At 64.7% G+C, this 53285-nt stretch carries 65 protein-coding genes and 1 pseudogene (1 of these 66 running past the window's edge); 35 read left to right on the plus strand and 31 right to left on the minus strand.

From position 1 onward, the window contains the following. A partial coding sequence (locus tag AC1DT7_RS18995) for an IS3 family transposase (RefSeq protein WP_478036152.1) occupies positions 1-203 on the plus strand: 203 nt, incomplete at its 5' end. Here the strand turns inward: AC1DT7_RS18995 and AC1DT7_RS19000 are convergent. The 5 genes from AC1DT7_RS19000 to AC1DT7_RS19020 all read right to left on the minus strand — a co-directional run bounded on the left by AC1DT7_RS19000 (position 190) and on the right by AC1DT7_RS19020 (position 3276). Next, positions 190-552 carry a DUF7677 family protein gene (locus AC1DT7_RS19000; RefSeq protein ID WP_478037752.1) on the minus strand — a complete coding sequence of 121 codons (363 nt, stop codon included), beginning with the start codon at positions 550-552 and terminating at the stop codon, positions 190-192. The genes AC1DT7_RS18995 and AC1DT7_RS19000 overlap by 14 nt on opposite strands. After that, positions 507-764 carry a hypothetical protein gene (locus tag AC1DT7_RS19005; protein WP_478037822.1) on the minus strand — a complete coding sequence of 86 codons (258 nt, stop codon included), beginning with the start codon at positions 762-764 and terminating at the stop codon, positions 507-509. Before AC1DT7_RS19005 ends, AC1DT7_RS19000 begins: the two co-directional genes overlap by 46 nt. Positions 765-797: 33 nt before the next feature. Further along, entirely contained in the window at positions 798-1343 is a 546-nt protein-coding gene (locus AC1DT7_RS19010) for a hypothetical protein (RefSeq protein WP_478037753.1), read from the minus strand. Positions 1344-1709: 366 nt separating this feature from the next. Next, entirely contained in the window at positions 1710-2438 is a 729-nt protein-coding gene (locus AC1DT7_RS19015) for a DUF6683 family protein (RefSeq protein WP_478037754.1), read from the minus strand. 526 nt (positions 2439-2964) lie between these two features. Beyond that, on the minus strand, positions 2965-3276 hold the full coding sequence (locus AC1DT7_RS19020) for a hypothetical protein (RefSeq protein ID WP_478037755.1): 312 nt from the start codon (positions 3274-3276) through the stop codon (positions 2965-2967). Between the two features lie 179 nt (positions 3277-3455). On the opposite strand from AC1DT7_RS19020, the gene AC1DT7_RS19025 reads away from it, so the two are divergent. Further along, the gene (locus tag AC1DT7_RS19025) at positions 3456-4040 is read left to right on the plus strand and encodes a tail fiber protein (protein WP_478037756.1); all 585 of its coding nucleotides are present in this window, start codon (positions 3456-3458) and stop codon (positions 4038-4040) included. A gap of 181 nt (positions 4041-4221) precedes the next feature. Here the strand turns inward: AC1DT7_RS19025 and AC1DT7_RS19030 are convergent, their stop codons facing one another. Both AC1DT7_RS19030 and AC1DT7_RS19035 read right to left on the minus strand, forming a co-directional pair. Then, positions 4222-4542 (minus strand): DoxX family protein, encoded by a 321-nt coding sequence (locus AC1DT7_RS19030; RefSeq protein WP_478037757.1) that lies wholly within the window; start codon positions 4540-4542, stop codon positions 4222-4224. A gap of 1 nt (position 4543) precedes the next feature. After that, positions 4544-4924 (minus strand): DUF4267 domain-containing protein, encoded by a 381-nt coding sequence (locus tag AC1DT7_RS19035; protein WP_478037758.1) that lies wholly within the window; start codon positions 4922-4924, stop codon positions 4544-4546. A 101-nt stretch (positions 4925-5025) separates the two neighbouring features. Between AC1DT7_RS19035 and AC1DT7_RS19040 the strand changes: the two genes are divergently transcribed. Next, complete coding sequence (locus AC1DT7_RS19040; protein ID WP_478037759.1) at positions 5026-5595, plus strand: TetR/AcrR family transcriptional regulator; 570 nt, start codon at positions 5026-5028, stop codon at positions 5593-5595. A gap of 172 nt (positions 5596-5767) precedes the next feature. After that, positions 5768-8362, plus strand: coding sequence for a DNA mismatch repair protein MutS (mutS, locus tag AC1DT7_RS19045; RefSeq protein ID WP_478037819.1), 2595 nt, complete (start codon positions 5768-5770; stop codon positions 8360-8362). A gap of 54 nt (positions 8363-8416) precedes the next feature. On the opposite strand, the gene AC1DT7_RS19050 is transcribed toward mutS, so the two are convergent. After that, complete coding sequence (locus AC1DT7_RS19050; protein ID WP_478037760.1) at positions 8417-9199, minus strand: EAL domain-containing protein; 783 nt, start codon at positions 9197-9199, stop codon at positions 8417-8419. A gap of 116 nt (positions 9200-9315) precedes the next feature. Here AC1DT7_RS19050 and AC1DT7_RS19055 point away from each other — a divergent pair, with 116 nt between their 5' ends. Further along, the gene (locus AC1DT7_RS19055; protein WP_478037761.1) at positions 9316-12063 is read left to right on the plus strand and encodes a [protein-PII] uridylyltransferase; all 2748 of its coding nucleotides are present in this window, start codon (positions 9316-9318) and stop codon (positions 12061-12063) included. 17 nt (positions 12064-12080) lie between these two features. Then, positions 12081-12467 (plus strand): VOC family protein, encoded by a 387-nt coding sequence (locus tag AC1DT7_RS19060; protein WP_478037762.1) that lies wholly within the window; start codon positions 12081-12083, stop codon positions 12465-12467. A gap of 111 nt (positions 12468-12578) precedes the next feature. Here AC1DT7_RS19060 and AC1DT7_RS19065 read toward each other — a convergent pair whose 3' ends face one another. The 4 genes from AC1DT7_RS19065 to AC1DT7_RS19080 form a co-directional block, all read right to left on the minus strand. Next, positions 12579-15338 carry a TonB-dependent receptor gene (locus tag AC1DT7_RS19065; protein WP_478037763.1) on the minus strand — a complete coding sequence of 920 codons (2760 nt, stop codon included), beginning with the start codon at positions 15336-15338 and terminating at the stop codon, positions 12579-12581. Between the two features lie 254 nt (positions 15339-15592). Next, positions 15593-16129 carry a translation initiation factor IF-3 gene (gene infC, locus AC1DT7_RS19070; RefSeq protein ID WP_299913759.1) on the minus strand — a complete coding sequence of 179 codons (537 nt, stop codon included), beginning with the start codon at positions 16127-16129 and terminating at the stop codon, positions 15593-15595. 99 nt (positions 16130-16228) lie between these two features. Beyond that, positions 16229-18211, minus strand: coding sequence for a threonine--tRNA ligase (thrS, locus tag AC1DT7_RS19075; RefSeq protein ID WP_478037820.1), 1983 nt, complete (start codon positions 18209-18211; stop codon positions 16229-16231). A gap of 72 nt (positions 18212-18283) precedes the next feature. After that, positions 18284-18715: a MarR family winged helix-turn-helix transcriptional regulator gene (locus AC1DT7_RS19080; protein ID WP_478037764.1), complete on the minus strand. Its 432-nt coding sequence runs from the start codon at positions 18713-18715 to the stop codon at positions 18284-18286. A gap of 51 nt (positions 18716-18766) precedes the next feature. Between AC1DT7_RS19080 and AC1DT7_RS19085 the strand changes: the two genes are divergently transcribed. The 3 genes from AC1DT7_RS19085 to AC1DT7_RS19095 are packed head-to-tail and all read left to right on the plus strand — an operon-like array spanning position 18767 to position 19877. Beyond that, a complete protein-coding gene (locus AC1DT7_RS19085; protein ID WP_478037765.1) occupies positions 18767-19144 on the plus strand; it encodes a VOC family protein in 378 nt (125 codons plus the stop codon). Between the two features lie 28 nt (positions 19145-19172). Next, entirely contained in the window at positions 19173-19469 is a 297-nt protein-coding gene (locus AC1DT7_RS19090; RefSeq protein ID WP_478037766.1) for a hypothetical protein, read from the plus strand. 24 nt (positions 19470-19493) lie between these two features. Then, positions 19494-19877 (plus strand): VOC family protein, encoded by a 384-nt coding sequence (locus tag AC1DT7_RS19095; protein WP_478037767.1) that lies wholly within the window; start codon positions 19494-19496, stop codon positions 19875-19877. Here the strand turns inward: AC1DT7_RS19095 and AC1DT7_RS19100 are convergent. Then, entirely contained in the window at positions 19874-20698 is an 825-nt protein-coding gene (locus tag AC1DT7_RS19100; RefSeq protein WP_478037768.1) for an LD-carboxypeptidase, read from the minus strand. The two genes, AC1DT7_RS19095 and AC1DT7_RS19100, sit on opposite strands and share 4 nt — an antisense overlap. Positions 20699-20749: 51 nt before the next feature. On the opposite strand from AC1DT7_RS19100, the gene AC1DT7_RS19105 reads away from it, so the two are divergent. Together AC1DT7_RS19105 and AC1DT7_RS19110 are read left to right on the plus strand one after the other, a co-directional pair. Continuing rightward, positions 20750-22171, plus strand: coding sequence for a glutamate ligase domain-containing protein (locus AC1DT7_RS19105; RefSeq protein ID WP_478037769.1), 1422 nt, complete (start codon positions 20750-20752; stop codon positions 22169-22171). A gap of 34 nt (positions 22172-22205) precedes the next feature. Further along, complete coding sequence (locus tag AC1DT7_RS19110) at positions 22206-22460, plus strand: DUF6356 family protein (RefSeq protein WP_478037770.1); 255 nt, start codon at positions 22206-22208, stop codon at positions 22458-22460. Positions 22461-22472: 12 nt separating this feature from the next. Here AC1DT7_RS19110 and AC1DT7_RS19115 read toward each other — a convergent pair whose 3' ends face one another. Beyond that, positions 22473-22868, minus strand: a complete 396-nt coding sequence (locus tag AC1DT7_RS19115; protein ID WP_478037771.1) for a nuclear transport factor 2 family protein — start codon at positions 22866-22868, stop codon at positions 22473-22475. A gap of 219 nt (positions 22869-23087) precedes the next feature. Then, complete coding sequence (locus AC1DT7_RS19120) at positions 23088-24554, minus strand: tyrosinase family protein (protein WP_478037772.1); 1467 nt, start codon at positions 24552-24554, stop codon at positions 23088-23090. Positions 24555-25032: 478 nt separating this feature from the next. Here AC1DT7_RS19120 and AC1DT7_RS19125 point away from each other — a divergent pair, with 478 nt between their 5' ends. The 10 genes from AC1DT7_RS19125 (at position 25033) to AC1DT7_RS19170 (ending at position 31437) form a co-directional block, all read left to right on the plus strand. Next, the gene (locus tag AC1DT7_RS19125) at positions 25033-25440 is read left to right on the plus strand and encodes a hypothetical protein (RefSeq protein ID WP_478037773.1); all 408 of its coding nucleotides are present in this window, start codon (positions 25033-25035) and stop codon (positions 25438-25440) included. Continuing rightward, the gene (locus AC1DT7_RS19130) at positions 25437-25847 is read left to right on the plus strand and encodes a hypothetical protein (protein WP_478037774.1); all 411 of its coding nucleotides are present in this window, start codon (positions 25437-25439) and stop codon (positions 25845-25847) included. The genes AC1DT7_RS19125 and AC1DT7_RS19130 overlap by 4 nt, the downstream gene beginning before the upstream one ends. Further along, positions 25844-26053, plus strand: a complete 210-nt coding sequence (locus AC1DT7_RS19135; protein WP_478037775.1) for a helix-turn-helix transcriptional regulator — start codon at positions 25844-25846, stop codon at positions 26051-26053. The genes AC1DT7_RS19130 and AC1DT7_RS19135 overlap by 4 nt, the downstream gene beginning before the upstream one ends. After that, on the plus strand, positions 26050-26985 hold the full coding sequence (locus AC1DT7_RS19140; RefSeq protein WP_478037776.1) for an alpha/beta fold hydrolase: 936 nt from the start codon (positions 26050-26052) through the stop codon (positions 26983-26985). Before AC1DT7_RS19135 ends, AC1DT7_RS19140 begins: the two co-directional genes overlap by 4 nt. A gap of 96 nt (positions 26986-27081) precedes the next feature. Continuing rightward, positions 27082-27807: an alpha/beta hydrolase gene (locus tag AC1DT7_RS19145; protein WP_478037777.1), complete on the plus strand. Its 726-nt coding sequence runs from the start codon at positions 27082-27084 to the stop codon at positions 27805-27807. Then, complete coding sequence (locus AC1DT7_RS19150; RefSeq protein ID WP_478037778.1) at positions 27804-28643, plus strand: tetratricopeptide repeat protein; 840 nt, start codon at positions 27804-27806, stop codon at positions 28641-28643. The genes AC1DT7_RS19145 and AC1DT7_RS19150 overlap by 4 nt, the downstream gene beginning before the upstream one ends. Before the next feature lie 153 nt (positions 28644-28796). Then, positions 28797-29213: a VOC family protein gene (locus tag AC1DT7_RS19155; RefSeq protein ID WP_478037779.1), complete on the plus strand. Its 417-nt coding sequence runs from the start codon at positions 28797-28799 to the stop codon at positions 29211-29213. A 1-nt stretch (position 29214) separates the two neighbouring features. Next, positions 29215-30273: an NAD(P)H-dependent flavin oxidoreductase gene (locus AC1DT7_RS19160; RefSeq protein ID WP_478037780.1), complete on the plus strand. Its 1059-nt coding sequence runs from the start codon at positions 29215-29217 to the stop codon at positions 30271-30273. After that, on the plus strand, positions 30270-31004 hold the full coding sequence (gene gloB / locus AC1DT7_RS19165; protein ID WP_478037781.1) for a hydroxyacylglutathione hydrolase: 735 nt from the start codon (positions 30270-30272) through the stop codon (positions 31002-31004). The genes AC1DT7_RS19160 and gloB overlap by 4 nt, the downstream gene beginning before the upstream one ends. Before the next feature lie 46 nt (positions 31005-31050). Then, a complete protein-coding gene (locus AC1DT7_RS19170) occupies positions 31051-31437 on the plus strand; it encodes a hypothetical protein (protein ID WP_478037782.1) in 387 nt (128 codons plus the stop codon). A gap of 199 nt (positions 31438-31636) precedes the next feature. Here the strand turns inward: AC1DT7_RS19170 and hslU are convergent, their stop codons facing one another. Then, the gene (gene hslU / locus AC1DT7_RS19175; protein ID WP_478037783.1) at positions 31637-32935 is read right to left on the minus strand and encodes an ATP-dependent protease ATPase subunit HslU; all 1299 of its coding nucleotides are present in this window, start codon (positions 32933-32935) and stop codon (positions 31637-31639) included. A 131-nt stretch (positions 32936-33066) separates the two neighbouring features. Continuing rightward, positions 33067-33621, minus strand: coding sequence for an ATP-dependent protease subunit HslV (gene hslV / locus AC1DT7_RS19180; protein ID WP_478037784.1), 555 nt, complete (start codon positions 33619-33621; stop codon positions 33067-33069). Positions 33622-33672: 51 nt separating this feature from the next. On the opposite strand from hslV, the gene AC1DT7_RS19185 reads away from it, so the two are divergent. Then, positions 33673-34311: a TMEM175 family protein gene (locus AC1DT7_RS19185; protein ID WP_478037785.1), complete on the plus strand. Its 639-nt coding sequence runs from the start codon at positions 33673-33675 to the stop codon at positions 34309-34311. Between the two features lie 145 nt (positions 34312-34456). Here the strand turns inward: AC1DT7_RS19185 and AC1DT7_RS19190 are convergent, their stop codons facing one another. Then, positions 34457-34879, minus strand: coding sequence for a glycine zipper 2TM domain-containing protein (locus tag AC1DT7_RS19190; RefSeq protein ID WP_478037786.1), 423 nt, complete (start codon positions 34877-34879; stop codon positions 34457-34459). A 149-nt stretch (positions 34880-35028) separates the two neighbouring features. On the opposite strand from AC1DT7_RS19190, the gene AC1DT7_RS19195 reads away from it, so the two are divergent. Then, positions 35029-35595, plus strand: coding sequence for a hypothetical protein (locus AC1DT7_RS19195; protein ID WP_478037787.1), 567 nt, complete (start codon positions 35029-35031; stop codon positions 35593-35595). A gap of 123 nt (positions 35596-35718) precedes the next feature. Here the strand turns inward: AC1DT7_RS19195 and AC1DT7_RS19200 are convergent, their stop codons facing one another. After that, on the minus strand, positions 35719-35910 hold the full coding sequence (locus AC1DT7_RS19200) for a hypothetical protein (protein ID WP_478037788.1): 192 nt from the start codon (positions 35908-35910) through the stop codon (positions 35719-35721). A gap of 95 nt (positions 35911-36005) precedes the next feature. Here AC1DT7_RS19200 and AC1DT7_RS19205 point away from each other — a divergent pair, with 95 nt between their 5' ends. From AC1DT7_RS19205 to AC1DT7_RS19225, 5 genes are all read left to right on the plus strand, one after another. Beyond that, positions 36006-36443, plus strand: coding sequence for an OmpH family outer membrane protein (locus AC1DT7_RS19205; protein ID WP_478037789.1), 438 nt, complete (start codon positions 36006-36008; stop codon positions 36441-36443). A gap of 117 nt (positions 36444-36560) precedes the next feature. After that, positions 36561-37421 carry a TIGR02587 family membrane protein gene (locus AC1DT7_RS19210; protein ID WP_478037790.1) on the plus strand — a complete coding sequence of 287 codons (861 nt, stop codon included), beginning with the start codon at positions 36561-36563 and terminating at the stop codon, positions 37419-37421. A gap of 12 nt (positions 37422-37433) precedes the next feature. Continuing rightward, the gene (locus AC1DT7_RS19215) at positions 37434-37838 is read left to right on the plus strand and encodes a hypothetical protein (RefSeq protein ID WP_478037791.1); all 405 of its coding nucleotides are present in this window, start codon (positions 37434-37436) and stop codon (positions 37836-37838) included. Between the two features lie 87 nt (positions 37839-37925). Next, positions 37926-38801, plus strand: coding sequence for a glutathione-dependent disulfide-bond oxidoreductase (yghU, locus tag AC1DT7_RS19220; protein WP_478037792.1), 876 nt, complete (start codon positions 37926-37928; stop codon positions 38799-38801). Positions 38802-38927: 126 nt separating this feature from the next. Beyond that, complete coding sequence (locus tag AC1DT7_RS19225) at positions 38928-39080, plus strand: DUF433 domain-containing protein (RefSeq protein WP_478037793.1); 153 nt, start codon at positions 38928-38930, stop codon at positions 39078-39080. Positions 39081-39095: 15 nt separating this feature from the next. On the opposite strand, the gene AC1DT7_RS19230 is transcribed toward AC1DT7_RS19225, so the two are convergent. Beyond that, positions 39096-39671: a hypothetical protein gene (locus AC1DT7_RS19230; RefSeq protein WP_478037794.1), complete on the minus strand. Its 576-nt coding sequence runs from the start codon at positions 39669-39671 to the stop codon at positions 39096-39098. Positions 39672-39864: 193 nt separating this feature from the next. On the opposite strand from AC1DT7_RS19230, the gene AC1DT7_RS19235 reads away from it, so the two are divergent. After that, the gene (locus tag AC1DT7_RS19235) at positions 39865-40305 is read left to right on the plus strand and encodes a DUF983 domain-containing protein (protein ID WP_478037795.1); all 441 of its coding nucleotides are present in this window, start codon (positions 39865-39867) and stop codon (positions 40303-40305) included. Then, positions 40298-41662: an aminotransferase-like domain-containing protein gene (locus AC1DT7_RS19240; RefSeq protein ID WP_478037796.1), complete on the plus strand. Its 1365-nt coding sequence runs from the start codon at positions 40298-40300 to the stop codon at positions 41660-41662. Before AC1DT7_RS19235 ends, AC1DT7_RS19240 begins: the two co-directional genes overlap by 8 nt. 8 nt (positions 41663-41670) lie before the next feature. Here the strand turns inward: AC1DT7_RS19240 and AC1DT7_RS19245 are convergent, their stop codons facing one another. Further along, positions 41671-42288 (minus strand): DUF1353 domain-containing protein, encoded by a 618-nt coding sequence (locus AC1DT7_RS19245; protein WP_478037797.1) that lies wholly within the window; start codon positions 42286-42288, stop codon positions 41671-41673. Between the two features lie 123 nt (positions 42289-42411). Then, positions 42412-42981 (minus strand): DUF3617 domain-containing protein, encoded by a 570-nt coding sequence (locus AC1DT7_RS19250; protein WP_478037798.1) that lies wholly within the window; start codon positions 42979-42981, stop codon positions 42412-42414. A 410-nt stretch (positions 42982-43391) separates the two neighbouring features. Here AC1DT7_RS19250 and AC1DT7_RS19255 point away from each other — a divergent pair, with 410 nt between their 5' ends. Then, positions 43392-43901 carry a hypothetical protein gene (locus tag AC1DT7_RS19255; protein WP_478037799.1) on the plus strand — a complete coding sequence of 170 codons (510 nt, stop codon included), beginning with the start codon at positions 43392-43394 and terminating at the stop codon, positions 43899-43901. Positions 43902-44264: 363 nt separating this feature from the next. On the opposite strand, the gene AC1DT7_RS19260 is transcribed toward AC1DT7_RS19255, so the two are convergent. From AC1DT7_RS19260 to AC1DT7_RS19270, 3 genes and pseudogenes are all read right to left on the minus strand, one after another. Then, positions 44265-44723 (minus strand): PA2169 family four-helix-bundle protein, encoded by a 459-nt coding sequence (locus AC1DT7_RS19260; protein WP_478037800.1) that lies wholly within the window; start codon positions 44721-44723, stop codon positions 44265-44267. Positions 44724-44920: 197 nt separating this feature from the next. Further along, a complete protein-coding gene (locus AC1DT7_RS19265; RefSeq protein ID WP_478037821.1) occupies positions 44921-45223 on the minus strand; it encodes a hypothetical protein in 303 nt (100 codons plus the stop codon). A 172-nt stretch (positions 45224-45395) separates the two neighbouring features. Next, positions 45396-45968 (minus strand): annotated as a pseudogene (locus AC1DT7_RS19270) (LLM class flavin-dependent oxidoreductase); the annotation flags it as partial. On the opposite strand from AC1DT7_RS19270, the gene AC1DT7_RS19275 reads away from it, so the two are divergent. Next, a complete protein-coding gene (locus AC1DT7_RS19275) occupies positions 45867-46361 on the plus strand; it encodes a hypothetical protein (protein WP_478037801.1) in 495 nt (164 codons plus the stop codon). The pseudogene AC1DT7_RS19270 and the gene AC1DT7_RS19275 overlap by 102 nt on opposite strands. Before the next feature lie 344 nt (positions 46362-46705). Further along, positions 46706-47305 (plus strand): hypothetical protein, encoded by a 600-nt coding sequence (locus AC1DT7_RS19280; protein WP_478037802.1) that lies wholly within the window; start codon positions 46706-46708, stop codon positions 47303-47305. A 15-nt stretch (positions 47306-47320) separates the two neighbouring features. On the opposite strand, the gene AC1DT7_RS19285 is transcribed toward AC1DT7_RS19280, so the two are convergent. Together AC1DT7_RS19285 and AC1DT7_RS19290 are read right to left on the minus strand one after the other, a co-directional pair. Then, complete coding sequence (locus tag AC1DT7_RS19285; protein ID WP_478037803.1) at positions 47321-48031, minus strand: hypothetical protein; 711 nt, start codon at positions 48029-48031, stop codon at positions 47321-47323. An 87-nt stretch (positions 48032-48118) separates the two neighbouring features. Continuing rightward, positions 48119-48739: a hypothetical protein gene (locus AC1DT7_RS19290; protein WP_478037804.1), complete on the minus strand. Its 621-nt coding sequence runs from the start codon at positions 48737-48739 to the stop codon at positions 48119-48121. A gap of 155 nt (positions 48740-48894) precedes the next feature. Between AC1DT7_RS19290 and AC1DT7_RS19295 the strand changes: the two genes are divergently transcribed. Further along, positions 48895-49281, plus strand: coding sequence for a hypothetical protein (locus tag AC1DT7_RS19295; RefSeq protein WP_478037805.1), 387 nt, complete (start codon positions 48895-48897; stop codon positions 49279-49281). A 52-nt stretch (positions 49282-49333) separates the two neighbouring features. Here AC1DT7_RS19295 and AC1DT7_RS19300 read toward each other — a convergent pair whose 3' ends face one another. The 4 genes from AC1DT7_RS19300 to AC1DT7_RS19315 form a co-directional block, all read right to left on the minus strand. After that, entirely contained in the window at positions 49334-50176 is an 843-nt protein-coding gene (locus AC1DT7_RS19300) for an NYN domain-containing protein (RefSeq protein ID WP_478037806.1), read from the minus strand. Between the two features lie 289 nt (positions 50177-50465). Continuing rightward, positions 50466-50921: a hypothetical protein gene (locus tag AC1DT7_RS19305; RefSeq protein ID WP_478037807.1), complete on the minus strand. Its 456-nt coding sequence runs from the start codon at positions 50919-50921 to the stop codon at positions 50466-50468. A 123-nt stretch (positions 50922-51044) separates the two neighbouring features. Then, a complete protein-coding gene (locus tag AC1DT7_RS19310; protein ID WP_478037808.1) occupies positions 51045-51473 on the minus strand; it encodes a hypothetical protein in 429 nt (142 codons plus the stop codon). 95 nt (positions 51474-51568) lie between these two features. Next, positions 51569-51856, minus strand: a complete 288-nt coding sequence (locus tag AC1DT7_RS19315; protein WP_478037809.1) for a hypothetical protein — start codon at positions 51854-51856, stop codon at positions 51569-51571. Between the two features lie 341 nt (positions 51857-52197). Here AC1DT7_RS19315 and AC1DT7_RS19320 point away from each other — a divergent pair, with 341 nt between their 5' ends. Further along, a protein-coding gene (locus AC1DT7_RS19320) for an ATP-dependent nuclease (protein ID WP_478037810.1) crosses the window boundary here: on the plus strand, positions 52198-53285 show its 5' portion. Its footprint extends 961 nt past the window's final position; the window shows 1088 of its 2049 coding nt (coding positions 1-1088); it begins with the start codon at positions 52198-52200; its stop codon lies beyond the right edge, outside the window.

The following is a 53285-nucleotide window of genomic DNA, read 5'->3' on the forward strand; positions in this document are numbered from 1 at the left end:
ACGTCTGGGACAATGCCGCGATGGAGAGCTTCTTCTCCTCGCTCAAGACCGAACGGATCGCGCGGAAAACATACCGTTCCCGCAATCAGGCACGCGCGGATGTATTCGATTATATCGAGCGCTTCTACAATCCGACACGCAGGCACTCGACCCTGGGCTATCTCAGCCCCATGGACTTCGAGAAGCAGGCTAAGGTAGCCTAACCTGGTGTCCGTGGAACCGGGGGCAGCTCAGCAAGATGTATTGGGCCGCTCGCCGTTCTGCCCATTTGGCGTTCAGAACCGCGCCGCTGTCATCTAGCTCGATGACATTGGCAAAGATGGCGAACGCCTGCTCAAGACCGCTCGGCTCCTCGAATATGCATGTGTAATCGATGTCGTTGAGAAGGGGGTTTCCGACGGATCTATTCGCTATCCAAAACGCGAACGTCCTAAGCGCGCCAGAAAATTGATGGCTCAGATGTGTCACGGCGATCGCTCCAGACGAATGGCTTAGCAAAGAGCCTACTAATCTGGGTTCACCGACACATTGTCCACGTCCGTTATCCACCACGTATTGCCGTTCCGGCGCTCTGGATCGACGAGGCCCGCCTGAAAGCCGGCAACGCTTGATATCTTCAAGGCGCCGGTCTCACCGACGGCGCGGGTGACGACCTGGGTGCTGCTTGCCGCGCTTGCCTTTACCATAGGCTGGCTGATCTTCGGCAGGCTGGATGTCGTCGTCTCCGCCACCGGCCGCCTGATCCCGGCCGGTGGTGCCCCCATCCGGAGGATTGTGTGACCGCGCAAGGGCTCTGATCAATTGATGGGTGTCGTGGATCCGGCCGGGAATTCCACGCCTGCAAACTCGGGATATGCTTCGCGCAGGACGAGTGCTTGCTCAGCCTCGTCTATGCGGACGAGGTACCAAATGCCGTTTTCCTGGAAAGCGAGAGTCGACGACTTGCTCCGGAGCCGCCCGGTTCCAGGCACTTCAACGACGGTTTCGGTCGGGATCAACATGTAGTTCCTGCTCTTGTCAGACGTGACCCCTGCCGTCGCACTACTCAAGACCATTCGGAACGAGACGATTTTCACGTGCTTCATCGCCTCGGTGACCTGTTGCCTGAATGACGGCTTCACATCGGCTGACGACAAGCCGAATTTCTTTGCGATCACGTCGAGTAAACGCGGAGGAACGAAGTCGAGGCTGTCGCCCGACCGCCCCTCCCGCATCATCTTGTCGAAGGCGCTAATTCTATTTTCGATGGCTGCGCGGTCGGTTTGCGTGATGCCCTGCGCCGCAGCGGGCGTCGACGCCATGCCGGCCAGCGCCATGAGAAAGCATACAGCTAGTCGAACCATGATCATTCCTTTCTTGCCGATCTCATGCCAATTGAAGCTCGAGTTCGTATGTGGCCGCGGCCTTTGCCGCAAATCCCCTGGCGCCAAGGCAGTCGATCCACTCGCGCAGCGAGTGGGGCTGCGGAACTTCCTACTCGCTCACGATTGCGTGCGCGGATCGGGTTCACCACTCAAGCTCGACGCGAGTTCGTGAGCCAGCCGGCGGACGGGCTCGCGATCGCCAGATCGACGACCGTGCCGAGGCCTGGCGCGCTCACGCCGATCGCGATATTCATCGCAGCCGCCGCTCCTTCGATGGCACCCTATCCGCCGCATTGCACCGCGACACCGTAATCGCAACGCTAGCCGGCACGTTCGCGGCAATCGTCAAGGCCGCAAACCCTGCGCCGTAAGGTTGAGCGAGAGCAGATCGAGGCCGTAACTCGACCGTGCGCCCTGCGCGACGGCAGTGCGGATCCTGCCGCGGTTCGCCGGATCGCGCTTGGCCAGCGCGGCGAGCTGGCCGGCCATCAGTCCCTGGATGAGATTGGCCTCGGCCACCTCCTGCTTGACCGCGTCGCTCGCGCTGGCGAAGCCGGGGTTGGTCGCCATGGCGGCAGCGAGCTGGTTTCGCAGCCCGAGCATCTGCGCGCGCGTCGGGTCGCGATCGTCGGCGCGCGTCGCCATCCACGCATAAGCGAGATACACCGCCGATGCGTCGGCGACATTGTTGGTCGACATGCCGTACGGCGCGATTCCCGCCTGGACCTTGCCGATCACGTTTTCGTTGGCGAGCACTTGCTGCAATTTGGCCGCGCCCGCCGGATCCTGTTGCCGCGCCTTGGCGACGAACTGCGCGAAATGCTTCTGGCGCAGCGCGGCGTCGGGCCGATAGGTCAGCCGCGTGCGGGTGACGGGCGCACCGCGGCGCGGTGCCGATGTCGCGGAACGACCGGTGTGCGAGCGCCGTTCCTCGGACTGGGTGACGCCGTCCAGGCTGAGCGAACCGGTCAATTGGCCCATGTCGAACACGCCGGTCACCTGCGCGGCAGCCGGAACCGCGGGCACGCTCGCGACGCACAACAGCAGCGCGGTGCGAAATCGAAGACTGAGCATCTCTTCTCTCCTCGTTTTCCCGTGACAACGGACTTGACAGGGGACCGCCGAGCCTCCCCCGATCCCGCCACAACGCCGGAGCGTCGGTAGCCGTTGCACGCGGCGCGTTTAGCCCTTGCGCGCGATGTTCGGCTCGGCTTCGCCGACCGTCTTGATCGGGTTGGTCCGGGCGAGAAGATCGCGCGGCACAGCCGCTGAGTTCAACGCCGCCGCGACCCGAGCTTGCGCTGCAGACGCCGATGTCGCCTCTCAGTAACCCCGCTCACAGGGCGAGCATAAATCTTGAGCGGCGGGTGTGCCTTCAGATGCTCCTGGTTGGGTTTTCCAGGGCCACGCCCGGTCAATCCCAACATTCCTGTAATTGCGCTACTATCTCCGATCAGGGCTCGCAACGAACGCATTTGTCGCACTCCCAAAACGAGCAACGCAACATTGGGGCTCTACGATATATGCCCGTACCGGCGCGATTTCCGCACCGCCGCTCGCGCTGAACCGGCGGGCCCCACTCATCCCGCCGGCCCATGCGTCAGCGGCAAATGCGAACCCGGTATCCGTGCCGCCATTCGGTCCAGCAGCGCGGCCCGCGCCAGGCATAACCGCCGCGCCAGCGCGAATAGCGGTACGGCCGATAACGCGGTCCATGCGAGTAGCCACGATAACCGCGATAACCGCGATAATCGCCATAGCCGCGATAATCCCGGCCATGCCAGCCACCGCCGCGATAGCCGTCATGCCAGCCGCCACCACGATGACCCCATCGCTGTGCGTCGGCGCTCGTGCTGATGGTGAGGGACGCAGCCGCCAGTCCGGCTGCGGCAAAGATGTGTGAGATCTTCATCGTCTGGTCCTTCCTGCCCGCCAAGTCGGGCGCTGGTAGGAATATGCCCGCAATCGCATCGGGTTGCTGAACGGAGCGGTAATCTGGGGTACAGGTGCGGCGGGCTGCTGCGGGGCCTCGCCGGTTGACGCTCCTCCCGTCCCCGACGATGCTCGGGCTTTCCTCCCGGAGGCACCTGCATGGCCATTCCCCCTTTCCCGCCGTCGATGCCCGCCCACCCGCGCGGCAGCGACCTGCCGGTGGGCGCGGTTTCCGCTTATGCCGGCGGGATCGGTCCCGGCGCGGGTCCGGGCGCGGTACCGATAGAGGCGTGGGGCTGGATGCTATGCGACGGACGCGCGCTGCAGATCGCCCATTATCCCGAGCTCTTCGCGGCGCTCGGCTATCTCTATGGCGGCGGGGGTAGCGTGTTCAACATCCCCGACTATCGCGGCACCTTCCTGCGCGGCGTCGATAACGGCAGCGGGAACGATCCCGATGCAGCGGCCAGGACGGCGGCGCCGGGCGGCACCCAGGACGGCGTCGGATCGACTCAGCGCGGCGCGCTTCAGGATCATGGACACGGCTATGAAGCGACCGCCCAGCCGGCCGGCGGCGAGCCCGGCGCGGCGCCCGGCGGCCCGGCCGTGCCGGCAGCGCAAACGACCGGCGGCCCGGTATCGACGCCGGAATCGGGGCAGCCGGTCGGCACCAGCCCGCACGAAACCCGCCCGGCCAACATCGCCATCAACTATATTATCAAGTTCACTTGGTCGTTCGCCTGACACTGGCGGAGGGGAAAGGCGCAAGTGCCGGTTCGATCCGGCGGACATCGCTACTGACATCTCGGAAAGCGCCCGCCCCGCCCCAGGCCGCCTCCCGTTCAATTCCGGACTCAGGAGCGCGCGATGACGATCGATAGCCTCGCATGGTTCGGCAGGTAAAAATGGCGACGCCGCGAAGGGTTCAGGAGGACAGTCGAGCCAGCAGGAGCAGGGCGGCGAAGACGCCGAGCGGGGCAAGGTGAGAAAACTCGCGATGGCGCAGGACGGTCAACGCCGCCGCCGCGATCACGACTGCGCCCAGGATCAGGCCTGCCCCGCGCGTGACGGGAAGGGCGATCAGGACCGCAATCGCCATCTCGAGCGCACCGGTCACGCGACACCACCAGCGGGGATATCCCCAGCGGACAAAGCTGTTCTGTGTCGCGGGCGTTCCGATCGCGTTGAACAGCCCCGCACCGAAGAAGGCGGCGACAAGGAACCAGATCGACAGGCTGTGGTACATCTCACGCCACTCCCGCCATCAGGGGGATCGCCGCCAGGATCATCAGCGCTGCGGTGAGGCCATGAACGCCGAAGGCACGGCTGGTCGAGCCCTTCGCGGCAAGAATGAGCGACATATCCCCCAGCGGGATGAACGCTTCGATCAACAGCACCATGCCGAGCATTCGGGGCCCGCCCCACATCATCATGGCCAGCACGACCATCCCCGAGACCATATCGCGCACGCCCTTCAAGCGGAGCCACCAGACGATGTTTGCGCCCTTTTCTGGGAGCGGGAGGCCGAAGCTCTCCGCCGCCGAGAGCGGGTTCCAGAGATACAGGATGCCGATCGAGATGATCCCGACTGTAACCAGCAACGCTACCCCGAGTGAGAACCAATGCATCTGCGCCCCCTTTATATCGCTACTATATAATCTAGCATTGCTAGATAAACAAGTCGCGATCCATATGCTATGCCGCGCATCCGGATTGGGAGGGTCGACCATTGGGCATTGCGGAGCGGAAAGGCAGGGAACGGGCCGAGCGGGAGCAGCGCATCACCGCGGCTGCACGCCAGATCGCGGAGAATGAAGGATGGGGTGCCGTCACGATCCGCCGCCTTGCCGAGGAGATCGAGTACAGCCAGCCGGTGCTCTACGCCCATTTCGACAACAGGGACGCGATCGTGACGGCAGTCGCCGTTCAGGGCTTTCGGGATCTGGCCCTGGCGCTTCGGCAGGCGGCGCACGGATCGACCGATCGCCTGAACGCGCTCGGGAGGGTCGCCACGGCGTATCTCGCCTTCGCCCGCGAGCAACCGGCGCTGTACGAGGCGATGTTCACCATGCCGACCGGCCTGCGCTTCGCCGAAGCCGACACCCAGCCGGAGTTGAAGCAGGCCTTTGCGGCACTGGCGGACGTCATCTCGCCGTCAAAGGGCGATGTCGAGGTCGTGACCGAAACATTCTGGGCGGCCCTTCATGGGCTGGCCGCACTGGAACATTCGGGCCGGATCAGGCCCGGCGCGCGTGACGAGCGGGTGGCGCTCGTCGTGCGCGGCCTTTGCGACGGCTGAGACGACCGGGCTGCCGTGATGGTCGCCTTCAACCCCTTCACTACGTAGCGATCACGCCCTCCAACACCATCACTGCAAAATCCCCCGTCGCCCGGTCACAGGCCCCATGACGACACGCAAAAATCCCGCTACCCAGCCGACGATGCCCGCTCCCTCCACCGCCCCGACTCCCATGATGGCGCAATATCTCGCGCTGAAGGCCGATGCCGAGGATTGCCTGCTCTTCTACCGCATGGGCGACTTCTTCGAGATGTTCTTCGAGGATGCGAAGATCGCCGCGGCCGTGCTCGACATCGCGCTCACCGCACGCGGCGAGCATGAAGGCGTGCCGATCCCGATGTGCGGCGTGCCGATCCATGCCGCCGAGGGTTACCTGGCCCGGCTGATCAAGGCCGGCCACCGCGTCGCCATCGCCGAGCAGACCGAGAGCCCGGCCGAGGCCAGGGCGCGCATGGGCTCCAAGGCGCTCGTCTCCCGCGCGATCATCCGGGTGGTGACGGCGGGCACCCTCACCGAGGAGGCGCTGCTCGACGCCCGCACCGCCAATTGGTGCGTCGCGATCGGTGAAGTGAGGGGCGGCGACAGCACGGGCGGCGTCGCCATCGCCGCCGCCGATGTCTCGACCGGCCGGTTCGAGCTGATCGAGACCGACGCCGCCGGGCTCGGCGCCGAACTTGCCCGGCTCGCCCCGGCGGAGACGATTGCCGCCGAGACCACCGCTTTTGCCGAGGCGGCGACCACGCTCCGCCCCCGCACCGAATTCGACAGCACGGGCGGCGAAGCGCGGCTCAAGGCGCTGTTCGGCGTCGCCACGCTCGACGGCTTCGGCCAGTTCAGCCGTGCGGGGCTCGCCGCGGCCGGCGGGCTCGTCGCCTATCTCGATCATACCGCCAAGGGCGCCCTGCCCTTTCTCCGCCCGCCACGCCTGCTCCAGGCCACGCAGCAGATGGCGATCGACGGCGCGACCCGCGAGAGCCTGGAACTGACCGCCACCGCGTCCGGCCAGCGCAAAGGCAGCCTGCTCGACGCGGTCGATCGCACCGTCACCGGCGCCGGCGCCCGCGCGCTGGCCGCCGATATCGGCGCGCCGTTGGTCGATCGCGCCCGGATCGAGGCACGGCTCGATCTCGTCCAGCTGCTCCACGACGATAGCGGCCTGCGCGAGGCGCTTCGCTCGACCCTGCGCAGCCTGCCCGATATCGGCCGCGCGATCGGCCGCCTCGCCGCCGGGCGCGGTTCCCCCCGCGATCTCGGCCAGCTCCGCGACGGACTCGATGGCGCGTGGAAGCTCGGCGAACGGCTCGACCGCATCGACCAGCCCCCCGCCCTGCTCGCCGACCTCGCGCCGCAGCTTCGCGGCCATGGCGCGCTGATCGATCTGCTCGCCCGCGCGCTCGTCCCCTCGCCGCCGATCGACGCCTCGGCCGGCGGCTATATCGCGGAGGGCTATGACGCCGCGCTCGACGATCTGCGCGATGCCGGCGCGGGCGGCAGGCGGGCCATCGCCGCGCTGGAGGCGGAGTTCCGCGCCCAGACCGGCGTCTCCGTGCTCAAGATCCGCCATAACGGTGTGCTCGGCTATCATATCGAGGTGCCGGCCCGCGCCGCCGATCCGCTGATGAAGGCGGACAGCGGCTTCACCCACCGCCAGACGCTCGCCGGCGTGGTCCGTTTCAATGCGCCTGCCCTGCACGACGTGGCGATGAAGGTGACGCAGGCCGGCGCACACGCCCTTGCCGCCGAGGCGTCGCATCTCGAAGATCTGACCTCCGCCGCACTCGACCGGCGCGAGGCCGTAGCCGCGACGGCCGATGCGCTCGCCCGCCTGGATGTCGCCGCCGGCCTTGCCGAACGCGCCGCCGAGGGCGGCTGGACCCGCCCGGCCCTGGTCGAGCACAACTGTTTCGAGATCGAGGGCGGCCGCCATCCCGTGGTCGAGAATGCGCTGGCGGCACGCGGCGAGCGCTTCGTGGCGAATGACTGCAAGCTCTCCGAGGACTCACGCCTCTGGCTCGTCACCGGCCCGAACATGGGCGGTAAATCGACCTTCCTGCGCCAGAACGCACTGATCGCGGTGCTTGCCCAGGCCGGTGCCTATGTCCCCGCCACCGCGGCGAAACTCGGCCTGGTCGACCGGCTGTTCAGCCGTGTCGGCGCGTCGGATAATCTCGCGCGTGGCCGCTCGACCTTCATGGTCGAGATGGTCGAGACCGCCGCGATCCTGGCGCAGGCGACGCCGAAGAGCTTCGTCATCCTCGACGAGGTCGGGCGCGGCACCTCCACCTATGACGGCCTCGCCATCGCCTGGGCCGTGGTCGAGGCGATCCATGAGGACAATCGCTGCCGCTGCCTGTTCGCCACCCATTATCACGAGCTGACCCGCCTGGCGGAGCGCTGCGAGGCGCTGACCCTCCACCATGTCCGCGCCCGCGAATGGAAGGGCGAGCTGGTCCTGTTGCACGAGGTCACCGAAGGCCCGGCGGATCGCAGCTATGGCCTCGCGGTCGCCCGGCTGGCGGGTCTTCCGCCGGTGACGATCGCCCGCGCCAAGGCGGTGCTCGCCAAGCTGGAAGCCGGCAGGGCGAAGACCGGCGGCCTTGCGGCGGGCCTCGACGATCTGCCCCTGTTCGCCGCCATGGCTGCGGAAGTCGAGGACAGTGTCGACACGCTCAGGGCGGAACTGGACTCGATCGACGTCGATTCCCTCGCGCCCCGGGATGCCTTGGACGTGCTGTACAAATTGAAGGCGCTGGCACGCGATTCATGACACGCGCTCGGCCACGCCCATATCCGCGCCCTCGGTGCCGCGGCCTTGCGGCGCCTAACCGTTGATCGCCGACGCCTCGCCTTCTCCCGGGAGGGTCGCGACCGGCAGCGCGCGCAGCGCCGGCCGCGCGAGCAGGTAACCCTGCATATGACGCACCCCGAGCGCCTTGAGCACCTCCAGCTCGCCGACCGTTTCGATGCCCTCGGCAATGACCCCGATGTCGAGCGCCCGCGCCATGCGGACCACCCCGTCGACGATCAGCCGCCGCGGCAGGCTAGCGTCGATGCCGCGGATCAATTCCATATCGAGCTTGATGATATCCGGCTGGAACTTGGCCAGCAGCCCCAGACCCGCATGTCCGGCTCCGAAATCGTCGATCGCGGTGGCGAAACCCATCTTCTTGTAGGTCTCGACGATATTCTGGAGATGCGCCGTGTCCGCGATCCGCTCATTCTCGGTAAACTCGAAGATCAGCCGTCCCGTAGGGAGCTGCGTCGCCTTTGCCGTCTTCAGCGTCAACTGGATGCACGCCACCGGCGAATAGACCGCATTGGGCAGAAAGTTGATCGACAATTTCGCATCGGTTTGCAGGATGCCCGCCGCCACCGCCTGCTCGATCGCCGCCACCCGGCACTGCTGGTCGAAGGCATAGCGCGTTTCGTCGGTTACCTCGGCCAGCACATCGCCGGCGCTTTCGCCGTTCGGCCCCCGCACCAGGGCCTCAAAGGCAAAGGGCAAGCCGGATGTGATATCGACGATCGGCTGGAACGCCATCACCAGCCCGAAATCCTCCTGGCCGGACTGGCAGCCGGTACATGGCCTGGACTTGATATGCATCAAACTATGCTCCTGAATTCAAGGACATATCCGCGTTCCATTAACAGGCCGTTAGGCGGCACTGCCGGCGGCGCTAAACAGGTGACGATGTCCCGCGAAGCCCCTATCTCCCGTTCATGACCGGCCGCTTCGACACCCTTCCCCATCGCCGCGCGATCATCGATCGCCGCACGCTCTCCGACGCGCTTGCCGCGCTGGAGGGGGACGACAAGCTCGCGCTCCGCCGGGCCGCGACCGACATCCTGAAGACGGCGCTAGACGCGGGCCGCGCGGAGATCGGCCGCCGGCTGATCGAATATCCTTCACGCGGGCTCGAGGCCGCTGCCGGCCAGGCGTTCCTGACCGACCAGATCCTGCGCCTGCTCTACGACTTCACCGTCACCCGCCTCTACCGCCTGAGCAACCCGACCGCCGCCGAACGCCTCACCCTCATCGCCGTCGGCGGATATGGCCGCGGCGAGATGGCCCCGTATTCGGACATCGATATCGGTTTCCTCACCCCCTGGAAGCAGACCGGCTGGACCGAGCAGGTGATCGAGACCATGCTCTACGCGCTATGGGATCTCGGCCTGAAGGTCGGCCATAGCAGCCGCTCGCTCGACGAGATGGTACGCCAGGCCAAGAGCGACGTGACCATCCGCACTGCCCTGCTCGAGGCGCGCTACGTCTGGGGCGACATGGCGCTGTACGACGAGGCCGCCGCCAAGTTCCGCGCCGAGGTGCAGGCCGGCACCGCACGCCAGTTCATCGCCGACAAGCTCGCCGAGCGCGACGTGCGCCACAAGAAGATGGGCGACACGCGCTATGTCGTCGAGCCCAACGTCAAGGAAGCCAAGGGCGGCCTGCGCGACCTGCACACGCTCTTCTGGATCGGCAAATACGCCTATAACGTCAGCGAGCCCGCCCAGCTGGTCGAGGCCGACCTGCTCAGCCGCGCCGAATACCGGCTCTTCCACCGCGCCGAGAATTTCCTCTGGGCGGTGCGCTGCCACCTGCACAGCATCGCCGGCCGTGCCGAGGATCGGCTGACCTTCGACCTGCAGCGCGAGATCGCCGAGCGGATGCGGTTCGCCGACCGCCCCGGCAAATCGAACGTCGAGCGCTTCATGCAATATTACTTCCTGCAGGCCAAAACGGTCGGCGACCTCACGGGGGTGTTCCTCGCGCATCTCGACGAGAAGTTCGCGGCGCGCGGTCGCCGCTTCGGCCTGCCCACGCTCCGCCGCGCACCGGGCAAGCTCCACGGCTTCACCGTCGATCGCGGCCGGCTCGCCATTCCTTCGGACGATTTCTTCCTGAAGAACCCGATCCGCCTGATCGAAATGTTCGCGCTGGCCGACAAGCACCACATGGAAATCCATCCGCTCGCCATGCGCGCTGCCGCGCGCGACGCGAAGCTGGCCGACGATATCCGCCGCGATCCGCAAGCGAACGCGTTGTTCCTGGACGTGCTGACGAGCCCGCGCGATCCCGAAACCGTCTTGCGCTGGATGAACGAGGCCGGCGTGTTCGGACGGTTCGTGCCCGACTTCGGCAAGGTCGTCGCGCAGATGCAGTTCGACATGTACCACCACTATACCGTCGATGAGCACACCATCCGGGCGATCGGCCTGCTCGCGAAGATCGAACGGGGCGAACTAAACGAGGATCACCCGCTTTCCGCCGCGATCATGAAGCAGATCGTGTCGCGTCGCGTGCTGTATGTCGCGGTGCTGCTGCACGACATCGCCAAGGGCCGCGGCGGCGACCATTCGCTGCTCGGTGCAGAGGTCGCACACCGGCTCGGTCCGCGCTTCGGCCTCACCCCGGCCGAAACCGAGACAGTCGCCTGGCTGGTGCGCTGGCACCTGCTGATGTCGGCGACCGCGTTCAAGCGCGACCTGTCGGATTTCAAGACGATCCTCGATTTCTGCGAGATCGTGCAGAGCCCGGAGCGCCTGCGCCTGCTGCTCGCGCTCACCGTCGTCGATATCCGCGCGGTCGGGCCGGGCGTGTGGAACGGCTGGAAACGCCAGCTCCTCTCCGACCTGTACGAATCCGCGGAGGAGGTGCTGCGCCTCGGCCACAAGCAGAAGGGCCGCAGCGAGCGCATCGCCGCCAAGCAGGAGGCGCTGCAGGCAGCGCTGGGCTGGGACGATGCGCGTTTCGCCGCGCTGGTGAAGCGGCTGCCCGAACCCTATTGGGTTGCCGAGCCCGAGGACGTGCTTATCCGCAACGCCCGGATCATCGACGATGCCGGCTCGGCCCAGTTGTTCATCGCGGCGCAGGTCTATCCGGAACGCGGCGCGACGCTCGTCACCGTCTATGCCGCCGATCATCCTGGCCTGTTCTACCGCATCGCCGGCGCGATCAGCATTGCCGGCGGCAACATCATCGACGCGCGGATCCACACCACGCGTGACGGCATGGCGCTCGACAATTTCCTGGTCCAGGATCCGGTCGGCCGCCCGTTCGACGATGCGGGGCAGCTCAACCGGCTGAAGAACGCGATCGAGGATGCATTGGCCAACCGCTCCAAGCTCGCTGACCGGCTGATGGCGAAGCCCCTGCCCCGCGCCCGGGCCGAGGCTTTCGACATTGCGCCCAATGTGCTGATCGACAACCGCGCCTCGAACCGCTTCACCGTGATTGAGGTGAATGCGCGCGACCGACCGGCGCTGCTTCACCAGCTTGCGCACACGCTGTTCCAGTCGAAGGTGACGATCCACTCGGCGCATGTCGCCACCTATGGCGAGCGCGCGGTCGATACCTTCTACCTGACCGACCTGACCGGCGACAAGATCGCGGGCGGGCCGCGTCTCAAGGCAATCGAGAAGCGCCTGCTCGACGCGGCTGCGGGCACACCTGTGAAGGAAGCCGCCTGACCACAAGGAGAATCGACATGCCGGTACTGGGAATTGGAGGATTGTTCTTTCGCTCGGCCGATCCGGACGCGCTGTCGGCCTGGTATCGCGAGCATCTGAACGTCGGCGCGGGCTGTGTCGCCTCGGGTGAAGGCACGGCCGACGAATGGACCTGGAAGGCTGAAGGCGGCCCAGTCGTCTTCGCCCCGTTCAAGGCCGACACCGACTATTTCGCCGCCGACAAGCAATGGATGCTCAACCTGCGTGTCAGCGATCTCGATTCCCTGCTCGAACAGCTCAACGCCACCGGGATCGAGGTCATCACCAAGGCCGAATGGAACGACCCGTCGGTCGGCCAGTTCGCCCGCATCCATGATCCGGAGGGCAATACGATCGAACTGTGGGAACCGCCTGCAGCGGCCTGATTCAAACCGCTCGGTTCCGAGCCTAGAACACCACGCAGTCAGCGCTCTTTCTTCTCGTCGGCAAAAAGAAATGCAGCGGTGGCGCCGAAACGCCACCGCTGCCCCCTCCGATCAGAAACGCTTGCGCAGGGTCACACCGTAGGTGCGCGGCTCGGCGAGGAAGGCGGAGAAGATCTGGTTCCCCGTCGCAAAAGCCGGCGCACCGAACTTCTGCACCTGGGACTGCGATCCGGCGCCCTGGAACGGCGCGTTGAACGCGACCTGCTGATATTGAGTGTTGAGCAGGTTCTGCGCCCAAAGTTCCAGGCTCCAGTTCTGGTCGGCTCCGCGAATGCCGACACGCGCATTCATCAGGAAATAGCCGTCCTGCTCCTTCTCGGCGAACAGATCGGACCCCGTGTTGTAGTCGGAGCTGAGGCGGCCATCGACATAGAACAGGGCGGACATGCCGGTCGTCCCGATATCCGGCGTCCAGCTGGTCGACATGGTCACCACATTGCGCGGTGCGTTCGACATCTGCTGGCCCGGCAGAAGCGCAAGGAACGGATCGAGCGCCTCGCCCGCCTTGCTGCCGACCAGGTTGTTCCGGTACTTGGTATCGGCCAGCGTATAGCCCAGGTTCACCGCGAAGTTGCGAGCCGGGTACAGCCCGGCCTCGATCTCGATGCCCTGCGACAGCACGCCGTACTTCACGCCGGCGGTGCAGGTTCCGGTCGCGGCGCTGTTGTCGCCGTCCGCACCGTTCAGGCTGTTTTTGCACGACCCGATATTCTGGACGATATAGTTGGTGCCGTTGAACGTGTTGAGCTGGAAATTACTGAATTCCTGACGGAAACCGGCAACGTTCAGCGTGAAGCGGCGCGAGCTGTACTTGAAGCCGACTTCGTAGGAATTGACCGTTTCCGGATCGAAGCGCAGCAGCGCCGCATTCGGGCTCGCTGCGGTCGATGCCAGATAGGCCGGGCCAAGATCCGAACGGTCGAGATTATAGCCGCCCGCCTTGTAGCCGCGCGAATAGCTCGCATAGACCATCAGCCCGTCGACCGGCTTGTACGAGATGACGCCGGTGCCGGTCAGTTCACCCTCACTCAGCTTGTCGCTGATCGTCTTGCCGTTCAACCCGATGGTCGAATTGCCGGTGCAGCCCAGGGTGATGATGCCGGCCGCGGTCGATGCCAGCGCCGGATTGGCCAGCAGCCCGCCCAAGCCACCCTGTGCGGTGCCTGCCTGAAGCGCCGGGCAGACAGTGTTGTTGTTCTGGAAGCTGGCGTTGAAGTCCTTTTTCTCGTGCGTGTAGCGCGCGCCGAGGGTGATGCTCAGCCGGTCGGTGACCTTGAAGATATTGTGCGTGAACGCCGCGAAATTCTCGCTGCGCTGGTTATAGACGTCACGGATCGTGCCGAGGTCGTTGAGCGTGCTCAGCCGGTTGATGTTGCCGATGACAAGCGGCGCCGCCGTGCCCAGCGCATTGTTCAGGGTAAAGATGCCGGCCGCGCTTAGGCAGCCCGGCGCAGTCGGATCACGCAGCACCGCCAATGGGCTGAGGTTGGATACGACGCGACACGCCGCGAACATGCCATATTGAGTGCCGAACTTCAGATTATCGACGACCTGCAGGTCCTCGCGGCTGTAATAACCGCCGATCAGCCAGTCGAGCTTGTCGCCAAAGGCCGAACCGTTCAGCCGCAGTTCCTGGCTGAAGGTATGGAACTGGCGGTAATTATTGCCGTCGGCCGGACGGTAGCCGATGTCGAGGCTGCCATAGTCGATGTCGGACGCGCCGCCCGACTTATACTCGCGATAGGCGGTGATCGAGGTCAGCGAGGCGCCGCCGAGATTCCAGTCGATCTGGGCGGAGCCGCCATAATCCTTGGTCACGTTGCTGTAGGCGCGACCCGGGCTGTTGGCGATGCGGCGATTGTACGGATCGTTCGCGCTTGGGAAGACGGCGCCCATGCTCGTCATGATGTCGACGATACGGTTGGTCGCCGAAACGGCATAGTCACCGGGCACGCCCGGGGTCGGATCGGTCTTCTCGCGAAGATCGACATAGACCGCGCCGCAGCACTTCTCGTTGCGATAGGTATAGTCGCCGATGATACGGATCGACAGGTCGGAGCTCGGCTGGAACAGCAACTGGCCACGCACGAAGGTTCGGTTGCGGTCGTTGTAATCGGTCTTGTTGACCGTGTCGTAATAGAAGCCGTCACGCTTGCCGTAGACGCCGTCGATGCGGAAGGCGAGCGTATCGCTGATCGGCCCGGTGACCGCACCGGCGACGCGGATATTGTTGTAATTGCCGTAGCTCGCCTCGCCATAGCCACCGAAGTCGAAAGCGGGCGCCTTGGTGATGACGTTGATCAGGCCGGCGCTGGCATTGCGGCCGAACAGCGTGCCCTGCGGGCCGCGCAGCACTTCGATCCGGTCGACCTCACCGATATCGTTGAGGCCGGAGCCAGTGCGGCTGCGATAGACGCCATCGACAAACACGGCGACCGAGCTTTCCAAGCCGGGATTGTCGCCGACCGTGCCGATGCCGCGAACGCGGGCCGAGGCGTTGGCCTCGCTGCCGGTGGAAGAGACGAGCAGCGACGGCGCAAGCTGCGCCAGTGCGCGGATGTCGGTCGCGCCCGAATTCTGCAGCGCCTGCTGGCCTACGGCCGACACCGCGATCGGCACGTCGGACAGGCGTTCGGCACGGCGGGTCGCCGTCACGATGATGTCGGAGCCGCTCTCTTCGGCGGCAGTATCGGCGGTATCCTGGGAAGCAGCCCGGGTCTCGGGCTGCGGGGTGGTCGGGGCGTCCTGCGCAAAGGCGGGTACGGCGAACGCGATGGCGGCGACAGACAGCAGGTACGCGGATTTACGCATTGCGACACTCTCTCCAATTTTGTTTTTTGAGTATTGGGTATCCTCATCGGATAGCCGCGCAGGCGTATTCGTCCATACATAGATGGCGCGAAATCGGTTTTTTGAAGATCTGTGATGCAGACAAACAACAAAAGGCCCGGCCCGGTCCCATTGGCCGAGGAGCTTACGCTACGGAATGCTGAGAGTGGGCGCGGTCGCCCGGAAAGTTCCGCGGCAGCGCTGCCGCCGCGGAGAAAAATAATATTGCCGGTCTGTTACTTGGGCGCGAGAACCATCAGCATCTGACGGCCTTCCATGCGCGGATAGGCTTCGACCTTGGCGGTTTCGACCACATCGGCCTGGACCCGCTGAAGAAGGGCCATGCCGAGCTGACCGTGGCTGAGCTCGCGGCCGCGGAAACGCAGCGTGATCTTGACCTTGTCGCCTTCGCCGATGAACTCGATCACCTTCTTCATCTTGGTGTCGTAGTCGTGATCGTCGATGTTCGGACGCATCTTGATCTCCTTGATCTCCTGCGTCTTCTGCGACTTGCGGGCGAGGTTCGCCTTTTTCTGCGCCTCGTACTTGAACTTGCCGACGTCGAGGAATTTCGCGACGGGCGGATCCGCATTGGGCGACACTTCGACGAGGTCGAGCCCCACACTCTGCGCCTGCTCCATCGCTTCACGGGTGTACATTACACCTAGGTTCTCGCCGTCCTGATCGATCACGCGGACCTTGGGCGAGACAATGAATTCGTTGAAGCGGGGGCCGTTGAGCGGCACGGGCGCCCCTTGCGGGCGCCGGATCATGGGAGGACGGATAGGTACTGCTCCTTGGTGGTTGGACAGGGCGATATAGTGATTTTTCACGTCTTGGGGAAGATGTCCCCGGCTTTCGCCGGGAACATGTTACAGATCAGGCGGCGTCGCCCCCTTCTTCAGCATCGCGATCGCCTCATCGAGGCTCAATATCTGCTGCCGGTCGCTGCCAAGCTGACGCAGCGCGACGGTACCTTCCTCGGACTCGCGCTTGCCGACGACGAGCAGATTCGGGACTTTCGCAAGACTATGCTCGCGCACCTTATAGTTGATCTTCTCGTTGCGCAGGTCGGTTTCGACGCGCAGGCCGGCCGCCGCGAGCTTGTCCGCGACCACCTTCGCATAGTCGTCCGCGTCCGAGACGATCGTCGCCACGACGGCCTGCACCGGCGAAAGCCAGAGCGGGAAGCGGCCGGCATGATGCTCGATCAGGATGCCGATGAAGCGCTCGAACGTGCCGAGAATGGCGCGGTGGAGCATCACCGGGCGGTGGCGATTGCCATCCTCGCCGACATAGCTGGCGTCGAGTCGTTCGGGCAGAACCGTGTCGGCCTGGATCGTGCCGACCTGCCAGGTGCGGCCGATCGCGTCGGTCAGGTGGAATTCGAGCTTAGGCGCATAAAAGGCACCCTCGCCCGGCAATTCTTCCCAGCCATATTCCTCGGTCGCGCGGCCCGTTGCCTGGACCGCGTCGCGCAGTATCTGCTCGGCCCGGTCCCACATCGCATCGTCGCCGAAGCGATTGTCCGGGCGCAGCGCCAGCTTGATCGCGTATTTCTCGAAACCGAGATCGCGATAGACGCTGTCGAGCAGGTCGCAGAACGCCTGGATCTCGTCGATCAGCTGATCTTCGCGAGCGAAGATATGCGCGTCGTCCTGGGTGAACTGGCGCACGCGCATGATGCCGTGCAGCGCGCCATGCGGCTCGTTACGGTGGCAGCAGCCGAACTCGGCCATCCGGATCGGAAGATCGCGATAGCTCTTAATGCCCTGCCGGAAGATCAGGATGTGCGCCGGGCAGTTCATCGGCTTCAGCGCCATCAGGTCGGACGTGCCCGACAGGATCGGCGCCTCGTCATCGGTCGAGGGAATCTCGTCCGGCACCACGAACATGTTCTCGCGGTATTTGCCCCAGTGACCGGACTGCTCCCACTGGCGTGCGTCCATCAGCTGCGGCGTCTTCACCTCGACATAGCCCGACGCATCCAGCCGGCGGCGCATATAGGCCTCGAGCTGCCGCCACAGGATATAGCCCTTGGGGTGCCAGAACACCGAGCCCTGCGCTTCGGACTGGAGGTGGAACAGGTCCATCTCCTGGCCGATCTTGCGATGGTCGCGCTTGGCCGCCTCTTCCAGGCGGAAGATGTGCTGGTCGAGCTGCTTCTTGTTCAGCCAACCGGTGCCATAGATACGGCTGAGCATGGCATTGCTCTGGTCGCCGCGCCAATAGGCACCCGAGACGCGCGTGAGCTTGAACGCCTGCGGATCGAGCTTGCCGGTCGAAGCGAGGTGCGGGCCGCGGCACATATCGAGCCAGTCGCCGCCCGACCAATAGACCGTCAGCTCCTCATGCTCGGGCAGCTCGGCAGCCCATTCGGCCTTGAAGCTCTCGCCCTGCTCGCGCCAGCGCTTGATCAGATCGGCACGGCTCCAGACCTCGCGGCGAAGCGGCTTGTCGGCGGCGATGATCCTGCGCATCTCCGCCTCGATCGCGGGCAGGTCCTCCTCGGTGAAGGGCCGGTCTTTCGGGGCAAAGTCGTAATAGAAGCCATCGTCGGTCGAAGGGCCGAACGTGATCTGCGTGCCGGGAAACAACGCCTGCACCGCCTCGGCCAACACATGCGCGAAATCGTGGCGGGCGAGCTCCAGCGCGTCCGCCTCGTCGCGCCCGGTCACCAGCGCAAGATGAGCATCGCCTTCGAACGGGCGCATGATGTCGCGCAGATCGCCGTCGACGCGCGCGGCGATCGCCGCCTTGGCCAGGCCCGGACCGATCGCCGCAGCGATGTCCGCCGGGGTAGTCCCCGGGGCTACCTCACGGACGGAACCGTCGGGCAGCGTTATGCGGAACATCTCGGACACGGGATACTTTCTGTCTTGATGGAAGGTGCGCGCGCTTATGCACGCGAGGCCTATATAGGCAAGTCAGAGGGCGATTCTAAGCATCAGTTGAGCCGCATCGACCAGTTGTTGGCGCTCTGCCTGCGAAAGCCGGTCGGTGACCGCCCCGGCGAGCCAACGACGGCGCTCCTGCATGGCGGAGCGCAGCGACCGCCGCCCCAGAACGGAGATCGAGATGGTCAGGTTGCGGCGATCCTCCAGATCGGGAGTCCGGTCGATCATCCCCCGTTCCTCAAGCATAGTGAGCAGGCGCGTGAGCGACTGCGGCTTGAGCCCCTCCGCCGCCGCCAGCGCAACGCCCGGCATCGCGCCCTCCCGATGGAGCGTAGCAAGCAGGCCGATCATGCCCGGCGTGAGATCGCCCGACGGCGCCTCGGTGCGCATCCGCCGGCTGAGCTTCAGCACCGCACGGGCGATCAGGGCGATATCGGAATCCCGGTCGGTCACACTCGACATATTAATACGCATAGCGTATTAATTGCCGCGACTCAATCAGGCTGAAGGCCCATGCCCGACACCCAGCGCCTTACCGCGATCCTGCCCTGCAACGACCTCGATGCATCCGAGGCCTTCTACAACCGGCTCGGCTTTCGACACCCGGAGGGCACAGGCAGATATGAGGAATATCGCATGCTCAGCGACGGCAAGGGCGGCGAGATCCATCTCCAGCCGGCGGTCGAGGACTGGCTGGTGCCGGGCAGAAACCCGTTCGGCCTCTATCTCTATACCGAGGATGTCGATGCGCTGGCTGCCGTCTTCGGCGACGAGATCATCGAGAAAGAGAAGAAACCCACCCACAAGCCCTGGGGCATGTACGAGTTCGCCCTGAGCGACCCCGACCAGACGCTGGTGCGGATCGGCTGCCCGAGTCGCCTGATCGAATGAGGCACGTCGCAGCACCTGGGGAGAAACGATGATGCGCGATTTCATCATGCTGATGCACGACGACATGCTCGCCCGACCCTCCCCCGAACAATGGGCAGCCTATTTCTCGTTCCTCAGATCGCGCGAGGCGTTCGATGGCGGCAGTGCGATCGGCCCCGGCGAGACGTTCCGGAAGCAGGGCGAGCCGGCCGACCCAACCCGCCATCTCGCTGGATATATTCGCGTAAGGGCGGGAACCCTTGGCGCCGCGCGGGAATTGCTGTGTGGAAACCCGGCATTCGATTGCGGCGGCACGGTTGAAATATGCGAGTTGCCGCGCGATTGAAGCGACATCCAAGGAGCCGAAGCGATGCGTGTGCCCGACGACACCGAAATCGCCCGCCCCTTCCTGCCCGCCCGCGATTTCGCGCTGAGCAAGGCCTTTTATGAGGCACTCGGCTTCACCAAGCTGCTCGACGGGGACGTCGCGATCTTCGGCGTCGGTGCCGGCGGCTTCATCCTGCAGGATTATTACCAGAAGGAATGGGCCGAGAATTTCATGATGCAGCTGCTGGTCGACGACCTGGATGCGTGGTGGGCGCATCTCCAATCGCTCGACCTGCCCGGCCGCTTCGGCGTCCAGCCGCCCCGCCCGCCGGCGCTCCAGCCCTGGGGACTGGTGGTTGCCTATCTCTACGATCCTTCAGGCGTGCTGTGGCACGTCACACCCAAAAGCGTCGCCCCCGCCGATTAGAACCCGATCGATCCGAACGGCACGACCTTGTTGTCCGAATCATGGCCGATATCGGCAGGCCCGAGATACGGCACGCCCATCTCCCCGCACCAGCGCTCGATCATCTGCTGTGCGCCCCCGACAAAGGGCGGGTCGTTGGGGATGACGTCGCTGACCCGCCCGAGCCGGACGCCGGCCAGTCCCTTCAGCGCCATCGCGTGGGCCATCTGGAACAACATCCGGTCGACCCGGTAGAGCGGCTCGGAAATCTCCTCGATCATCAGCACATGGCCGTTCAGGTCCGGCAGCCATTCAGTGCCGATCAGTGCATTCAGGATCGACAGGTTGAACGCAACGGCAGGCTGCCTGCCGAGGCTCGGTTCGAGCACACCCTTGTCTCGCCCGGTCAACCAGGCGAGCGTGCGGGCGAAGGAGACATTGCCCCCGACCCGGGCGATATCGCTGACCAGCGGCGCATGGACCGGATGGCCGATCTTCGCCGCATAGAGCGCGCCGAGCAGGAAACCGGCATCGGAATAGCCGCACCAGGTCTTGCTCTTCGCTGCCGCCGAAAGACTGGGGATCACCCGATGCAGGATACGATTCGCACCATAGCCGCCCCGCGCGAACCACAGGGCATCGAACGCGGCATCATTGGCGAAGTCGAGAAACGCAGCGGAGCGCACTTCATCCGTTCCCGCGAAATGCCCGCCGTCGCTCTCGAAACATTGCGGGTGGAAGACGAGATCGGTGCCGGGGAACCACAAGGCGGTGGCCGCCGCAGCGCGATCGGCGATGAGCCGGTCGATCGGCCTTCCGGGCGCGACGATTCCGATCTTCATAACTACCCTCTCGCTTGCCCCGACCTGAGAATCCCGCGATAGCGCCCAGCCATGCACGACGGCAAATCCTACTTCTTCGTCGGGATCGGCGGCAGCGGCATGATGCCGCTGGCGATGATCCTCGCCGGCAAGGGCGCGAAGGTCGCCGGGTCGGACCGGACGCTCGACCAGGACCGGCTCCCCGCCAAGTTCGACGATCTGCGCGCCAAGGGCGTCGCGCTGTTCCCGCAGGACGGCAGCGGCATCACCTCGCCCGACCAGATCGTGGTCGCGTCGGCCGCGGTCGAGTCGACGGTGGCCGACATCGTCGCGGCGGACGCGGTCGGCGCGAAGCGGATGAGCCGCGCCGAACTGCTCGCCACGCTCTTCAACGCATCGCCCCTGCCGATCGGCGTGGCCGGCACCTCGGGCAAGTCGACCGTGACCGGCATGATCGGCTGGATCCTGCATGCGACCGGGCGCGACCCGACCGTGATGAACGGCGCGGTGATGAAGAATTTCGCGAGCGCGGATGCCCCATTCGCCAGCGCGCTGGTCGGCAACGGCGAGGCCTTCGTCAGCGAGGTCGACGAGAGCGACGGATCGATCGCGCTCTACTGGCCCAAGGTCGCCGTGCTCAACAATGTGAGCCTCGATCACAAGTCGCTCGACGAGTTGCGCGCCCTGTTCGGCGCGTTCATCGCGCACGCCGGCACCGCGGTGATCAACCTGGACAATGGCGACGGCGCCGCGCTGGCGATGACCCTGCCGCCGGAGCGGCGCATGACCTTCTCGATCGGGCAGGAGGCCGATCTGGTCGCGCTCGGCCTGGTGCTGCGCCCATTCGGCGTCGACTTCAGCCTGTCGGAACGCGGTGCGGCGCCCGTCGCCGTGTCGCTGAACGTGCCGGGGCGCCACAATGTCTCCAACGCGCTGGCCGCGATCGGCGCGGCGCGCGCGGCGGGCGTGCCTTTGGTCGAGGCGGCGCAGGCGATCGGCGGCTTCACCGGGCTGAGGCGGCGCATGGAACTGGTCGGCGAGGCCAATGACGTGGCCGTGATCGACGATTTCGGGCACAACCCCGACAAGATCGCCGCAACGCTCGACACGCTGCACGCCTTTCCCGGGCGACTGCTCGTTCTGTTCCAGCCGCATGGCTATGGCCCGCTCAAGGTGATGCGCGGCGAACTGGTCGCGACCCTGGCGGAAAAGCTCGGCAAGAACGACCTGCTGATACTTCCCGACCCGGTCTATATGGGCGGCACCGTCAAGCGCGAGGTGACCAGTGCAGACATCGTCGCCGATGTCGCCGCGACCGGCCGAAACGCGCTGCACATCCCGGCGCGCGACGCCGCGGCGGCGCATCTCGTTGCCGAGGCGCGACCGGGTGACCGGATCGTGGTGATGGGCGCGCGCGACGACACGCTCAGTCAACTCGCCGCCGATATGCTGGCGAGCATCGCTAACAAGGCTGGCAACCGGCCACAGGCGTGATATCGCACTATCCCGCGTAAAGATGAGGCCCGCCATGTTCCGCCGCCTGTTCCTCGACCATCCGAAATCGGTAGGCGAAAGCTATACCGAGCATTTCGGCGTCGCCTCGCGTTTCGGGGTGAAAATGATGTGGGGCGGCGCACGCTGCGCGCTTCATGCGGTGCTGCCCTTCCTGTTCAAGACCGCCGGGAGCGATACCGTCGCCTCGCTCCATGCCGAACTGGTGACAAAGCGCAACGCAGCGCGCGCCGCGCAGACCCAGATGACCACCGTCGAATATGTGATCTGACGGGCCGCCCGTTCAGGGCGACGTGGTGCCGTCCATCCGCTCGACGAGATGGGCGCGTGATGGTCCGGGTTCGAACGGATCGCCGAAATATTGCGTTTCGCGGGCGACCAGCCCGTCGCTGAATTCCATGATGCTGACGACGAACGATGGCGCGCCGTCATAGCGCAGCACATATTCGGTGATCCACAGATCGCCGCTGCCGATAATCCGCCTGACGATGAAGCGCTTCCTGTTCGGCTGAAGGAAACGGCTTTCGCGGATGGTGCGCCGGCCGCGGATCCGCTCGCCCGATTGCGGATAATCGAGCACCGCATCCTCGTGATAGATATCATGCTCGGCCTCGAAATCACCGGAGTCAGACGCGGCCCAGTGGCGTTCGAGCGCGGCCCGCACGGTTCGATCGTCCATATCAATCTCCACCGGTCTTTAAGGTCAGTCGACCGTCGTTCGATAGCTGTGCGATCGACTACCGCATTGACATGGCTGCAGCGTACGGATTTCGCAGCCTGTCATCGTCCAGGCAATCGCCCCGGCACAGCGCCGGCCGCCGAGCAGTTTTTTCTGGAGGAATTGGATGATCGGTGCGCGCGTGGGTGCCGGGTCGCCATGACCCGGCGCCGCCAGCCCTTATTGCTCGCTCATCAGCAGGCGGACGTTGATCGTCGGATTGCCCGCCTCGGCGAGCGGGAAATTGCCGGCCGCCCCATCGCCGAGCGAGGGAACTTCGATCGCCACCGTAAGATTCCGCCCCACGACCAGCGATTGGTCGAGCTGGAAATCGAGGCTGATCAGCGCCTGTTTCCGACAGGTCGCGCACCCTCGCGGTGCCCTTGGCTGGAAAAAGGCGCGGCGGGCGATCGGCTCGCCGTCGGCGAGCAGGCGCACGACGAAGGTGCCGGGGATGTTCATCCGGTCGATGTCCTTGACCCGCAGGGACACGAGGGCAGGCTCGATCCTGAAGGTCGAGGCAGCGTCGGCATGCCCGCCCTTCCTCTCCAATGTCGTGATGGCGGTCCCGGCCAGCGCCTCATAGGTGATGTCCGGCCAGGCGATGGTGTCGTTCGACGAGCTGGGATAGGGATCGAGCGTCAGCGGCAGCCAGTCGGTATTGCCGTCGAGCGTCGCCGTGAAACCCGGAATGGTCGTGGCGCCGGCGAGCACCTGCCAGCTCTGCCACAGCCGGTCCCAGTTGCAGTGGAAGAACCAGAAGATCGGATCATAGGCGGCGACGTCCTGGTCCGACATGGTCGGGCCGCAGCTGTTGTGGCCGTCATCATGGCCGGCGATGATATGGTCCTGGAAGCCGCCGCCATTGAAGGCGCCCCATTGGGCTGACGGCAAAGCAAGGGCGATGTCGGACGGCACGCTGGGCGCCTGGTCGAGATTCGCGGTAATCGTCGCCGGGTCGTAGCGCTGCGTGGTATAGCCTTTCGGATAGGTGCTGTCGTCGCCGATGCCGACCGGGAGCGTGTAATTGGCGAACGGCTCCTCATAGAGCACCCCCGGCACGGGCGTTGTGATGTCCCAATAAGGCAGGGTGACGTCGGCGCAGCCATCGATCGTGCGCAGCGCGTCCTCGAATGCCGTCACATAGACGCGGTGCCAGGGGTTGTAGGTGTCGACGTGATGCATGCAGTACGCGTTCGGCAGGCCGTGCAGCGCCGCGAGGTAGAAATAGCTGTTCGGGTCGGTCGGCTCGAGCGCCATGATCCCGCGGAACGCCGTCTTGAGCTGCTCGATCTCGGGTGCCTTGAGCGACGCGAGATTCATGCGCTTTCTGACGTCCGGACTCGGCGTCGGAGACGGTGTGGGTGACGGCGTCGGAGACGGGGCCGGCGTACCGCCCATTGGGAAACCCGTCTGTATCCAGTTTAGGAAGGTCTGCACCTGACTTGCCGGCCAGCGCGTGCCGCCCAGTGGCATGTTGCCCGATTTGGTCTGCTCGTAAATGTCGGTCGCGTGTTTGCGGACGCCGTCATAGCTGCCCAGATCGATGCCCTGCGCGCTCATGCAGCCGATTTCCCCGGCGGAGAAAAAGGCTTCGATGTTGCCAAGATAGGTCGGGTTCGCGACGGGTTCGTCATTGTTCAACATGGGGCTCTCGTCATCTGTCGGTGCGGAAGCCGCGAGACTGCGTGCCGCGCGCCAAGGGGTCAATGCGATCCCCCCGGACTCGGCTCCATCTCCTGCCGATGTTCTGACGATACCGACTTATCCGTCAAAGATGGCACAGTTTTCAAACATATCCCGCCCAGGAAATGAACGATGGGGTCATTGATCATGCAAAATGGATCGCACTGATCTTTGCTCGATCACGCCACTTTATTTCCCTCCAATATCTATTTGAACATACGAGCACATGCGCGACCTACATTTCCGATATGCCTGAACCATTTCCCGCAATGACCTCATAGTCGCTCCTCCGACGACGACGACCGGCCGAAACGCGCCCAGGCATGCCAGCCGCATCAAGCCCCCTGACAACCACACCAGTCAAAATGACAATCAGCCTTGACACATCTGCGGCTATTCTGTAAAGCTCACTTTACTGATTCGAAAGGAGCCTTTACTCATGTCCAAGAGCCGGGCATTGAAACGCTATAACCGGCGCGTGCTGGCGCTCAGCGCGGTCTATGCCGCGCTGCTATTCGGTGTGGTGTACCTGTTCACCCGCCATCTGATCAGCGGACCGGTGGCCTATGTCGCCGCTGTCCTGCCCGCCCTGCCGATCATCGGCGTCCTCGGGGTCATCGGACGCTACCTGACCGAAGAGACCGACGAATATCTGCGCATGATGATGGCGCGGCAGGCATTGATCGCGACCGGTTTCGCACTCAGCATCTGCACCGCCTGGGGGTTCCTCGAGAATTTCCGGCTCGTGCCGCACATCTACGCGTATTACGCGGTGATCCTGTGGTTCGCCGGGCTTGGTCTGGGTGCCTGCCTCAACCGCATCCAGGCATGGCGGGGTGCGGCATGAAACGGAACCCGGCCCAGCGCCGCTATATCCGGCGCTTCATACCGATGATGCTCGGCTATGTCGTCCTGCTGTTCGCGGCGAATTCCCTGATGGCAGCCTGGCACCCGCACGGCCCCCTGCTCGCCGTGCTGGCGGTGCTGCCTGCTCTCCCGCTGATCGGGGTTATCGCGGTGATGGGATTATATCTGATCGAGGAAAAGGACGAATTCCTCCGCCAGCGTCTCATCATCGCGATGCTCGGCGGCCTGGGCGGCCTGCTGGCCGTGGCGACGATCTGGGGGTTTCTCCAGCTGTTCCACGTCGTCGTGGCGGCGCCCCTGTTCCTCGCCTTCCCGACATGGTGTGCCCTGTTCGGCCTGACCACCGGCGTCCTGTCGCTCCTCGACCGCCGGGGGCGCGGCACATGAAGAACCGCCTCAAGGTGCTCCGCGCCGAACGCGACTGGAGCCAGGGCGATCTCGCCGACCGGCTCGACGTGTCCCGCCAGAGCGTGAACGCGATCGAGACCGGCCGCTACGACCCCTCGCTACCCCTCGCCTTCAAGATCGCCGAGCTGTTCGAGCTCCAGATCGAACAAATCTTCACCAGTCCTTCCAGGGAGAATGACCAATGACCCCAGCCACCAAAGGCCGGCTGATCGCCGCCATCGCTCTGCCGCTGCTGCTGCTCAATGCCTTTCCGGCCCATGCCGCCCAGACCCAGGCATCTCACGGCATCGAACACACGTCCGGACCCATCACCCTGATGGACCATATCTCGATCATCCCCATGGGTGCCGGTTCGCCTGTCTTCCTGATCCCGGGCCTCTCGTCACCGCGCGAGGTGTGGGACGGGGTGGCGCATCAGCTGGCGGAGAAACACACGGTCTATCTCGTTCAGGTCAACGGTTTCGGTGGCGACGCCCCCCGCGCAAACCTGAAGCCCGGAATCCTGGACGGCATCGTGGCGGATCTGGACGATTATATAACGACCAACAAGGTGAAGGGCGCCGCGATCGCCGGTCATTCGCTCGGTGGTCTGGTCGGGCTGATGTTCGCCAAGGCGCATCCGGACCATCTGTCCCGCCTGATGGTGGTCGATTCCCTGCCATTCTACGGCATGCTGTTCGGACCGGCCACGACCGTCGCGATGGTCGAGCCACGCGGCAAGGCGATGCGCGACCAGATGATCGCTGCCCATGGCAAGCCGGCCGACCCGGCCACGGCAGAAGCGGTGGCCAACAGCCTCGCGCTCAAGCCCGACTCCCGCGCCAAGGTGAAGGCCTGGGCGATGGCGGCCGATCCGCGTGTGACGGGTGAGGCGATGTATGAGGATCTGAACACCGATCTCCGGCCGGATCTCGCGACGATCAAGACGCCGATCACGCTCGTCTATCCATGGGCCGCGGCGGTACCGAAAGAGAGAGCCGACATGCTGTACAAGGGCGCCTACGCCGCCGCGCCCGCAATGACCTATGTCGATATCGGCGACAGCGCGCATTTCATCATGCTCGACCAGCCGGCCGCGTTTGCCGCCGCGCTCAAGGCATTTGCCGGGGCGGACTGACGATCCGGCGCTCGATCCGTCCGGATTGGCGCGATCCCGGGGGCGGTGGCCTGATTTCCCCCTCCCCGACCGGGAGGCCTGTTGTATGGGCAGGCGATGACCGAGTCCCCTGCCCGCCCCGCACTCGCCTATCACCTGACCGAGGGCACCGGCCCGACGATCGTTTTCCTGCCGGGCTATGCGTCCGACATGACCGGCAGCAAGGTTATCGCGCTCGAGGCTTGGGCGAAGGAGGAAGGCCGGGCATTCCTGCGATTCGATTATGGCGGATGCGGGCAGAGCGAGGGCGCGTTCGAGGATCAGACGCTGGCGGGATGGCGCGACGATGCGCTGGAGATGGTCGACCGCGCCGTGACCGGGCCGGTCGTGCTGGTGGGATCGTCGATGGGCGGGTGGCTGATGCTGCTCGTCGCGCGCGCGCGGCCCGATCGGGTGGTGGGCCTGGTCGGCATCGCGCCAGCGCCCGATTTCACCGACTGGGGCTTCACCACCGACGAGAAGATGGCGCTGCTGCAGAATGGCCGGATCGAGCGGCCGTCGATCTATTCCGATCAGCCGACCGTCTATACCGCGCTTTTCTGGCAATCGGGCGAGGCGAACCGGGTGATGTCGGGGCCTATCCCGTTCGACGGGCCGGTGCGGCTGTTGCAAGGCCAGGCCGATCCGGACGTGCCGTGGCACCGCACCGTACACCTTGCCGGGCTGCTGCGTTCAGCCGATGTGCAGACTATGCTCGTCAAGGACGGGGACCACCGCCTGTCGCGCGATGCCGATATCGCGCTGCTCATCGGAGCGGTCGAGGATGTGATCCAGCGCTTATGATCTTCCTGTTGTTGCTTGCCGCCCAGGCCGCCCAAACCCCTCCCGTCGCCGGCCCGCCCGATCCCGCGGAACAGCGGTTCGAACGCTGCGTCGACCTCGCCGAAAATGATCCGCGCGCGGCGGAAACCGAGGCGGGACAATGGCAACGCGACGGCGGCGGTTTCCTGTCGCACCAGTGCCTCGGCATCGCCTATGCCAGCGAAACCCGCTGGACCGGGGCTGGAGCCGAATTCGAGGCTGCGGCGCGCGGCGCCGAGATAGCGCGAGACAAGCGCGCGGCGAATTACTGGGCGCAGGCGGGCAATGCCTGGCTGGCCGGTGGCGAGCCGATGAAGGCGCGCACCGCGTTGAATGCCGCGCTGGCCGCCGGCACGCTCGAAGGCCTGCAGCGCGGCGAGGCCAATCTGGACCGAGCCCGTGCCTTTGTCGCGGGCGGCAATCTGGGCGATGCGCGGGCCGATATCGACCGTGCGCTGGTCGATGCCGCAGCCGATCCGCTCGCCTGGCTGTTGTCTGCGACGCTCGCGCGACGGACCAACGATCTGGTCCGGGCGAAGAAGGATATCGGCGAGGCGATCAAACTGGCGGGCGACGACCCGTCCGTGCAACTCGAGGCGGGGAATATCGCCGCCGCCCTGGGTAATGAAGCGGGAGCGAAGGCGGCGTGGAACAGCGCGGCCAAGCTGAAGCCCGAAAGCGACGCTGCGAGGAATGCACGAAATGCGCTGAAGCAGTTCGACGCGCCGGCGGCCGCGGCGGTCGCGCCGACGGCAGCAAGTCCTGCGGCAGCGAAACCCGAACCCGCGAAACCTGCGCCCGCGCCAGTGAAACCGTAGAGTTCGGTGATACCGTGACGCCGGACCGAGTGCGGCGTGACGAAATGGGGAGGCACAGCGTTCAGCTGCCAAGCCGGGCGCAAATTACACCGACAGAGACTGGCAACCGCCGGCGCATACGCCTATCTCGCGCGGGAGCATGGAGGCCCGTCGATGAAGTATCTGCACACGATGATCCGCGTCACCGATCCCGACGCGACGATCCGTTTCTTCAACCTGCTCGGGCTGAACGAGGTGCGGCGGATGGACAGCCAGCAGGGTCGCTTCACCCTGATCTTCATGGCGGCGCCGGGCGAAGAAGGCCAGGCCGAGGTCGAGCTGACCCATAACTGGGACCCTGAGGAATATTCCGGCGGCCGCAATTTCGGGCATCTCGCCTACCGCGTCGACAATATCTACGAGACGTGCCAGCGGCTGATGGATGGCGGCGTGACGATCAACCGCCCGCCGCGGGACGGACACATGGCGTTCGTGCGCACCCCCGACAATATCTCGGTCGAGCTGCTGCAGGATGGCCATCTGCCGCCGGCCGAGCCATGGGTGTCGATGCCCAATACCGGCGTCTGGTAAGATGAGCGCGGCGACCCGCGCTTTCCTCGCCATGACGGGCGCACGCCTGCCGATCATACAGGCGCCGATGGCGAATTTCGCCGGGACCGAGCTTGCCATCGCGGCGATCGGTGCCGGTGGGGTCGGATCGCTTCCTTGCGCGGTGCTCGACGCCGGAGCGGTGGTTGCTCAGGCCGCCACGGTGCGCGGCGCGGCGATGGGGCCGCTCAACCTCAACTTTTTCTGCCACACGCTCGGTCCGCCGCCCGACGAGACAGCGTGGCATCACGCCCTCGCGCCCTTTTACGCCGAGGAGGGCGTTGCGCCGCCTACCGAGGCGCCGCCCCTGCGCCGGCCGTTCGACGCGGCGATGGCCGATGCAGTCGGCCGGGCTCGCCCGGAGATCGTCAGCTTCCATTTCGGCCTGCCGGATGAAGAGTTGCTAGATCGGGTGAAGGCCAGTGGTGCGCTGATATTCGGGTGCGCGACCAGCGTCGCCGAGGCGCGCTATCTGGTGGAGCGTGGCTGTGACGCGGTGATCGCGCAGGGTTTCGAGGCGGGCGGTCACGCCGGCTATTTCCTGGAGGGGCATCGCCCGGTCGGGTTGATCGCGCTCGTCCCGCAGATCGTCGAGGCGGTGCATGTGCCGGTCATCGCCGCGGGCGGCATCGCCGACGAACGTGGCGCGGTCGCCGCGATCGCGCTTGGCGCCGCGGCGGTACAGATCGGCACCGCCTATCTCCGCACGCCCGAGGCTCGGCCGAGCGCGGTGCATCGCAGGCGGCTCGAAACGGCGACGGCCGGTGACGGTGTCTTCACCAACCTGTTCAGCGGTGGCCTTGCGCGCGGACTGCGCAACCGGCTGACCGACACGATCGGGCCGGTGAGCGCCGTCGCCCCGCCTTTCCCCTATGCCAGCGCGGCGCTCGCCCCATTGCGCGCCAAGGCGGAGAGCCAAGGCCGGGACGATTATACCCCGCTCTGGGCCGGCCAGGGCATCGGCCTGACGCGGGCCGACCCCGCCGCCATGGTGACCGAGCGGATCGGTACCGCAGCCCTTTCTTCCGGGAGCCTTTCATGACCGACCTCGAGATCGTCCGTATCCCGGCGCTGAGCGATAATTATATCTGGCTGGTGCACGACCCCGTCTCGCACGAGACGATAGTGGTCGATCCGGCCGAGGCAGCGCCGGTGCTGGCCGAGGCCGACAAACGCGGGTGGCGGATCGGGCAGATCTGGAACACGCACTGGCACCCTGATCATACCGGCGGCAATGCGGCGATCAAGGAAACCACCGGCGCTGTCGTCTCCGCCCCCGCGGCCGAGGCGGCCCGCATCCCGACGCTCGATGTCGCGCTCGGCGAGGGTGATCGGTTGACCTTGGGCCAACATGTCGCGACCGTGATCGAGACGCCCGGGCATACGGCCGGACACATCAGCTTCCATCTGCCCGCCGACTCGGTGGTGTTCACCGGCGACACCCTGTTCGCCATGGGCTGCGGCCGGCTGTTCGAGGGCAATGCGGAACAGATGTTCGCCAATATGCAGCGCCTGGCCGGTCTGCCGCCCGAGACGGTCGTCTATTGCGCGCACGAATATACCCAGTCGAACGGCCGCTACGCGCTGGCTGCCGAGCCGGACAACGTGGCGACGCGCGAACGGATGACGAGGGTGGATGCGGCGCGGGCCCGGGGCGAGGCGACCGTGCCGACGACGATCGCGGAGGAACTGGCGACCAATCCCTTCCTTCGGTCACGTTCCGCCGGGCAGCTTGCCGAGCGGCGCAAGGCCAAGGATGAATTTCGCGGCTGACTGCGCTATGATGACCGAACGGGGGAAGGTCTAACGGAGAGCCACCATGCGCGCCCTTTTGCCTCTGATCGCCGTCATGATGTCAGGCTGCGTCACCACCGGCGACACGCAGGGCGCCGCCCGCGCGCTCGACAAGGCTTTGGCCGGCCGGAGCGCCGGCACGCCGATCGACTGCATCGACCGAACCTCGCTCAGCGGACCGGAGATCATCGACAGCACGACCCTGATCTACCGCTCTGGCAGCCATGTCTGGCGCAACACGCTGGAGGGGAGCTGCCCGGCGCTGCGCCAGAGCTCCATCCTGATCATCGAGGCGCATGGCAGCCAGATGTGCCGCAACGACCTGTTTCGCGCGACGGAGCAGGGATCTTCGGTTCCGGGCCCGATCTGCCGGTTAGGCAAATTCACGCCTTATGAGAAACCGAAGGGGTGAGTGATTCCAGGTTGTCCTGGTGCAAAGCCCAGTTAGCTGGAACTACCCTTCCCCGTTCGGGCTGAGCCTGTCGAAGCCCTGCTCTTCTCTTCGTGGGAAGAAACAACAGTCCTTCGACAGGCTCAGGACGGACGGAGATGGTGGCCAACCCAATTCTCAAGCCGGCTTGAGGGGTTGGGACAATTGAGATCAGCGCGCCTTACAGGACGAAGCGCGACAGGTCGGTATTCCGCGCGATCACCGCAAGTTGCTTGTCGACATAGGCGCCGTCGACGACCAGGGTCTGACCCTGACGATCCTCGGCGTCGAAGCTGACTTCCTCGAGCAGCTTCTCCATCACCGTCTGCAGGCGGCGCGCACCGATATTCTCGATCTCGCCGTTCACTTCCGCCGCGATCTTCGCCACGGCGCGGATGCCGTCCTCGGTGAATTCGACCGTCACGCCCTCGGTACCGATCAGCGCGACATATTGCTGCGTCAGCGAGGCCTTGGTGTCGGACAGGATCGCGACGAAATCATCCTCCGTCAGCGCCTTCAGTTCCACCCGGATCGGCAGGCGCCCCTGAAGCTCGGGCAGCAGGTCGCTCGGCTTGGCGACATGGAAGGCGCCCGACGCGATGAAGAGGATATGGTCCGTCTTCATCGGCCCGTATTTCGTGGCCACCGTGGTGCCCTCGATCAGCGGCAGCAGGTCGCGCTGAACACCTTCGCGGCTGACGGAACCGCCACGCACGTCGCTGACCGCGATCTTGTCGATCTCGTCAAGGAACACGATCCCGTTCGCCTCGGCGTCGGCCAGGGCAATGCGGCTGACCTCGTCCTGGTCGAGGCGCTTGTCGGCCTCTTCCTCGACCAGCTTTTCCCATGCCGCCGGCACGGTGAGCTTGCGGCGCTTGAGCTGCCCGCCACCGCCGAACGCCTTGCCCATCATCTCGCTGAGATTGATCATCTGCGCGCCACCGCCCGGTATCTCGAACGGCATCTGGGACTGTGCCTCCAGCTCGATCTCGATCTCGGTCTGGTCGAGATGGCCGTCGCGGAAGCGCTGACGAAAGGCTTCGCGGGTCGCCTCGCTGGCACCCTTGCCGGTCAATGCGTCGAGCAGACGGGCAAGCGCCGCTTCCTCGGCCTTGTCCTTCACCGCGACCCGGCGGCGTTCCTTCTCAAGCCGGATCGCCTCCTCGACGAGGTCGCGGGCGATCTGCTCCACGTCACGGCCGACATAGCCGACCTCGGTGAACTTCGTCGCCTCGACCTTCACGAAGGGCGCATCAGCGAGCTTGGCCAGGCGGCGGCTGATCTCGGTCTTGCCGCAGCCGGTCGGGCCGATCATCAGGATGTTCTTTGGCGTGACCTCGTCGCGCAGATCGCTGCCGAGCTGCTGACGGCGCCAGCGGTTACGCATCGCAACCGCGACTGCCTTTTTGGCGTCCTGCTGGCCGATGATGTGCTCATCGAGCGCCTTGACGATGGCTTTGGGGGTAAGGGCTTCGTTCATTTTCTCTTCTATCTCCCCTCCCGCTTGCGGGAGGGGTTGGGGGTGGGCTCGCGCTCACCGCCGGCGTTGTCGTTCGGGGAGGTCGGCTGCCCACCCCCCAGCCCCTCCCGCAAGCGGGAGGGGAGTTAAGGTCAGGACGCGCTTTCGAGGCTTTCGACCGTCAGGCGCTCGTTGGTGTAGACGCAGACCTCAGCAGCGATCTTCATCGCCTTGCGGCAGATCGTCTCGGCATCTTCCTCATAGTCGACCAAGGCGCGCGCCGCGGCCAGGGCATAGTTGCCGCCCGACCCGATCGCCGCAACACCCGCTTCGGGCTCGAGCACATCGCCGTTTCCGGTGAGGATCAGCGTCACGTCCTTGTCCGCGACGATCATCATCGCCTCCAGGTTGCGGAGATATTTGTCGGTCCGCCAGTCCTTGGCGAGTTCGACCGCTGCCCGCAGCAACTGCCCATGATGTTGTTCCAGCTTACGCTCCAGCCGCTCGAACAGGGTAAAGGCATCGGCCGTCGCGCCGGCGAAACCGCCGATCACCGATCCGTCGCCGAGGCGGCGGACCTTCTTCGCATTGGGCTTCATGACCGTCTGGCCCTGCGTCACCTGGCCGTCCCCGGCCACCACGACGCGTCCATTTTTGCGCACGGAGAGAATTGTCGTGCCGTGCCACGTGTTGTCGTTACCGCTCATGGGCGGCATATGGGATGGAGATCGCAGCTGTGCAATCCGGGGGGCACCGACATGAGTGACAGCGGGAAGAACGGACCCGACCATCCGCTCGAACGGATGATCTTCTTTTCCGACGCGGTATTCGCCATTGCGATCACGCTGCTGATTATCGAGGTCCATCCGCCGCATCTGCACGGTGGGGCCTCCAACCTGGAATATGTGGGGGCGCTGCTCAACCTGATGCCGAACCTGATCGGCTTCTTCATCAGCTTCTTCGTCATCGGCGCCTTCTGGGCCGGGCATCACCGGTCCTTCGCGCTAGCCGGACATTATTCGGACCGGCTGAACGGGCCGAACCTGATGATGCTGTGCTCGATCGTCTTCATGCCCTTCTCGACCGCGTTCATGAGCGCGAACTACGGCGCGCTTGTGCCATCGCTGCTCTACAACAGCATGCTGGTGGTCACGGGCCTGCTCAATATCCGCCTGGTCCGGCTGGTGACTTCAGCGCCCGTCGTCGACGAGCGCGTCCCCGTAGAGACCATCGCCTATGTCCGCGCCCGCGGTCCGGCGGTGGTGCTGGGTGGGGTCTGTGCTTTGCTTGTCGCGCTATGGGATGCACGGTTCAGCCAGGCAGCACTGATGAGCATCCCGCTGTGGATGATCCTGCTGCGGAAACGGGCGACGAAACGGCTGGCCGCGCAGGCCTAAGCCGCTGACCAGCTGGTGCAAATTCCGGTCGCCTGACGGGAAGCGGTACTGCGGGTAAAGCACGTCTCAATGTCCGATCCCAAGCCATGGGTAGGACAAGAGGTAGCCGGGCGCGGCCGGATTTGGGCCGCGCCCGGACCGTCAATTACCGGCAGCGCGTATTGTTCGCATCGATCGACGCGCCGGCCGCGCCGCCGCCGGCAGCGCCTAGCAGCGTGCCCAGCGTCTTCGAACCGCCCGGCGCGATGATGTTGCCGAGCAGGCCGCCGACCGCCGCGCCGACCAGCAGGCCGGTCGTTCCGTCCGACCGGCGGCAATAATAGCGTCCGTCCTGCCCGCGATAAACGCGGTCGTTGCGCGACAGGCGCCGCTCCCGATAGCGCGGCGAATCGCGATAATAGCGGTCGGCATAATAGCCGCCATATTGCGGGTCGGGCCGGTCGTAATCATACCGGTTATAGCTGCGATAGCGTGGGTCCACCCCGCCATCGCCATAGGTGGAGCAGCCTGAGACAAGGCCTGCGCCAAGCGTCGCCGCGGCGAGCAGGCCGAGGGTCATAGTACGCATATCACTCTCCCGGTTCGTTATGCCTGAGCAACGCGGAAAGGGCCATGATGGTTGCAACATCGGCCAGATGCGGACTCCGCCCGGGCGCTTGATCGTGTCCGACGAACGGCGCAAGGCTTGGCTATCGGTCGGGAATCGGGGCGTCGTCGATGGGCAACAGATATGTCGAACCGCGCGGGGCGCGGCACAGGATCGAGTTGATCGATGGCGTCCAGCAACTGCGAATCCCGATGCGGCGCCAATGGTTCACGATCTTGTTCCTGTCCGTCTGGTTGTGCGGCTGGACGGCCGGCGGAATCACGGCGATGACCCAGGTCGTCAGGACTTGGGACTGGTTCCTGATCTTCTGGCTGGGCGGGTGGGCCATCGGCTGGGTATTTGCAGCCGGAACGGTGGCGGGCCAGCTTGCCGGCGCGGAAATTCTGCGCGTCGTGAACGGTGATCTCGAGGTAAGCAACGGTATCGGCCAGATTCGCCGGACACGGCTCTATCGCGGCGGCACCATCCGGAACTTGACCGGGTACGATCCGGTCGATGCTTTCCCATGGCGCGGGAACGTGCAGACCCCGTTCATGCGATCAAGGACAGGCGCGGTGAAGTTCGATTACGGCGCTGAGACGATCTTCCTCGCGGCTAGCGTCCAAGAGCCCGAGGGCAATGACATCGCGCGGTGGCTGGGTACGCGCCTCCCGAAAACCGCGACGCTCACGGCCTGAGTCCGACGTTCAGTGGGCGGTCGCTATCCCCGGGTGGCCCGCCCAGCCCGCCGCCGACACCGGTGACGCTCGGCAGCGGTTATGTCGCCCCGTTCGCGCTCGTCGGCGCGGCTTACAAGGCGTTCACCCCGGCCAAGATCTCCGCGAAGCCGTGCTGGCGGCGGTATCCGGAATCTGACGAGGCACCGGCGCGCCGCGGCCGCGCAGAGGGAAAATCGATCCTTTAGGCGGCGCCAGCCTTGCCGCCATTCTTTCGAGGCCGGCCGCGAGTTCCTTACGGTGGTCGAGGCTCGATTCGAGATCGAGCAGCTTCATCAGGTCGCCGGTCGAGGTCGGGATTGTCCTTCCCGCGCTGCGGAACGCCGGCTCGCCGTACCCGTTTAGCAAGGTGATCAAATGGAGTTGAAATCATGAAGACGATCAGCATCGCGCTGGCGCTCGCTCTGCTTGGCGGAAGCGCCGCCGTAACGGCCCAGACCACAACGCCCGCCCCCACAACGCCCGGCATCGCCCCATCCGGTACCGAAAACGACGTCAACAGTCCGGCTGTTGCCGCCGCCAACAGAGATGTCGAGGCACAGTCATCGACGCGGCAGAATGCCGTGGCAGGCGTCAACGCCGAACTCCAGGCGAGCGCCGAAGCCCAATATGCCGCTGACCTGGCCGCCTATCGCGATGCGCTCCGCGCGCGTCACCGCGAGGTCGTGCGCGATGCCCGCGTCGCGGATCGTCAGGAACGCGCCTATGCCGATGCGATGCGCGACTGGCGGCGCCAGGTCTATGCCTGCAAGCATGGCAGCACTCGCGCCTGCAACGCGCCCTCGCCGAACCCTGCCGACTATTGGTGAGGCAGGCCCGACGCGCGTTCGTCAGTTGGCCTAATCCTATACCCGAGACGATGATGCCAGGACCACGGCGTGCAAAATGCAGGCCGGGGACGACCGGCCGTTGCGCAGACGGAACAGGTGGCCAGCCCTGACCGTTCGGACCTGATGACCGGATCGGCCGACCTCAATCGCGATTATGCCTATGGCCTGGCGCGGGCGCTTGGCGGGGCCATCCTGTTCGGGCTGCCGCTGTTGATGACGATGGAGATGTGGTCGCTCGGCCTTTACACCCATCCCGCGCGGATGATGCTGTTCCTGGCGCTCAACTTCGCCATGCTCGTTGTCCTGTCGCGCTTCGGCGGGTTCGAGCATACTGCCAGCCTGACCGAGGACGTGCTTGATGCGCTCGCGGCATATGGCGTGGGGATCGTCGCATCGGCAGCGGTGCTCGCACTGTTCGGCATCATCGGCCCCAAAACGCCGATCGACGAGATCACCGGCATGGTCGCGATCCAAAGCGTACCCGCAAGCTTCGGCGCGATGATCGCGCGCAAGCAGCTCAGTGCCGGCGACCCGGAACCGGACGAAGACCATGAGGCGCGGTCGGCCGGCTATCTCGGCCAATTGTTCCTGATGACGGCCGGGTCGCTGTTCCTGGCGTTCAACGTCGCACCGACAGAGGAGATGATCCTGATCGGCTTCAAGATGACGCCCTGGCACAGCCTGGCGCTGATCGCCGCCTCGCTGGCACTGCTGCATGCCCTTGTGTTTGCAGTGGGTTTTGCCGGGCAGGAGCAGGCACCCGAAGGCTATGGCTTCGCAAGGCGTTTCCTCATCTATACCCTGCCGGGATATGGCATCGCGCTGCTTGTCAGCCTCTACACGCTATGGACTTTCGGCCGGGTCGATGGCGCGGAGATAAGCGCGGTTGCGTCCACCGTGACCGTGCTCGGTTTTCCTTCGGCGATTGGGGCCGCGGTCGCGCGGCTGGTGGTGTGAGGGAGAACAGCTGTGGCTGACGCAAAACGGAAGACCACCGGCGAAACCCCGGCACTGGAATGGATCGCGGCGGGCATCGGCGCGGTTCTGCTGTTGTTCCTGCTGGTGGTGATCGGGCGCGAGGCGATCGATGGCGAAGCGACCGAGCTTCCCGTGATAGAGGTCGCGGTGACGGGCATCGCGCCGTCAGGGTCCGGCCATGTCGTATCGTTCGAGGCGCGGAACCGGACCGACGGGACAGCCGCGGCAGTCAATATCGAGGGCGTGCTGAAGGCGGGCGGCACCGAGATCGAGAGTAGCAGTGCGACGATCGACTATGTCCCCGGCAAGGGCGCCGTCGAGGGCGGGCTGTTCTTCACCCGCGATCCGCGCAAGGCCACGCTCGAGGTGCGGGCACTGGGATTCCAGAAGCCCTGAAGCTTTATTTCGGATGCGGCCCGTGGCTGCTCTGGTCAGCCTATCGAAAGCAACTATCTCGTGCCGGACAGCGCGAGGAGCCACCGCATGACCGATGCTAACGACTATACGCCCCCCAAGGTCTGGACCTGGAACAAGGACAATGGAGGACAGTTCGCAAACATCAACCGGCCGATCGCGGGTCCGACCCATGACAAGGAGCTGCCGGTCGGCAAGCATCCGTTCCAGCTCTATTCGCTCGCCACGCCCAATGGCGTAAAGGTAACCATCCTGTTCGAGGAACTGCTCGAACTCGGCCACAAGGCCGCCGAATATGACGCTTGGCTGATCCGCATCAACCAGGGCGACCAGTTCGGCAGCGGCTTCGTCGACATCAATCCGAACTCGAAGATCCCGGCACTGTTCGACCGCAGTGGGCCTGAGCCGATCCGGATATTCGAATCCGGCGCGATCCTGATGCATCTTGCCGAGAAATTCGGCGAATTCCTGCCGACCGAGCCGGCCGCCCGCGCCGAATGCCTGTCCTGGCTGTTCTGGCAGATGGGCAGTGCCCCCTTTCTTGGCGGCGGCTTCGGCCATTTCTACGCCTATGCACCGTTCAAGATCGAATATGCGATCGATCGCTACGCGATGGAGGTGAAGCGCCAGCTCGACGTGCTCGACCGGCGGCTGGGCGAGAGCGCGTATCTGGCGGGCGATGCCTATACCATCGCCGACATGGCGGTCTGGCCGTGGTACGGGGCCCTGGCCAAGGGACTTGTCTATGATGCGGGCGAGTTCCTGCAGGTGCAGGATTACAAGAACGTCCAGCGCTGGACCGAGACGATCGGCGCGCGCCCGGCGGTAGCCCGCGGACGGATGGTCAATCGCGTGATGGGCGACCCGGCCAGTCAGCTGCACGAACGCCATGATGCGGACGATTTCCTGACAAAGACACAGGACAAGCTTGCTCCGCCCGAGTGAGCGCGCCTGAGCGTCCGGGCACCATCCAGCATTTGGTGGCATGGCGCCTTCGGGTTTTCATCGTATCGTCGTCGATCCGGCCGTCTGCGGAAGGGCGGCCGGTGGTCGCTGGCAACGCGGGTGCGCGTGACCGACATAGTGGCGATGCTGGCGGGCGGAGCGCGTACGGCGGAAATCGCGGCCGACTTTCCCTGTCTGTCGGAGGACGACCGGCGCGCCGCGCTTTCCTTCGCGCCATCGACGGCTCGTTCTGAATCCCTGGTCTTGTCACCCGAATGACGCCGAAGGCCGACGTCAGCCGAGCCGGTCATAATAGGCGAAGAAGAAGCCAAGCTGGCCGATGACCGCGACCGCCACCAGCACCAACTGGAAGCGCCGCGAGGCGATCGCCGCGCCAAGCCCGCACCCGATGAGCGAAACGATGGCGCGGAGACCGTAGACCGGCCCCAACCTGCCGAGATAGGCAGTGCCCTTCAGCAGCGTGTCGCCGATGTCGAGCACGAAGGTCAGCGCGATCAGGCCGAACAGCCATTTGCGGCGCGACAGGAAATAGTCGGCATACCCGTCATACCCGTCGAGCGTGCCGGGAAACAGGAGCGCGCAGATCAGGAAATAGCAGGACGCATAGGCGAAGATGAAAAGATAGCGCCCGAACGTCCAGTCTGTGATCTGGTTGAGGCGGAATTCCCACCACCAATAGCCGATGACCGACAGCAGCGCCCAGGCCACCCAGCCGAGATGGATCACGCTGATCTTCTGCTTGCCGGGATGCTCGACAAAGACGGCGAGGCCAAGCAGCAGCCGGCTGACACTCAGGCCCAGGATCACCCCGACGATGACCCGGACGTGCAGAAAAAGATCATTGGCCATGGGCATCCGTCCCGATCGCGCCGCGAAGGTGGCAGAATGGCAGGCCCCGGGCAATGACGGGCATCGAGACCGGCGCCTGGGTCGAGCGGAGCAATCACCGCCATCGACGAGGAGCAAGGCGAAGACTCCTCTGGATTTCCCGCGCGGCCATGGCTATGTATGGGTCATTGTACGGATACATGAGGCATACAACATGGTCAGCCTGGAGAACGACACCGAGAAATTCCGCTGGATCATGAAGTCCGGATGGAAGGGGCTTTGTCCGCGGTGCGGCAAGGGGCACATGTTCACCTCCTGGCTGAAGGTGGCGAAGACCTGCGACGTCTGCGGGCTGGATTACCGCTTTGCGACGCCGGACGACGGGCCGGCCTTTTTCTCGCTGTGCATCGTCGCCTTTCCGCTGACCTTCCTGCTTGTATGGATCGAAGTCGCATACAATCCCCCTTTATGGGTTCACCTCTTCACATCGGTCCCGATCATGATCCTCGGCTGCCTGTTGCCGCTGCGGCCGATCAAGGGATGGCTGGTCGCATCGCAATATGTAAACAGGGCGCAGGAAGCCGGTACCGGCAACTTATGGGCGAAGCTGCATGGGCGGACGCCGGAGGAGGGCGCCAGCAATTTCGATGACTGACGCCTGGCTTCCCGATCTGTCGCAGAGCGCCGGCACCAAATATCAGGCCATCGCCGATGCGCTGGACGTGGCGATCGCGCGCGGGGACCTGCGCAAGGGGGACCGCTTGCCGCCGCAGCGCGAGGTCGCGGCACGGCTCGGCGTCGACCTGACGACGGTGACCAAGGCCTATGATGCGGCCCGACTGCGCGGGCTGATCGAGGCGCGCGGCCGGGCGGGCAGCTTCGTGGCGGCGGCACCGCACATGCCGATCATCCCGCCCCCCTCGGTCGATACGGGCATGAACATGCCGCCCGAGATACCGGGTGGCCTGCTGAGCCGGGCGATCGTCGAGACGTCGGCCGCGCTGCTTGCGGGATCCGAGATGGCGTGGCTGCAATATGCGCCGGCCGGCGGCGCGCCGCAGGACCGGGCGGCGGGCGCCGCCCTGCTGTCGGCGCGCGGGCTGCCATCGGCCGAGGAGCAGGTGATCGTCACTGCGGGCGGACAGAATGCGCTGCATGCGATCCTTACCTCCGCGCTCGACAAGGGCGATGTCATTGCCTGCGGGCGCTTCGTCTATCCCGGGCTGAAGGCGCTCGCCGCGCGGCTCGGGTTGCGGCTGCTTCCGCTCGATACGATCGATGCCGCGACGCTCGAGGCCGCGTGCCGCACCACGCTGGTGCGCGCGCTCTATGTCGTGCCGACGAACGACAATCCGACCGCAACGACGATCTCGGCGGCCGAGCGCGAGGCGATTGCCGAGGTTGCGCGGCGCCACGACCTGCAGGTGATCGAGGATGATGCCTATGGGCTGCTCGCCGGCGAACCAATCAGGCCGATCGCCGCCTTCGCGCCCGAGCGCTGCTGGTATGTCGCGAGCCTGTCGAAGATCGTCACGCCGGCCCTTCGCCTCGCCTATGTCCGCACGCCGAGCGTCGCCAGTGCATTGCGCCTGGCCGCGGACGTGCACGAGACGGCGATCATGGCGCCACCGCTCAGCGCCGCGATGGTGAGCCGCTGGATCGGGGACGGCACGCTCACGCGCCTCGTCGCGGCGATGCGTGCCGAGATCGCCTGGCGGCAGGAGTTGGCCGACGGCATCCTCGGCATGGTCGAGCGGCAGCGGTCGCCGGAGGGCTATCATCTCTGGCTGCCCCTGCCCGCCCCGCTATCGGCCGACGACCTCGTCGGGGCGATGCGGCAGCACGGACTGTCGGTGGTCGCGGCCGGCAGCTTCGCGGTGGAACGGGATGGGACCCAGGCAGTGCGGGTCTCGCTGGGCGGGCTGGTCGACCGGGAGAGGCTCGGCCGCGGGCTGCGCGTGCTGCACGGCCATGTGTCGCAGCCGGTCGGCAAGGCTGCGCCGCTGGTCTGAGGACCGGCTCAGCGCAGGACCGGGGCGCTCTCCTCGGCGAGTTGCTCGATCTGTTCGAGCGATATGTCGGACTGGCTCACAAGGGCCTCGAACTCCTGCGCGGTCTGCTCGAGTGCCTTGTCGTCAAGGTCTTCGGCGGGGCTCGGCACGCTTTCCTGCGTGAACGCCGGTTCGTCGTCACTGAAATCGACCGCCGCACTGAGGTCGCCATTCGACCCGGCATGACCGCCGCCGAAATCGAACCCGAGATTGGTGTTGTACGTAACGCGCTCTTCCCAGCGCGGACCGCGCCACCAGACGGCGAAATACATGGTCTTGGCTTTGGCCGGACTGACGCCGGAGACGATCATCGCATCGTAGAAGACGCGGTGGGTCGCCTGCCAGGTGCGGAGGCGCTTGTCGCAATACCAGTCGTGAATGATCGAGGCGTCGCGATAGCCCTGATCGAACGGCCCGCCGATGATCGACCAGAAGATCTGCGGGATGGAGGCGCCGTCGACGATCGCGCCCTTCGGCACACCCCAGGCAAGCTCCTGCGGATCGTAGAAGGTCAGCGGGGTGGTGAGTTCCACATTCCGCCCGGGCAGAAATTTGACCACGGGATTGCTGCTGAAGCGTGCCGGCATGACGTCCTCCCCCAAAAGCAGGGTACCGCATACCGCATCATCGGCCGGCGAGTCACCGGGAACCGCATCCGGATCGCCGGCGATCCCGCACGCCCGAGGGCGCAGGGGATCGCCGGGACAGCGTCAGCCTGCCTTTGGCGCGTCGCAATCGCCGATGCGCTTGCCGACGACCTGGGTCTTGGTGTTGACCTTGCCGCCCGCGGGGGCGCCCGGCATGGCCGGCATGCTCATCGACGCCTCGCTGGTGACATCGTAGGCGGTGCCGCTGATCGTACCCGACATGGTCGAGCGCAGATCGCCCGGCGCGCCGCCGGCGCCGCCCTTGCAGACCAGGGTCGCGTCGATCTTGCCGCCGGTCATCTCGAACTTCTCATAGGTGCAGTTCTGCGCCCCGCCGAACATGTTCTCGGGCGGCTTGGCGGCCATTTCGGGCGTCACGCAGGTTTCGACCGTCTGGGCGCCCATCGCGCTCATCTGCTGCTTCATCGGGCCGGCCATCTGCGCGGGCAGGCCTGGCGCATCGATCGACAGGATCTTGACCACGGTCTGCCATTTGCCCGGCTGGAGCTTCACCGCATTGTTGGTGGCGGCGGTGACGTCGGCGACCGACGCATTCTCCGCCTTGACCGTGGGCTGAGAGTTGCAGGCGCCCAACAGGGCGACGACGGGCAATATTAGGACCAGGTTTTTCATAGAGTCTCCCGAAAAAGTTGTCATTGCTCCCCCTCCGGAAGCGAGGGCTGGAGCAAAGCGCACCGCGTTTCAATCCGCTTTATTTTACAGCCGACACGGAACAATTTCGCGCCAGCGTCGTGCAGCAGGATGGTCGCGGGCTCGACATGTGGCCTTCCCTCGTAGCGCGGATAAGAAGGTAACCGGGCGGAGCAAGAATATTTACCACCATTATGGCGGTAAAAGTCGATCGTGAGGCGGAGGGCGCACATGCCGGGACTCTTGTCATGACGCGGCCGGAACAAGCACCATGGCTGCTCGTTGGCAGCTTCAGGAAAACGACGGCGCAGACGCGCCACAGATCGTCCCGATATCATCCCATCATGTCCGGGCCAAATATCGTACCCGGACGCCGATCACAGGAACCGCCCATGTCACGATCCACTTCCGGCACCTCGACCCCCCGCCCCGCCTGGCCGCTGCTCGCTGCCCTTGCGGTGATTGCCGCACCATGCCTGCCCGCCGTCGCCGGCGCGCAGAACAAGCCCGAATCGACCGGCCATGCTGCGGGCCAGATCGTATCCCAGCCGGTGCGCGACGTCGGCATCGAGAAGACCAAGGTGCCGCCGCTGCTCGCCTCGATCGGCGACGACCCCTATGCCATGCGCGGCGCGGGCACCTGCCGCCAGATCGGCTCGTCGGTTGCGGCGCTGAACGACGTGCTCGGCCCCGATTATACCGGTACGGCCGCACCGCAGAAGCGCAACGTCGTCAAGGCAGGCGGCGCGGCGGTGGTCAACTCGCTGATCCCGTTCCGCGGCCTGGTCCGCGAAGTGAGCGGCGCCGGGCCGGCCGAGCGGCGGCTGAATGCGGCGATCGACGCGGGCCTTGCGCGGCGCGGGTTCCTGCGCGGGTTGCAGCGGGCCAAGGGCTGCCGCTGATCGGCACGGCCCGGCGATTGCGGCATGATGACTGAGGCGGCGGCGGAGGAATTCGCCGCCGCTCTCGCATGTCTTGCCGGCCGAACAGGACGATGAGAAGTCGCGCATGACCGCCTCTTAACGGGCGGGCGGCGCGGTTGAATCAAGGCGGTGGGCGGGCGTGCATGTCGGAAATGTCATGCATCTTGCTGACATTTTCAGCGCCTCGGCGCCGATACAATACATTTACGTTTTATTTCAATGCTTTATTCTGAGAGCGAGGCAGAACCGGGGCTCTCGGCGCCTGACGCGGCGTGATCCAACCCGGTGCGGCCAGGATGGACGACGGCGGCGCGGACATGAACCACGCCGCCGCCGAACGGCTTAATTGGTGGACTGGAGCGCGTGCTTCAGATCGCGCATCTCGTCATGGCCGGCGCGAACCGAGCCATAGGCGGTCTGGATCGCCGAGCGCGTTTCGGCCGACAGGTCCTGATCCTCCAGGGCGGATTCGAACTTGGCCTTGATGTGATCCTCGCCGCGCTCGACCTCGTTGACGATCGCCGCGTCGTCCTGGCCGGTGACGCTTGCCTTGAGGTTCAGGAAGGCGCGGTGGGCGCCGGCCAGGATCGTGCCGTCATCTTCGGGCGTTCCGCCGAGGCGCGATACTTCGGCCTGAAGGTCGGAGACGACCGTGCGGCGTTCCGTGGCGCGGGCGATGAAGAGCTGGCCATAGCGGCTGTTCTCGGCATCCTTGGCCGCTTCGGTATAGCCATCGACGCTGTCGAGCGTGGTGGCGATCAGGCTGTTGAGCGTGCTGATGTCGTGGTCGGTATCCGCCATGGGAAGCTCCTGCTTGGGTGAGTGGTCTGAACGCACGCGGCAGGAAATGGGGCCGTGGGGCCGGGACTTTATGTCGTTGATTTATATCAAGGAGTGGGCGGATCGGGATTCGAAGAAGAACAGTCCTTCGACAGGCTCAGGACGAACGGGGGTATCGATCGAACCCAAATCCGGCCGGAATCCACCCCGAAGACGCCCTACCCCCGAAGCAGGGGGAGGAGTTGGTCGCCCTGGCGCTTGATCTCCGACAGATAGGGCGTGTCGGACAGGACGAAGTGGGTGATGCCGAGCGCCTCATATTTGCGCAGCGAGTTCGCGACGTCCTCGGCCGAGCCGACCAGCCAGGTGGTGCCGGCGCCGCCGCCGCCGAACTTGCCGGGTGCGGTGTAGAGATTGTCGTCGAGCACTTCGCCACGCGACTGCAGGTCGAGCAGGCGCTGCTGGCCGGTGGCGACCCAAATGCGGTGGTCGTTCCAGCCCCTGCCCTCGCCCTTCGCCATGTCGGCGACCTTGGCCTCGGCATCGGCCCAGGCCTGTTCGGTGGTGTCGCGCACCAGGGTGGTGATGCGCAGGCCGAATTCGAGCGGCGGCAGGTTGCGGTCGAGCTGTTTGCCGAGCGCCTTCAGCCGATCGATCCGCTCGCGCACGCCGTCGAGCGGTTCGCCCCAGAAGAGCTGGACGTCCGCCTCGGTGGCGGCGACCTGCTCGGCCGCGGCGGAGGCGCCGCCGAAATAGAAGCTGGGGTGAAGCCGGTCGCCGCGCGGCTCGAGGCGCGGGGCGCGGGGCGACGGTGGAACCGGCAACCCGGAAATATTCGCCGGCATAGGTGACCTTCTCCTCGGTCCAGAGCCGGCGGACGAGCTGCATGAACTCCTTCGTGCGCGCATAACGCTGCGCCTGATCGCCCTCGCTGTCGCCATAAGCGGCGAGATTGTCCTGACCCGACACGATGTTGATGCGCACGCGACCGCCGGTCAGCTCGTCGAGCGTCGCCGCGGCGGAGGCGAAGTTGGCCGGGCGCCAATAGCCGGGGCGGATGGCAATCAGCGGCTCGAAGCTGGTGGTGCGCGCGGCGAGCGCGGCGGCGATGGTGAAGGTATCGGGCCGCCCCCAGCCGGTGCCAAGCAGCGCGCCCTTCCAGCCATGATCCTCAAGCGCCTTTGCATGGGCGGTCAGCGTGTCCAGGCTGTTCGCGCCCGACGGCGTGGTGTCGCCGCGATGGCCGTCGCCGACCTGGTTGGGGATGTACCAGAGGAATTCGGAATCGCTGCTCATGACGCACCTTGCTGGAGTAATCCTATCGATCTGATAGGAATTAAAAAGCCTGAGCGCAACGGGATTGATTGGTCGTGCAGCGGATGCCGTCGCCTGCGCGACTTCACCGCAGTTCCTGCTTTCGGCGAGACGGTCCATGTCACCAGTTTCGGGCCGCCGTTGCGACCGGAGGCGCGGAGTTGGGATAGGTCGCGTCGTTTCCGGGCGAGCGTGATCGGACGCTTCGGTTCCGACGATGAAGCTCCGCCGCGTGATGTCGTTCAGCGACAAACGGAGGGTCTATTTTCCGAGTTGACCGACATGGAACAAAAAGAGATCACTACCCTTCCTCGTATCGGGGCAATCATGTGCGAATCCGGGTAGCGACCTTTCTCCTTCTCACCCTCACAATGGGTTGCTCAGGGCATGATCCGGAGACCGGTTCTTCGAATGAAGCGGCCTTGAGGAACAGCACGGCAGCGTCGGCAGGCAAGGATGGGACGACGACTGACCGGACGGGTGCGGCGCCCGCGACCAGAACCGGGACATGGTATCAAGCGGGGGACTATCGGGTCCGCTCTCTCATGCCCGGCGTTTTCATCGTCCCCGTGAAGGACCTGCCTCAAATACGATATGAGGGCGATCGGGACAGCTTCTGTGAAACCCAGTCCACGGCTCCAACGACGGCGCAGGGGAAATGGGCGCGCTCGCGCGGTTGGCGGGTTGGAGTGGAAACGCGGCTGGGCGAGCTCACGCTCGTGAACATCATGCGGAGATATCATTACGAGGCACAGGCCTGTGGGCAGGACGATGGGCAGATTCTTCTGTTCCGTGACGACCGCCCTGTTGCCGCAATAAGCGTCCTCTCGCCCAAACGCAGCGACACTCTGGCGATCGAGATGCTCGACGATCAGGAGAGCGGCGCGATCCGGCTGAGAAATCAGTGGGTCGTCCCCTTTGGCGATCTGGTCGTGACCGGGCGCGATATCGAAATCCGGTCGCTACCGGCTTCGGACGCGGTCTGCCGTGGGAAGTTGAAAATCCCCAATATATTCGGCCAGCCTATCCAGCAGGCGCGCATGACCCTGGCCTCGGCCGGGTGGAGGGCGGCAAGGACCAGACCACCTGTCTATACGACCAATCCCGATGGCTCTCTCACCATCGAGAACCATTCTCATTTCGGGTTGTACAAAGAGGGTATCACTGAAGTGTCGGGATGCGCCCCGACGGGATTTTGCGATTTCGAATACCGCTCAAAGCGCGCGAGACTTACGGTTTCCACCATGGGCGAAAGGGCCGTCAGCTATCTCGTTGCATGCCGGGGCTGATCCGCGGGCCGTCGCCTATTTCCGGATCGAGAAGGTATAAGGGATGTAGAGGAACACTTCCGTGTTGCTCACCTGCTTCCAGGCGATGGCTTCATCCAGGCCGGTGAGGTCCAGGGCATAGTCCGGCCCGTAAAAGCTGAGGGCGTGAGTCGAACCAGTGGCGATGCGGCGATAGATGTCGTCGCGATACTGGTCCGGATTGACGATGGTGAGTGCCGGCACGCCATTCCTGTCCACCATGCCGCTGCCCGTGCGCGGCACGCTCTTGATGAACGCATCGAGGCGCTTTTCCGCATCGGCGATCGACCCGGCAAGCTTCACCTTGATCATCAGGCTGGCCTGGCTCGTATCGACGCGTCCCGCCGATCCCAGCGGCAGATCCTGATAGGTCGCCCTGGTGACCGGCGTCAGCTCGAAGCCGCCCGTGACCAGCTCGACCCCGGCCGCCCCGGCACGATCAATCGCCGCGAGCAGCATGCTGTGGATCTCGCGCTTGCGGGTCGCCTCGTCCCGCGTGTCCGATGCGACCGCGATCTGCAGCACCACCGCATCGGCCTGGCGCCGGAGCCCGACGACGGGGCGGTCCTGCTGGGCATAGCGCGCGTTGTTCCGGTTGCCGGTAACGACGACCTCGCCGAGGCCGGGGGCCAGCGCATCCTGCGCAAAGGCCGGAACGGTGCCGGCACCAAGGATCGCGGCCGCCAGCAACAGTCCTGGTCTCATCATCGTCCCCTCCTGGGCGAAAGTTCGGCCGTTTCGGGAGGAATGGCAAGCTGAAGATTTCGGGGGATTCTGTGCCTGACTGGCGAGCGATCAGAAACCCGGCGGAAGCGCGACACCCGGTGGGATGCGGACGACGGTGGTGAACAGGCGCAGCCGCGATGTCACGTCGGCGCTGGCGATCAGGTTCATCAGATAGGGATTGCCCTTGGCATCGCGGCGGACAAAGGCGCGGCGTTCGACGGCCGGGCTCGCCTGAGTCACCGGCGCCTGCTTCCATCCCTGCGCGACGATGCGCGCGCCGACCGCGTCGGTCAGGCCCGGCGTCGGCGCGGTGAGCAGGATCACGCGGCAGACCGGCTGCGGACCACCGAAGGTGACGACCATATCGCCTGCGGGGAGCGATCGCGAACCGATCGTCGCGCGGGAGATCATCGCCGTACCGGCGCGCCCGAGATCCTTGAGGATGCGGTTATCGACTCCGTAGGTCAGGCCCATCGCCTTCACGGCCGCCATGGTCTTGTCGAGGGCGTCCGGCGCTCCGTCCGCCGGCAGGGCGATGGCGCCCGACTGGATGCCGTAGCAGGCGGCTGTGCTGAGATCGGCAACCGCCTGGACGAGCGGCTGATCCAGCGTGGCGGGGATTTGGGCGGGAGTTTGGGCGGGCGATGCCGTGGCGACTGCAAGCGACGCGGCGAGGATGATGATGCGCATGGGGCCTCCGATCGGCAGTGGCATGCGGGGGCAGGTGTTTAGGAAGGGCTAAGCCGCCATTATGGGGCTATTTTTCGAGGCATGAGCCGCTTGCTGCATGGAGCCAGTGAGGGCTAGTCGGCAATTGGCACCACAATCCTGACGTAGAGACCAAGATGAACTTTTACATCGATAAGGATACGCGTCGCGTGCATGCCGAGGGTACGGATCTGGTCCTCTGGATTGATACCTTCCGTGAAGGATCGATCCTTATGATCGAGGACGGCGAAGGCAATCCGGTCGATCAATTCTATTGCTCGAGTTCGAAGCGAAAGCTCGGCTGGCTCGCCCGGCGGCGCCTGCCGGATTCCTTTTGTCCCTTTGTCGTTATCTGGACCGTCGGATGCCACCATCCCAAGGAGGCCCTAAGCGCCAAGGCAGGCATTCCGGCGAAAGATTTCATTCAACGGTTCTTCGAGTTTTTCAAAGGCTGGAATGGCGTGGGCTGCTATATTGATGAGCGCCCGAAGGACGCCCTGGTTGAAGTGATCTTCGGAGATTAGTCGATATGGCGAACCGACGTCGCAGGTCCGGCGCCGTAACGCCGAGCCCCCGTCACCGCGACGGCCGCGGCGCCTTGTCCTTGTTGCGCTTGTCGGCGACGAAGCTGTGGCCGTTCTCGCCCTTGTAGATGTCGAACAGGCCGATCGTCTCGAACAGGTCGGGGAAATTGCGCACGCCGTAATTGCGCGGGTCAATCGAGGCCTGGCGCTTGGCCGCGCTGCCGGCTGCGGGCATCGAGGCCCAGCCATCGTCCCAGGCGGCCGCCTCCACCGCGCCGCGCAGGATGGTGACGAGGGTCGCATCCTGGGCGAGGACCTTGCCCGGCGTCTTTGCCGGTGCGGGCTCGGCCTTGTCCTTTGCCTTTGCGGCGGTGCCGGCGACCTTGCCGTCCTTGCGCTTTTCGGCTGGCGGCGCGGCGGGCGCGGGCGCTGCGGGATCGTCGAGGCTGTCGAGATAGAGGAAGGTGGTGCAGGCGTTGACGAACGGATCGGGCGTCTTGCGCTCGCCAAAGCCATAGACGTCATGGCCGTTCGCCTTGAGCTGCATGACCAGGGGCGTGAAATCCGCGTCGCTGGAGGCGATGCAGAAGCCGTCGAGCTTCTGGGTGTAGAGCAGTTCCATCGCGTCGATGACGAGGGCGATGTCGGTCGCGTTCTTGCCCGCGGAATAGCTGAACTGCTGGATCGGCCGGATGGCGAAGGCGTGCAGCTTCTCCCGCCAGCCCTTCAGGCCGGCGCTGCCCCAGTCGCCATAGGCGCGGCGGATATTGGCGGTGCCGTATTTGGAGAGCTCGGCCAGGATCAGCGCGATCTTGCTGTGCGAGACATTGTCGGCGTCGATCAGCAGCGCGATGCGGCGATCGGGTGCCGGGGCCGTGGGTTGATAGTCTTCCATGTTTTTGTCTTTCTTGTCGGGCGATGCCCGGAATTTGTGGCGCCGCGCATCGGTGCGGCGGCGCTGGTTGTGGTTGGCGCGGCGTCGGTTGACCGAGGTGCCGCTGCCGGGAGGGGGGTGATAGCACAGGCCGTGCGGCATTGCCTCAGGGGTCGCGGGGCCTCAGGGGTCGCGGGGCCTCAGGGGTCGCGGGAAAATGGCCGCGTTGCGCGGAATGGCGCGCGCGATCAGTGCGCCGCCCCGCCCCTTATATTGATGGCGATCGACGCCGGCGTCGTCCGGATGCCGCTCACATGATTGCCATCGAAGGTGATGAGGGAGAGGTATTCACCGACCCGGATTCCATCCATTCGACACGCATGCGCCCATCCTTCATCAGATATGGGCGGCTATGCTCGAAATGCGAGGCGAAGGGCCACGCGATCAACGGCTTTGGCGTCAGGCAGCCAGCCCTTACCGCCGAATCGTCCGCGCAAAACACGCCAGTCGGATTGGACGTGAGCAGCTTTCGCGGGAAAGCGGCTCGATGGGACTCATAGGCCTTGATCAGGCTGGACATCACGCGGGCCAGTTCGGGCGGTATCGGTGCCCCGGCCGCAGCCGCCGGTTTCAGCGACCAGACCTCGAAATCGCCCTCCTTATGGATGATCGCATCCCCGCACATGCCTTCGACCGGACCGTCGCTAAAACAGCGGAGCGCGGGGGAAGGCGTTGCGGCCTGGAGCAATAGCGGAAGGATCAGCACGACCGTCTCCTGTGCAGGGGCCCTCGGCCGGTAGCGATATCCGGGGCGCATTCCAAACCGGCCGGTCGAGAATTGTCGCACACATCCCCGGACCGCCCAAACCCGGTAACCGGCCCCGTAACGTCAGGTTATGGCGACCTGACTGCAATCGACAAAGACCCAGCGCCGCCCCTCACGCCGCGCGGTGCAGTGCTCCACGGATATGAACGGTGCGTGCCCTTCGGCCTTGAGCGAGACCGTCAGTTCGGCCGTGGCCGTCGCCCTGGTAGTATCGTAGCGCGGGCGCGCAATGGAGAAGCCGGCGGTCGAGGCCTTGCCGCCGATATGCGGCGGCGCGAGGCCGTGATCCTGCCACGCGCAATCCTGGATATAGGTGCCGCCCTTTTCGCTGTCCCATTCGGGAAAGAAATCCTGTGCGGGCGGGGTTCGTTCGTTCCAGCCCAACTTCGCGCGACCGATCGCGACGACGATCGCGCAATCGTCGGCGCTGGCGTGTTCGACAAGCGGCTTGAGTTCAGCGGCGAACACAAGCGCCAGGGCGATGGCGAGCATGGCGGAACCTCCCCGGTTTCAGACCGGTCGATGTCCCATGATCCTGCGACAGGTGCAATCGGGGGATCGGGTGGAGGTAGAGGGTCGTGGCACCGCTATGCCGGAGTTCTGCACGCGTCCTCGGAACTCCCGTAATTGGTAAACTGGCATCGTGCTTCTCGCTTCGACAGCCTCTCGATGATCGTCATCATCAGGCGGCAGGCGACGCGGGCATCGGCGATTTCTCCACCGACGACGAGGGCTTCGGCGAATTCCCTGTGCGCGAAGCGCCAGCGATTGAGGGTGCCGACGCTCACCCCGAAATACTCGGCGATTTCATGATCGGTAGCGCCGAGGTGGCAGAGGTGGCGGGCCTGATCGGCGTAGGCGGGGTCGTAGAGCATGGGGCTGGGTAGCGGCGGTGGGGTGGGGTTTGAATCGATGGCATGGGGCTGGGCTGAGGCCGGGCGAGTCTGGGGGGTTTGGGGGTTATTGCACGTGGCACCGCAACTTCTCTACCTGCTCACAGTGGCGAGTTTGTGAGCGTCGCACTTGTCATAGACTGTATCGTTTTTGCGGTGGGGATGACCAGGCGCTTCGATCGATGGTTGGGCTTCTCACACTCCAGCGTAATTAGTGCACTGTCACGCAATTTCCTGAACAATCAGCCGTCATTTGGGCGCTTGCTCTCTTAACTAATTAGAATAGTATGTGACCGAGCACACTTGCCGGCACGGATTACAATATGCACATCAAGACAATGACGGTAAGGAATTTCCGCGGCCTAGATAAGATCGATTTCGCACCTGGATCGGGCCTGAACGTAATAGCGGGCCCAAATGCGGTAGGCAAAACTACAATATTAGAGGCGATTCGCCTAACAAAATCTCTGCTCGCTCAGCGATTCCCGGGAGAAGCAAATCAAGTGCTTCACGCCCTTGGCGGAAATCCAAACCCTAGCCTAGGCGCAAACTCTCAAATCGCCGCACTGGCGGGCAATGCAAACCAACCAATTATGATTGATATATTAATCGAGCTGGATGCTACAGAAATATCTAAAATCAAAAACTCTGCTTCTGAGCTTGGATTTATGCTGCTTCAAACTCAGCTTGCGAGATCCCTCAATGATAGCGTAGTCGATTTTACTCAATTCCTGAGCACGCCAGACGGCCAAGCAAAATTGGAAGAATCTCACGCCACGGTCCTTGATGCTCTAAAGGTATTTTCGCAGTCCACACCGATCCACCTTGGTCTATATGTAGACACATTTAATAGCCAGATCAGGGGTGCCGACGCAAACTCTCAAACATTCCTAATATTTCTGGAAAGGTCTCTATCCCCTGCAAAAACATACTTCAACTATTTTAGCGCTGATCGTGCGATGCCGGTAGGAGAGGTCGCAATCCAGCTTGGAGCTGGCGATGTAGCACAGCAAATCACCTCCTACTTGGCTCAGCCATCCACAAAATACGCGAGAATTAAGCAGCTAATCGTTCAGACCATGCTTCTTGACAAAAGCGGACGAGAAACCTTGGAGAACGAATTCAACTTGATATTTGACAACCTTCTTCCAGGCAAAAAACTATCCGGCGTATCCTTTAATGAGCATGGAGTACTTAGAGTACTCGTAGAAGACAAAGAGACCGGCAAGATATTCGACATTGACAGCATGAGCAGTGGTGAAAAAGGTCTCGTTCTAACTTTTCTTACCCTTCGGCTTAGCAGCAAGAATGACAGCATAGTCATGATAGATGAGCCAGAGCTACATCTAAATGCCGCGGTATCATCTCGAATAGTCAGATTTTTGATGGAACACTGCGTTCAAGACATGGG

This window comes from Sphingomonas sp. P3_C6 (assembly GCF_056402595.1).

Excerpts from the sequence above, each read along its gene's own strand:
- AC1DT7_RS19005 (WP_478037822.1), bottom strand. The coding sequence starts at position 764 with ATGGGGGCACCACCGGCCGGGATCAGGCGGCCGGTGGCGGAGACGACG.
- AC1DT7_RS19010 (WP_478037753.1), bottom strand. The coding sequence starts at position 1,343 with ATGGTTCGACTAGCTGTATGCTTTCTCATGGCGCTGGCCGGCATGGCG.
- AC1DT7_RS19015 (WP_478037754.1), bottom strand. The coding sequence starts at position 2,438 with ATGCTCAGTCTTCGATTTCGCACCGCGCTGCTGTTGTGCGTCGCGAGC.
- AC1DT7_RS19020 (WP_478037755.1), bottom strand. The coding sequence starts at position 3,276 with ATGAAGATCTCACACATCTTTGCCGCAGCCGGACTGGCGGCTGCGTCC.
- AC1DT7_RS19025 (WP_478037756.1), top strand. The coding sequence starts at position 3,456 with ATGGCCATTCCCCCTTTCCCGCCGTCGATGCCCGCCCACCCGCGCGGC.
- AC1DT7_RS19030 (WP_478037757.1), bottom strand. The coding sequence starts at position 4,542 with ATGTACCACAGCCTGTCGATCTGGTTCCTTGTCGCCGCCTTCTTCGGT.
- AC1DT7_RS19035 (WP_478037758.1), bottom strand. The coding sequence starts at position 4,924 with ATGCATTGGTTCTCACTCGGGGTAGCGTTGCTGGTTACAGTCGGGATC.
- mutS (WP_478037819.1), top strand. The coding sequence starts at position 5,768 with ATGATGGCGCAATATCTCGCGCTGAAGGCCGATGCCGAGGATTGCCTG.
- AC1DT7_RS19050 (WP_478037760.1), bottom strand. The coding sequence starts at position 9,199 with ATGCATATCAAGTCCAGGCCATGTACCGGCTGCCAGTCCGGCCAGGAG.
- AC1DT7_RS19055 (WP_478037761.1), top strand. The coding sequence starts at position 9,316 with ATGACCGGCCGCTTCGACACCCTTCCCCATCGCCGCGCGATCATCGAT.
- AC1DT7_RS19060 (WP_478037762.1), top strand. The coding sequence starts at position 12,081 with ATGCCGGTACTGGGAATTGGAGGATTGTTCTTTCGCTCGGCCGATCCG.
- AC1DT7_RS19065 (WP_478037763.1), bottom strand. The coding sequence starts at position 15,338 with ATGCGTAAATCCGCGTACCTGCTGTCTGTCGCCGCCATCGCGTTCGCC.
- infC (WP_299913759.1), bottom strand. The coding sequence starts at position 16,129 with ATGATCCGGCGCCCGCAAGGGGCGCCCGTGCCGCTCAACGGCCCCCGC.
- thrS (WP_478037820.1), bottom strand. The coding sequence starts at position 18,211 with ATGTTCCGCATAACGCTGCCCGACGGTTCCGTCCGTGAGGTAGCCCCG.
- AC1DT7_RS19080 (WP_478037764.1), bottom strand. The coding sequence starts at position 18,715 with ATGTCGAGTGTGACCGACCGGGATTCCGATATCGCCCTGATCGCCCGT.
- AC1DT7_RS19085 (WP_478037765.1), top strand. The coding sequence starts at position 18,767 with ATGCCCGACACCCAGCGCCTTACCGCGATCCTGCCCTGCAACGACCTC.
- AC1DT7_RS19090 (WP_478037766.1), top strand. The coding sequence starts at position 19,173 with ATGATGCGCGATTTCATCATGCTGATGCACGACGACATGCTCGCCCGA.
- AC1DT7_RS19095 (WP_478037767.1), top strand. The coding sequence starts at position 19,494 with ATGCGTGTGCCCGACGACACCGAAATCGCCCGCCCCTTCCTGCCCGCC.
- AC1DT7_RS19100 (WP_478037768.1), bottom strand. The coding sequence starts at position 20,698 with ATGAAGATCGGAATCGTCGCGCCCGGAAGGCCGATCGACCGGCTCATC.
- AC1DT7_RS19105 (WP_478037769.1), top strand. The coding sequence starts at position 20,750 with ATGCACGACGGCAAATCCTACTTCTTCGTCGGGATCGGCGGCAGCGGC.
- AC1DT7_RS19110 (WP_478037770.1), top strand. The coding sequence starts at position 22,206 with ATGTTCCGCCGCCTGTTCCTCGACCATCCGAAATCGGTAGGCGAAAGC.
- AC1DT7_RS19115 (WP_478037771.1), bottom strand. The coding sequence starts at position 22,868 with ATGGACGATCGAACCGTGCGGGCCGCGCTCGAACGCCACTGGGCCGCG.
- AC1DT7_RS19120 (WP_478037772.1), bottom strand. The coding sequence starts at position 24,554 with ATGTTGAACAATGACGAACCCGTCGCGAACCCGACCTATCTTGGCAAC.
- AC1DT7_RS19125 (WP_478037773.1), top strand. The coding sequence starts at position 25,033 with ATGTCCAAGAGCCGGGCATTGAAACGCTATAACCGGCGCGTGCTGGCG.
- AC1DT7_RS19130 (WP_478037774.1), top strand. The coding sequence starts at position 25,437 with ATGAAACGGAACCCGGCCCAGCGCCGCTATATCCGGCGCTTCATACCG.
- AC1DT7_RS19135 (WP_478037775.1), top strand. The coding sequence starts at position 25,844 with ATGAAGAACCGCCTCAAGGTGCTCCGCGCCGAACGCGACTGGAGCCAG.
- AC1DT7_RS19140 (WP_478037776.1), top strand. The coding sequence starts at position 26,050 with ATGACCCCAGCCACCAAAGGCCGGCTGATCGCCGCCATCGCTCTGCCG.
- AC1DT7_RS19145 (WP_478037777.1), top strand. The coding sequence starts at position 27,082 with ATGACCGAGTCCCCTGCCCGCCCCGCACTCGCCTATCACCTGACCGAG.
- AC1DT7_RS19150 (WP_478037778.1), top strand. The coding sequence starts at position 27,804 with ATGATCTTCCTGTTGTTGCTTGCCGCCCAGGCCGCCCAAACCCCTCCC.
- AC1DT7_RS19155 (WP_478037779.1), top strand. The coding sequence starts at position 28,797 with ATGAAGTATCTGCACACGATGATCCGCGTCACCGATCCCGACGCGACG.
- AC1DT7_RS19160 (WP_478037780.1), top strand. The coding sequence starts at position 29,215 with ATGAGCGCGGCGACCCGCGCTTTCCTCGCCATGACGGGCGCACGCCTG.
- gloB (WP_478037781.1), top strand. The coding sequence starts at position 30,270 with ATGACCGACCTCGAGATCGTCCGTATCCCGGCGCTGAGCGATAATTAT.
- AC1DT7_RS19170 (WP_478037782.1), top strand. The coding sequence starts at position 31,051 with ATGCGCGCCCTTTTGCCTCTGATCGCCGTCATGATGTCAGGCTGCGTC.
- hslU (WP_478037783.1), bottom strand. The coding sequence starts at position 32,935 with ATGAACGAAGCCCTTACCCCCAAAGCCATCGTCAAGGCGCTCGATGAG.
- hslV (WP_478037784.1), bottom strand. The coding sequence starts at position 33,621 with ATGAGCGGTAACGACAACACGTGGCACGGCACGACAATTCTCTCCGTG.
- AC1DT7_RS19185 (WP_478037785.1), top strand. The coding sequence starts at position 33,673 with ATGAGTGACAGCGGGAAGAACGGACCCGACCATCCGCTCGAACGGATG.
- AC1DT7_RS19190 (WP_478037786.1), bottom strand. The coding sequence starts at position 34,879 with ATGCGTACTATGACCCTCGGCCTGCTCGCCGCGGCGACGCTTGGCGCA.
- AC1DT7_RS19195 (WP_478037787.1), top strand. The coding sequence starts at position 35,029 with ATGGGCAACAGATATGTCGAACCGCGCGGGGCGCGGCACAGGATCGAG.
- AC1DT7_RS19200 (WP_478037788.1), bottom strand. The coding sequence starts at position 35,910 with ATGAAGCTGCTCGATCTCGAATCGAGCCTCGACCACCGTAAGGAACTC.
- AC1DT7_RS19205 (WP_478037789.1), top strand. The coding sequence starts at position 36,006 with ATGAAGACGATCAGCATCGCGCTGGCGCTCGCTCTGCTTGGCGGAAGC.
- yghU (WP_478037792.1), top strand. The coding sequence starts at position 37,926 with ATGACCGATGCTAACGACTATACGCCCCCCAAGGTCTGGACCTGGAAC.
- AC1DT7_RS19230 (WP_478037794.1), bottom strand. The coding sequence starts at position 39,671 with ATGGCCAATGATCTTTTTCTGCACGTCCGGGTCATCGTCGGGGTGATC.
- AC1DT7_RS19235 (WP_478037795.1), top strand. The coding sequence starts at position 39,865 with ATGGTCAGCCTGGAGAACGACACCGAGAAATTCCGCTGGATCATGAAG.
- AC1DT7_RS19240 (WP_478037796.1), top strand. The coding sequence starts at position 40,298 with ATGACTGACGCCTGGCTTCCCGATCTGTCGCAGAGCGCCGGCACCAAA.
- AC1DT7_RS19245 (WP_478037797.1), bottom strand. The coding sequence starts at position 42,288 with ATGCCGGCACGCTTCAGCAGCAATCCCGTGGTCAAATTTCTGCCCGGG.
- AC1DT7_RS19250 (WP_478037798.1), bottom strand. The coding sequence starts at position 42,981 with ATGAAAAACCTGGTCCTAATATTGCCCGTCGTCGCCCTGTTGGGCGCC.
- AC1DT7_RS19255 (WP_478037799.1), top strand. The coding sequence starts at position 43,392 with ATGTCACGATCCACTTCCGGCACCTCGACCCCCCGCCCCGCCTGGCCG.
- AC1DT7_RS19260 (WP_478037800.1), bottom strand. The coding sequence starts at position 44,723 with ATGGCGGATACCGACCACGACATCAGCACGCTCAACAGCCTGATCGCC.
- AC1DT7_RS19265 (WP_478037821.1), bottom strand. The coding sequence starts at position 45,223 with ATGGCGAAGGGCGAGGGCAGGGGCTGGAACGACCACCGCATTTGGGTC.
- AC1DT7_RS19275 (WP_478037801.1), top strand. The coding sequence starts at position 45,867 with ATGATCCTCAAGCGCCTTTGCATGGGCGGTCAGCGTGTCCAGGCTGTT.
- AC1DT7_RS19285 (WP_478037803.1), bottom strand. The coding sequence starts at position 48,031 with ATGATGAGACCAGGACTGTTGCTGGCGGCCGCGATCCTTGGTGCCGGC.
- AC1DT7_RS19290 (WP_478037804.1), bottom strand. The coding sequence starts at position 48,739 with ATGCGCATCATCATCCTCGCCGCGTCGCTTGCAGTCGCCACGGCATCG.
- AC1DT7_RS19295 (WP_478037805.1), top strand. The coding sequence starts at position 48,895 with ATGAACTTTTACATCGATAAGGATACGCGTCGCGTGCATGCCGAGGGT.
- AC1DT7_RS19300 (WP_478037806.1), bottom strand. The coding sequence starts at position 50,176 with ATGGAAGACTATCAACCCACGGCCCCGGCACCCGATCGCCGCATCGCG.
- AC1DT7_RS19310 (WP_478037808.1), bottom strand. The coding sequence starts at position 51,473 with ATGCTCGCCATCGCCCTGGCGCTTGTGTTCGCCGCTGAACTCAAGCCG.
- AC1DT7_RS19315 (WP_478037809.1), bottom strand. The coding sequence starts at position 51,856 with ATGCTCTACGACCCCGCCTACGCCGATCAGGCCCGCCACCTCTGCCAC.